The following is a 57,671-nucleotide window of genomic DNA, read 5'->3' on the forward strand; positions in this document are numbered from 1 at the left end:
GTGATTGTCGCAACAATTGGGGTGGTGACAGATAAATGACAACAACTTCTTATATGGTCTGGCTTATTATCGGCTGCGCACTTGTAACATGGCTACCGCGTGTCATTCCATTTATTTTTGTGCGTAGTGTAACACTACCTGATGTTGTGCTAAAATGGCTTAGTTTTATTCCTGTTTGTATATTAAGTGCTCTTGTCATTGAAAATTTAATAGATACTGAAAGCGGCAAAGTAGTGACACTTGATTGGCCAGTCTTTATTACATTTGTTCCTACTCTTATTATTGCCCTTGTCACAAAAAGCTTATCGATTACAGTAGTTGCAGGAGTAATCATTATGGCAGCAGTGCGATTTTTCATGTAAAAAGGTCAGTCCTATTGTAAAGTGTACCCTTTGTAAAGGACATTTTGAAAAAGGTTAGGCAACTTCTTGAAGCTGCAGTCTGTATTTTACAGGCGGCAGCTTTTTTAAATCCCACTGATTGCCTGGACTGACCTTTCTTATTTATTCATTTTACTTGCTAGCCAAAAGCCTACTGTTAATGAAAATGCATCAATAACGAAAATAATAGGTGGGGATGTATAGCCTGCATATACTGAGGCGGCAATAAGTGCAATGGCTAATAACAATGCAACATAGCGATTATAGGTAATTCTGGTGAATAATAATACCAATATAGCTGGTATGAATAATGCTAACATCATTTTCCCAAAAACGTCCATTATACTTCCCTCGGCTCAGCTAATAATAGTCCAATACGGTAATGATCATTACTATAAATCACATGTTGCGTTAAACGTAATTCATTGTTTCGGTCTAAAACCTCTAGACGACAATGAGCGGCATTTAATTGCAGTGCTTCGTATAACTCATTTTCTGTAAAAATTGACACACCATTTACCTTGCGAATACATTCCCCAGCAAGTAAGCCCATTTTCTCAGCAGGTGAATCAGGAAGAACGGCTGCAATAATAGCACCCTTCGTACTTGGCGCAACTGCATAATGATCTGTTTTTTCCTGCTGTGCAAAGTAGATAGCAATTATAATACGGATAATTACACCAACAGCAAGTGTAATGAACCCAATCACTGGCTCAAAATATGCAGCCAATCCTCCTATTAAAATAAGCTGCCCTAGTAAAAAGACAGGTCGGCCAATTTTTGGATACATTAATGCTGGTAATTCCTTTCTTGTCAGTTTAGTAAAGCCAATGACAAGTGGAAATAACACAAGCGCAAAGCTATTATGACCTATCGTAAACTGAGGCCAATATGGGAACATCGCCGAAATCGCCTCGCCAGGAATAACAAAGAAAATAGGTAATACCCACACATTTCTTGAACGATAGACAATTGCCTGCATACCCCTCTTCGTTTTCTCAATACACGGTGTTGACACCTTCATCGCCATACGTCGAATTAATAGCCCTTCTGCAATGACACAAAGGCCCGCAAGAATGGTAATTGTCACAATTGCGCCATTCTCTAAATGGACAGTCCCTAATGAAATTTTCCACCAGGAAAATGACCAATTGTAATAGGACATACCCCATATGGCAAGTGTGGCAATCCCCATTGTCAAAATAGGTGACATTGCATTCATGACAAATAAGATAAGTGCCACTATAGAAACTGCCGTTAAAATGATTAAAAATTCCTTTGGGACAGTTAGACCTGCTCCAATACTAATGACAGAAATAATTAGTGCATAGAGCCACCCATCTTTCCATTGTCCGATTAACTCCGTCCAGCCCCAAATAATACGTCTATTAAAGAATTTACGCTCCTGTTTTACTCGACGATAACCTAAAATAATAGCAAATATTATGACTATATACAGTAATGGGTTGAGTAAAAAGCGGCCAATCGCTGTTACTATTTCTATTAATATCTCACTAACCATACGAACACCCGCCATTTCTATCTTGAATACTATGAATTTATTGTATCAAAGGACTACACGCTTGCGTAGTACAAACTCATAGAAAGCTTTGTATTATGGTATTTTTGTTCTGTCAGCAAGTTTTATTGTTCAATCGTATGCAGTAAAAAACTAGTGGCCATTTGGAATTGCTGGTCATTTTGACGATCGGCTTTAAAATCCTTTAATGTTTCGTTTAAACTATTAAAGAATGTCGTATCCATATAAAATTCATCTTCTGCTAGCTTTAATTTTTTCTGTTTACGATAAAGGTTAACGGCCTCTGCAGTCGTTTCATCCATATAGCCATCTAAACGATCGATTTGATAACCTAGTTTCTGTAAGGCATTTTGTGAATAGGAAATCTCTTCACTCATATCGCCCACTTTAAACTTACCTGTTAGTGGATGAAGTTGAAAAGCAAATAATTCATTTTGCTCGATCATTAAACTGGCTTCAATGCCCTGCCCATGAATCCATTCGCGCTTTGGTGTTAGCCATTTATTGGTTGATAATTTAAGCTCCCCACCATTGGAAAGCTCCCAAGATTCTTGTACAGTCCCTTTTCCAAAGCTCTTAACCCCAACAAGTGAAGCGCGTCCCCAGCCTTTTAAAGCACCGCTTAATACTTCACTAGCAGACGCACTACCTTGATTTTGTAACACAACAATGGGAATTTTATTCATCGTTTCTATATATTTTTGATCGAAGCCTTTTGTTTGTGTTTTTAATGGTTCCATAGCACCTTCCGCATTTTGCATATATGCAAATACTTTGCCATTGTCCAATACTGTGCTCAGTAGCGCTGCGACGCTATGTAAATAACCACCTGGATTATCCCGTACATCGATTACAATTCCTTCCACATCTTTACGAAGTAATTTACTCGTTTCAGCCACCCATTCATTAGCGGTTTTTTCACCGAATAAGGAGATCACCACATAGCCAATAGCTGTATCTTCTACCTTCACAACCTCACTGGTAACCGTTTTATTAGAAATGGCTGCGCGCTCCATCGTCATCTTAATATGCTTATCTTCACTTGGACGATAGACAACAATGGTTACTTTCGTTCCCTTTTCACCTTGAATTAAATGCATTAATTCACTCATCGTTTTTCCATCTATTCGTACCCCATCAACTTGTACAATTTCATCGAGTGAACGCATCCCTGCTTTCTCTGCTGGGGATGAACGAACAGGTGACACAACGATAAACTTTCCTTTATTTTCCGTCAGTTCAATACCGATGCCTACTCGTTCCTCAGCCAACATTTGCCGATGTTGCTCAGCCTCTTCCTTGGAGTAATACGTGCTATAAGGATCTTTAATGGCATCAGCCATACCACGAAGAGCCCCCTCCACCAATGCATCCTTTTTTGTACTATATACTGATTTCTCTTCAATGAGTGTCATAGCCTCACCAATAGTATCAACCTCCGTAACAGGCTCCTTTTTATCGCCAATATTAAACCAATCAAAGTAAATACCACTGCCCACCACCAAACTACTAAGTAGGACTCCGACACCGGCTGTTAATTTGCGCAAATCTTCCCTCCTCCGTCTCTTTTACTGTATGACTCTATTTTTTCAAACATACAAAATTACCTTTCAAATTTATAAAGAGAGAATATTTCACTTTACACATGCATGATGATTGCTGATTCGCAGGAATGTACTTTGACTTCGAGGGTATTCAACATGCTTCCGCGAGTACTCACCTTGACTTCATAGAAAATAAAAAAATCTGCTCGTTTCTACTATAGAAAACGAGCAGATTTTTATGAATCAATCTAGTGCATCTACATAATCATTTAACATATCCACATCCATTGGTCCTCTGATGGCGCGTTGAATGTAGCCGTTTGAATCAATAAAATAAGTGGTTGGAATTGTGATGACTTGATAATTTAAGCCAGCTTCATTGTCTGGGTCCAGTAAGATGGGGAACGTTAGCTCAAAGCTATCTCTAAATGTCATCACTGTATCCACTTTGGCATCAGCGGTCACATCACGTTCAGCATCTGTTAAATTGACCGCTATAATTTCAACATTTTTCTCTTTTGCATACTCATCATAGAAGCTTTGCATATGTGGCATTTCCGCCTTACAAGGTGGGCACCATGTCGCCCAGAAATTTAAAACAACTTTTTTTCCACGAAGGTCACTTAATGTGATATCTTCCCCATCTAAGCTTGTTAAGGTGAAATCAGGCGGTATATTGCCTTTACCTAAGCCGGTTTCTGACTCCTCCATATCCTTACCTAGAGCCGATTTATCAATGGCACGTTCTTCGTCAATTTGTTGTTTTACATATGTACCAATCATCGCAACCACTAATAGCACAACGATCAGCAGCCCAATATTTTTTTTCATTTCTTACCTCCCACATTGATTCGTTCATGCTGAATGATTAAACCCAAACTAAGTAGTATTAAACTAACAGCCACAGCTGTTTGCCATATACCAAGTGGCTGTAAGAAAGCCACTATCAAATAGCTTAATGTATAGAGAAATAAAGCTTGTTTCACTGCTATTAGTTTCCATAATATGAGGAGTGTGACCACACTTAGCACAGCTAATGTTATAACTTCACTCGATGTGTTATTGTCATTAAGTAGCACAGCAAGCATTTGATAAATGGATTGGGTTAAAATAATAGCCCAGCTACCAGCTAGCATCTCTTGTTCCTCAAGCTGTAGACGCTGTCGCTTTCTCCATATTTGTAAGGATGCTACGATAACACCAAGATAAACACCCATTGTTCCGCCATTAAAATAAAGCAATGTGATTGGATTGCTTATAACCGTTCTGAAATCTGTTACAAGCAAACTTAACTTCCAAACAATAATAAACGTGAAAATGGCGTCACTATATAACTCAGACAACCTTTTAGAAAATTGTAAGCGCAGGATCAGCCATACAATAAAAAAAGTAATAAGTAAAGCGACTGCAGTAGCTGGTAAAGTTAATGTTCGGATCGAGTACCACTCTGTATTTATCATTCCAACGAATCCTCCTCCGAAAGCATAGCATAGAACCTTTTTAAAAAAGAATATTTCACATTGTTTTAAGAAAATCTTCAGAAATAACAACAATAAAAATACCCCACTATGTATATATTCATCATAACATTAATTAGAATCTTATAATAGCGATGAAACTTTCATTGGAATATTTCGTAAAATAATAAAAGCGGAGAGGGAGATATGCTTTCAAAGCGACTTATACTATGGATTGCCGCCATTTTTCTCGGCATTAGTATTCTGATGCTGTATTCAGAGTATCAAACGAAGAATTTGCTACAAGATTTTTTTCCTAATAAGGATCTTGAAGAAATAGTAAATAAGATGACAATTTGGGAAGTTGGCAATGGTACCAATAAAAGCTTGGCTATTATCAATCGTGACGATCCACGATTAGAGGATATGCGTTTAGCCTTAAGTACTTGGGAAGTAAAAAGAACCTTATTAAATAACAAAAAAGCTGATGTTGTCTATCAATTGGACATTACTTACTATGACTATACATTAAAAATATTTTTCTACAATAATGGCTTATTGGCGATAGATGGGCAAACCTATAAACTGGTGAATGGTGAAACATTCGATGAAATATTAAAAGCTATACACTAGAAAACGCTAGTGTATAGCTTTTATGTTTACAATGGAATATATTTCAGTGGATTAACACTGCCGACTGCTTGTCCTTTCCAAGGTCCAATATGCACTTCGAAGTGTAAGTGTGGGCCAGTAGAGCGACCTGTACTACCCATCGCTGCTATTTGCTGACCTTGTGTTACTTCTTGTCCTACACTAACATTAAATGCACTTAAATGTGCATAAACGGTTGTATAAATTTGTCCATCGATTGAGTGCGTCACAATGACAACATTACCATACGAACTAAGTGGGGCTGCGTAAGAAACAACGCCATCTGCTGCTGCCCATATTGGTGTTCCTGTTGCATTTGCAAGATCGACACCATAATGGAATTCAGGTCCTGCTCCAAGATTTCGCCAACCATATGGTGATGTTAAGCGACCATTCGTTGGTTTAATCCATGTTCCGTTTGATTGAGGTGCATGGACTGTACCACCAGATGATCCGCCACCATTGTTAGCAGCAGCAGCTGCTGCCGCGGCCGCTGCTTTACGTTTCGCCTCTTGTTGACGCGCAATTTCAGCCAAACGATTTTGTTCAGCAATAATTTGATCTTGCAATTCCTGACTTACTTCTAAAGCCTCTGAGTACTCTTTTTCAAGTAATACTTTTTCTGATTTCAGCTTTTCTTGCTCTTTTTCTAATTGGTCGACTAGTTTATTTTTCTCAGCTTTTTGACTATCTAATGATGCTTTTAATCGTTCAAGCTCAGCTTTTTTATCTTCTAAGTTTTTACGCTTCTCTTCTACAATTTGCTTTTGCTCTTCTAATTTTTGTTTATCATCTTTTTGATCTTGAATAATTTGACGATCCGCTTCCAATAATGCATTAACTGCAGAGAAACGATCAATAAAGTCTACAAAACTATTAGAGCCAAGCAATACATCTAAATAACTAACAGAGCCCCCTGCTTGAATCGCACGTGCACGTTCTTGTAACAATAAATCGCGCTCTTCAATTTTATGCAAAAGCTCTTCGATAGACGCTTCTAACTTTTTAATTTCCTCATTTGTTGCCCGAATATCTGCTTGTACTTTTTTAATATTACTATTAGTTTTGTCGATTTCAGCGTTCAATGCTTGAATTTGATCTAAGATTTGTTGTTGCTTTTCTTGATTAGCTGTAATTGCATTTGATTTATTGCTGATAGATGAATTTAACTGATTCTTCTTTGTTTCAACTTGTTTCTTTTCTTCTTTTAAATCCGATAAACTTGTTGCATATGCTGATGGAGTTTGGATAAAAAGAATTAGAGCAGATGCTGCTGCAAGTGTTTTTAATATGTTTTTCGCCTTACTTTTCACCGATTGAACTCCCCTTCGACTATTCTTTTCTTTTTCACAAATATCCGTTGTGACTAAATTTTTAAAAACTTACGTACTGACATGAAACTTCCCCAAATACCGATCAGTACACCAATGAGTAACAGAAGACCGCTTACCTGATACACAAGTGGAGAAAAATCTAGTAATTGAACAAGCTCTCCTTGTAAACGTGGTGCAATAATTTTATATATATTGTGGTAAAGGGTCGTGACAACCGCAATCGGAATAATTGAACCTAAAATTCCAAGCCACATACCTTCTAATAAGAATGGGATACGCACGAATGAATTTGTAGCCCCTACAAGTTTCATAATTTCTATTTCATCACGTCGAGCTATAATCGTTATACGAATTGTATTCGAAATTAAGAAAATTGCCGTAAATAATAACCCTAAAATAAGTACGATTCCTACATTACGACTAATATTTAAGAAGTTAAATAGTTTTTCAACTTTTCCTTCGCCATACATTACATCATATGTATACTCATATTTATCAATGGTTTTCGCAACTTTTGCTGTTTGCTGTGGATCAGCAGCTTTTACATAAATAACGTTACGTAAAGGGTTACTTTGTTCAAATAGTTTAAAATCATCACCGAAGTCTTTTACTAGCTTGGTTAACTCATCTTCCTTAGTGGAATACGTCATCTCGGAGACACCAGGCAATTTTTTGACTTTTTCGATGAGTGCTTTTTCAGCAGCTTCATCTGCTGTTTCATCAATTAACACTTTAATTTCGACATCATTTTCTAAATCCGTTGCTACTTTATTTAAATTCATCATAATAAGCGCAAAAACACCTACTAGAATGAGCGTAACGGTAACGGCACTGACAGAGGCAATGGTCATCCAGCTATTTCGACCAAGTGATTTGATACTTTCCCGGAAGTGGCGCTTTACTGTACTAAATTTCATAGCCGTATTCACCTCCGTGTTCATCACGGACAATTAAGCCGCCTTCAATTGCAATAACACGACGTCGAATCGTATTTACAATTTCACGGTTGTGGGTTGCCATTACAATCGTTGTCCCACGTGCATTAATTTCCTCAAATAAATTCATAATTTCCCATGATGTTTCAGGGTCAAGATTCCCTGTAGGTTCATCTGCAATCACCACTTTTGGGACATTGACGATTGAACGAGCAATCGATACTCGTTGCTGCTCTCCTCCTGAAAGTTCATTTGGAAACATTCTTGCTTTATGCTTCAATCCAACTAGTTCTAGCACTTCCATAACACGACGTCGGATTTCATCTGGCTTTTCCTCTATTACTTCAAGCGCAAACGCTACATTCTCATAGACATTCAAACGAGGTAGCAATTTGAAATCTTGGAAAACTACACCAAGTTGACGGCGCAAAAAAGGGACCTTCTTATTCTTTAAAGTTGCTAAATCAATACCATTTACAATTATTTGTCCTGATGTTGCTTTTTCTTCACGGTACATCAATTTAATAAATGTGGATTTCCCTGCCCCACTTGGGCCAACTACATACACAAATTCGCCTTGCTTTATATTAACGGAAATACCATTTGTCGCAACAACACCGTTTGGGTATTTCTTTGTCACATTTTTCATTTCTATCATGATTAAACCACCTAAAACTCTCATCTATGTAAGAGGTATTTCTTTTACTATTATAGCACTCTATTTCTGTTTTTTTATTACAGTTTCATTTCAATCCGTGGCAGTTCCTTCTATTTCATTCTTTCCTTGCCATTATCCTTAAAAATATGACAAAAATAAAACAAGATTCGCCTCTATGTGCTAGGTCGAATCCTGTTTGAAAAGAAAAAGCATTCAAGCTTTACCTTGAATGCTTCTACTGTTAAATTTGTTGTTCATCTGTTGTTGTGTAGCGCACTAAAACAGCACCAGTTTTCGATTCACCTTCTATAAATAGGCGATTCGCATTTTCAACTTCTTTGTCGAAACGGACTACTTTGGATAAGAATTGATCTTGTGACTCCATTTTAGAAACATCCTGGATACCCACATCCACTTTACCGAAATTCGTTACGACTTTACCGCTCAATGAAATTGTTCGTGGGACATATAATTCCACTGCTCCAGCAACTGTTTGAGCTTTAATTTTAGAAGAATTTGTCGAGCATGTTGTTACGACTACATGTCCATTGACAGACTTAGCTTCAACTTCATCCAATGCACCATCCAAATAAACACGCCCATTCAATGTTTCAGCCTCTAAATCCTTACCTCGAACATTCGTTAATTCAATGGAACCATTAGAAGAATCCACTTCAGCTTTTCCAAAATTAAATTTCGTACCTTTAATGGCACCGTTTAACGTTTTCACTTTTAATTCTTCAAATTCTGTATCCTGTAATGAAACACTACCATTCATTAGACGAACAGATAATTTTTCAAGTTTATCCTTTGGTACTAGCACCTTCACATTGACTTGAACAAGCTTTAATTGGCTCAAAATACGAAGTGATTGCGCTTCCTCTTTCACAACAAATTGCTCTAAAAAGTGATTGCGAGTTTCTTCTTCACTATCGTTCATCAAAGGTGCCTTTACCTTGCAGATCACTTGAATAGTATCGCCTTCACCGGATTCCAATGAGAAGTTACCATTAGGTAATTCAACGATAATCTTGTCTACATTAGCAGCAGCCACTTCTTCTGTATGGGTAAATTCAATTTTATCTCCGAATGGAGAAGCAACATCGAATTCCTTCACTTTTTTAACAGCCGTATTCATCATATCCATAAAAAGAGAACCGATTTGCGTTAAATCCTTACGAAAATCTTGCATTTCATCTTGGAAGTATTTCATAAAATCATCTTTTTTCTTGTCACCATCTTTTGATTTTTCTTCAAATAATGGCTCTTTTTCACTTGAAAAGGATTGCGTCTCTTTCGACACATCATTCATAACATGTTGAGTAGACTTGCCAGGTTGCTCTAATGCTTCTAATAATGTAATCGCCTCTTGTGCCGAAATTGTTCCTTTTTCTACAAGTTCTAAAATTCGTTGACGTTCATTTTGCATAAATAAATAGCCTCCCTCAGTTCGTTATACTATTTATACGATTCATCATGTGAAAAGTTTCACTGCAAAATTGAATAAATTGGGTCTTTTCATTACAACATCGTCAGGCTTTTACCTATGAAGATTTTATTGCTCGTTTTTTAGATTAGTTGGATCACTTCCGGCCTCTGTTTAAGCTGGTTCTTCCCATTTCGGATCATTTTCAATCTGGATTAAGCGACTTTCTCCACTTTAAGATCACCCTTCAATCCAGATTGATCATTTCCGTTCAAATGTAAATCCATTAAGATTTAGAAGCTTCTGCTAGCAATGCATCCATTCTCATACGATCACGTTCCAGGATTGGTTTTAAGTATTTGCCTGTATAGGAGCCAGCTACTTCTACTACCTCTTCAGGTGTACCAGTTGCAACAATCGTACCACCTTTGTCTCCACCTTCTGGACCTAAGTCGATGATATAATCAGCTGTTTTAATCACATCTAAGTTATGCTCAATAACTAATACTGAATCACCGTTTTCAACAAGACGCTGCAACACGACAAGTAAACGAGCAATATCATCGGCATGTAATCCTGTTGTTGGTTCATCTAAAATATAGAAGGATTTCCCTGTTGAGCGTCGATGTAACTCAGAGGCTAGTTTTACACGCTGTGCCTCTCCACCCGATAAGGTTGTGGCTGGTTGACCTAATTTCATATAGCCCAGCCCAACATCAACAATCGTTTGTAGCTTACGCTGGATCTTTGGAATATTTTCAAAGAACACTACTGCATTCTCAATCGTCATATCGAGAATATCTGCAATACTCTTATCTTTATACTTCACTTCAAGTGTTTCACGGTTATACCGTTTGCCGTGACATACTTCACATGGTACATAAACATCTGGAAGGAAATGCATTTCAATTTTAATAATGCCGTCGCCACGACATGCTTCACAGCGACCGCCCTTGACATTAAAGCTAAAGCGTCCTTTTTTGTAGCCTCGTACCTTTGCTTCATTTGTTGCTGCGAAAACATCGCGAATATCATCAAAAACACCTGTATAAGTTGCTGGGTTTGAACGAGGTGTACGCCCAATTGGCGATTGATCAATATCAATTACCTTTTCAAGCTCATCGATGCCTGTCACTTCTTTATGCTCACCAGGCTTAACCTTTGAACGATTCAGCTTCTGTGCCAAAGATTTATATAAAATTTCATTTATCAGTGTAGATTTCCCTGAACCAGACACTCCTGTCACTGCTACAAATAAGCCTAATGGAACATCTACTTTAACATTGCGTAAATTATTTTCCTTGGCACCTTTAATGGAGAGCTTTCGGCCATTAGGTTGGCGTCTTTCAATTGGTAAAGGAATAAACTTTCTACCACTTAAATATTGTCCAGTTAAGGATTTTTCATTATTCATAACTTCCTGTGGTGTACCTGCTGCCACAATTTGCCCGCCATGGACGCCTGCTCCAGGTCCTACATCGATGAGATAATCTGCAGCAAGCATCGTATCTTCATCATGCTCTACCACAATCAGCGTATTTCCAATGTCACGCATATTTTGTAATGTGCTAATCAGTCGATCATTATCTCGCTGATGCAAACCAATCGAAGGCTCATCTAAAATATAGAGGACTCCCGTTAATCGTGAACCAATTTGTGTAGCAAGGCGAATACGTTGTGCCTCTCCACCAGATAATGTACCTGCTGCACGACTCAATGTTAAATAGTCTAAACCAACATTCACAAGGAAGCCCAATCGTTCTTCGATTTCTCGTAAAACTAATCGAGCAATTTGCATATCCTTTTCAGAGAGATCAAGCTCTTTGAAGAATGTGTCTGCTTCCTGAATCGAATATTGGGTAACCTCACCAATATGCTTATCGGCTACTTTCACTGCTAACGTTTCAGGTTTTAAACGATACCCTTTACATGAAGGGCAAGCCTGCTGTGCCATGTATTTTTCCATCTGCTCACGCACATAATCGGATGTCGTCTCTTTAAAACGACGCTCAACATTGCGCACCACACCCTCAAATTCGATCATCTGATCTCGCACATTGCCAAACTCATTTTCATAATGGAAGTGTATCTTATCTTTTCCAGAGCCATATAAAACTTTATCCATCTTTTCCTTTGGCAAATCCTTTACAGGCACGTCCATTGGAATATCGTAATGATCACATACAGCTTTTAGTAATTGTGGGTAGTACTGCGAACTTGTTGGTTCCCATGGTGCGATGGCATGCTCTAACAAGGAACGATCCCAATCAGGCACCACTAAATCTAAATCTACCTCTTGTGTTGAACCTAAGCCATCACAGCTTGGACAAGCACCAAACGGACTATTAAATGAAAACATACGAGGCTCTAACTCACCAATAGAAAAACCACATAATGGGCAGGCATGATGCTCACTAAATAGTAACTCTTCATGTTCCATCACATCGACAAGCACACGTCCATCTGCCAGGCGTAAAGCCGTTTCTAAAGAATCACTCAGACGAGCAGCAATCCCTTCCTTCATAACAACACGGTCCACTACTACTTCGATGGAATGCTTTTTATTTTTATCAAGTTCGATAGCATCATCTAAATCACGCAATTCCCCATCAATTCGTACACGAACAAACCCCTGCTTTTTTAAATCTTCTAGCAGCTTAACATGGGTACCCTTACGTCCAGAAACCATTGGTGCAAGGAGCTGCATCTTAGTTCTCTCAGGATAGGTTAATAAACGATCCACCATTTGCTCAATCGTTTGGGAAGTGATTTCTATGCCATGATTTGGACAAATCGGTTTACCAATACGTGCATAAAGTAAACGTAGGTAATCATAGATTTCCGTTACCGTACCGACAGTAGATCGTGGGTTACGACTTGTCGTTTTTTGGTCAATGGAAATAGCAGGCGATAAACCTTCTATCGCATCGACATCTGGCTTATCCATTTGTCCAAGAAATTGACGGGCATAGGCGGAAAGGGACTCAACGTAACGACGCTGGCCCTCCGCATAAATTGTGTCAAATGCTAGAGAAGACTTTCCAGAGCCCGATAATCCTGTTAAAACGACTAATTGGTCACGTGGAATTGTGACATTAATATTTTTTAAATTATGAGCACGTGCACCTTGCACGACGATTTCAGTATTTTTCACAAGTCATTCACCTTCTACCTTCAATTCAAATATTGTATCTCGTAACTCAGCCGCACGTTCAAAGTCAAGCGCTTTTGCTGCTTCCTTCATTTCGACTTCTAGGGAAGCTAAGAGCTGTTCTCTTTCCGCCTTTGTCAGCTTTTTGCCTTTTGTTGCCTTTGTTACATACGATTCCTCTTCTTCTGCTACTTGTGTTGCGCGAATCACATCTGGGATTTTCTTAATGATCGTTTGAGGTGTTATGCCATGCTCCTCGTTATAAGCCATTTGTAACGCACGACGACGTTTCGTTTCATCAATCGCCTTTTTCATCGAGTCTGTTACATGGTCTGCATACATAATGACATGACCATTCGCGTTTCGAGCAGCACGACCAATGGTTTGAATCAATGAACGCTCTGAACGTAAAAATCCTTCTTTATCAGCATCTAAAATTGCCACAAGGGACACTTCAGGGATATCAAGACCTTCACGCAATAGATTAATACCTATTAGCACATCATACGTTCCTTTGCGTAGCTCACGGATAATTTCAATACGTTCTAGTGTCTTAATTTCTGAATGTAAGTATTCAACTTTTAAGCCCATTTCCTTCAGGTAAGCCGTTAAATCCTCAGACATTTTCTTCGTTAGCGTTGTCACTAAAACTCGCTCATCACGCGCAATTCGATCTTGTATTTCATCAATTAAATTATCAATTTGACCTTCAATAGGACGTACATCAATTAATGGATCTAATAATCCAGTTGGACGGATAATTTGCTCTACCATTTCTGGTGTATGCTCCAGTTCATAAGGACCTGGTGTGGCTGATACATAAATCGCTTGATGTACGCGGTTTTCATACTCTTCAAAACGTAATGGACGGTTATCTAGAGCAGATGGCAATCGGAAGCCATGTTCTACGAGCACTCCTTTACGTGCTTGGTCACCATTGTACATTCCTCGAACCTGTGGAAGTGTTACGTGACTTTCATCAACCACAAGTAAAAAGTCTTCGGGGAAATAATCTAGCAAAGTATATGGAGTAGCACCTGCTTCACGCAATGTTAAATGACGTGAATAGTTTTCAATCCCAGAGCAAAAGCCCATTTCACGCATCATCTCTAAATCATAGCGTGTACGCTGTTCTAAACGCTGTGCCTCTAGTAATTTATCTTCTGCACGTAATAATGCAAGTCGTTCCTCTAATTCTTTTTCAATATTTTCAATCGCTTTACGCATTTTCTCTTCTCGTGTAACGAAGTGGGATGCTGGGAAAATAGCCACATGCTCTCGATCCGATAAAATCTCTCCAGTTAGTGCATCTACTTCACGAATGCGATCAATTTCATCACCGAAAAATTCCACCCGAATACAATGCTCATCACGAGAGGCTGGGAAGATTTCCACTACATCTCCACGTACCCGAAATGTTCCGCGAGTAAAACTAACATCATTACGCTCATACTGAACGTCTACAAGCTTGCGCAGTAGCTGATTACGTTCAATTTCCATACCTGTACGAATGGAAACAACCATTTCTCGATATTCTTCAGGAGAACCTAAACCATAAATGCAGGACACAGATGCAATAATAATGACATCCTCACGCTCAAACAATGCAGAGGTAGCAGAGTGACGCAGCTTATCAATTTCATCGTTAATGCTAGAGTCTTTTTCTATATAGGTATCTGTCTGCGGTACATAAGCTTCTGGCTGGTAGTAATCATAGTAGCTGACAAAATATTCAACGGCGTTATTTGGGAAGAACTCTTTAAATTCACTATATAGCTGGCCAGCTAACGTTTTATTGTGTGCCATGATTAGTGTTGGTTTTTTGACTTGCTGGATGACATTCGAAATGGTAAACGTCTTACCTGTTCCAGTAGCACCAAGCAATGTTTGATGACGTTTGCCTGCTTTCACACCCTCCACTAATTCCGCAATGGCCTGTGGCTGATCCCCGTTAGGCTGATATGGCGCTTGTAAATCAAATGTTTGCACTCATGTCCCCATCCTTTCCTTCCAATTTGTACATATATTTTAGCATAGCGATATTAAAATTTCGAACATTTAACGAACGAATGTTTGTAAAAAATTTTTTCATCTCTAAAATTTTTAATATATAACAAGGCGTTCAATTTAACTTTTTACTCTTATAATAGCCGTTTTATCAGGTTTTCAAGCTTCATCGGTGGATGATTTCCCCTGTTCAGAGTGATGGTTATTGCTTTTGGAGCGAGGTCACTTCTTTTTGAGCGGTTATCTCACTGTTATGATCGGAAGACTTTACTTTCCGAGCAGCTTTCACTCTTTTATGAGCGGGTCCTCTACTTTTGGAGTGAAGTCTACATTCCCGCAAATATTTTCAAAATCAAAAAAATCCCACTCTCCAATAGATATGGAGAGCGGGTTCGTCAATATGATTCATCTTCTGTTTGCTGTAAGGAAGTTAGTTCGGATGCGTATTGATAAAATGCGTTTTCATCTTTTTCATCGAGTGCTCTATCTATCAGAACCATGAGCTGCTCTTGCCGATGCATACGCTGGATACGATTTAAAAATAAATCTAAATAAATCTCGTTTAATAATTTCTCTGCCTCATCAACTTTTTTCGACTGACCAACGGCTTTCAGAAAATCTGTATACGAATAATATTTATCCAACGATCTCACCTCGATCCTTTTCTAAATTATATGAAAATTGAATTTAAAAAGCAATGCTTACGATTCGAAAATATCTTGGATTAGCTATTAATCCATTTATATTTAGAGCAAATTCTCTAAGCATTTCGTGCTTTTCTGAACGATTTTCAACTATTTCATCCAATTTAAGAAAGTCATATTCTGTTTTACACTACCGTTATCACTAGAAAAAAGGAGGCACTCCCTATATGACAACTAACTTTGTAAACGGCTACTTAATTTCATTCAATACTTATTTGCTGCAACCTATTCAGCATGACTCCAAAGTCTTCACGCATGTGATTGATAAGCATAATGAGCTGATTGTTACACGCAAACCGATGCATGTCCTTCGAAAATCCTGTCTCTCATTAGGATCAACCTATGAAGCCGCAAAACAATCGGCTAAACGTTTTTTTGGCAATCAACACAAGCTACCAATCGTCGTGGCCTTTGATTACGGTTATCCCTGTATTTTTCTGCCCACTTTTTCACCCAGCTCCATTCACAATATATGGATAGGGCTTCATGCAATTATTAATATTACACCTAGTGAAATGGGGTGTATTGTAACATTAAAAAATAATAAACAAATTGAATTGCCTATCCGATATGCATCCATTAGTAAACAGTTTCTTAACGCTTCTATGCTGTATAAATATTACATGAGTGAACGAAAACAGCTGAGCCAAGATGCACCCTATCATCCACCCTTTTAACAAAAATCCCCCAAGAGCTTCTTACTCTTGGGGGAATCTTCGATTAATTTATTTTTGAACGTAGATAGGCATTTATAAATGGATCTAAATCGCCATCCATCACTGCACCCACATTACCTGTTTCTTCATTTGTACGATGATCCTTAACCATCGAGTAAGGGTGGAAGACATACGAACGAATTTGGGAGCCCCAGCCTATTTCTTTTTGCTCACCGCGTATTTCATCTAATTGTGCTTGCTGTTTATCAAGTTCTAATTGATATAGCTTCCCTTTTAACATCGTCATCGCTTTTTCACGGTTTTTAATCTGGGAGCGCTCAGCCTGACATTGTACAATCGTACCAGTAGGAATATGCGTTATACGAACGGCAGAATCTGTCGTATTAATATGCTGACCACCTGCCCCTGTTGCACGATACGTATCAATTTTTAAATCCTCTGTACGAATATCGATTTCAATATTGTCGTCAAACTCTGGCATAACATCACAGGAAACGAAAGACGTATGACGGCGGCCAGACGAATCGAATGGGGAAATACGTACTAGACGATGGACACCCTTTTCCGCTTGTAAATAACCGAAAGCATTGTGACCTTTAATCGACAATGTTACAGATTTAATCCCAGCTTCATCTCCTGGTAGATAGTCCACTGTTTCCACTTTAAATCCACGCTTCTCTGCCCATCGTGTATACATACGTAATAGCATTGAGCCCCAGTCCTGTGATTCCGTACCACCAGCACCAGGATGTAGCTCTAAAATGGCATTGTTTTGATCGTATGGGCCACTTAGCAGTAATTGTAGCTCGAAATCAGCCATCTTTTGTTGGAATTCTGCTAGTTCTTTGCCTAGCTCTTCTTGTAATTCTTCGTCTGGTTCTTCACGTAAAAGTTCCAGTGTCATATCTAAATTTTCATGTGTTTCCACTAAATCTTTATATTCATTGACAATTGCTTTTAAGCCATTTCCTTCATTGATAATCACCTGAGCACCTTGCTGATCATCCCAAAAGCCTGGCTCTAGCATCATTTCATCTAGCTCCTGAATACGTGCCTCTTTGTTCTCTAAGTCAAAGAGACCCCCTAAAGTCCGCCAATTTTTTGGCTGTAGTGTCTAACACATTGCGTACATCTGCTAATTCAATCATCGTTAAATCCTCCGAACGTTAGTCATGGAGCTAACACTTTATCCATAAAGCCCCGTATCTTTTTATTATAACGTTTTTATAAAGGAAAACATACTATCTAGCAGATGTTTTGTGGTAGTAAGTTAACTATCCTGCGTCTCGTCCTCAAACATATTCTTGGCAAGACGTTGAAATACTTTCACACGATCATACTGAACAAGTAAATATTTTGTTCGTTTCTCTAGTCTATATTTTAATAAAAAAGCTCTTTGAATCCGAGACTCTAACGCATTGACACTGACATCCACAATAAATTCCATGCCATTCATAAAGGTAACCTTTGTCCTCTTTTTATCCACAGCGACATAGTCATCTATATGATGGACAGCGAACCAGATACAGTCAGGATGTAGAGGAGACCTACTAGGGAACCATAAAATATTACAACGCTCGTGCACGACAATAGGATTTTTATTAAGCTTGCCTAGGATCATTTTCGAACCATCGAACGCTCCTCTTAAACTAGAACCAAAATAACGCAGATTAAAGTCCAATAATTTCGTTGGTGATAGCGTAGAAATATACTCATTATTTTTCTCATACACCTGCGTACATAAATTTCCAAAGGAATCATACACAGGCATATACATCATTGTTTCACTATTCATAATATCTTTTTTATGCATCTATAGTCCCCCTTTATACATTTTATGTTGCTTCCAGTCAAAATAAAAAGGAATATACAAATATGCGTACATTCCCGCTATTTTCAATGAGTAAGATTGCTTGAAAATTCCGATCCTCCTTAAGACTTAGTATCACCATCAAAAATTCAGGATAATAACAGGATAAATAACTTGTACTATATACCTATTATTACAGCTATTGTATACCCATATTTTTCAATTGTCTATAAATTCTGACTTTTTATACTAAAATTTCTTCATTTTTGAGTAATTTTAAAAAGAAAAAATCATTTTAACACGTAGTTAAAATGATTTTTTCACCTAGATATTATTGAGCTGTGCCATGACAGTTTTTAAATTTCTTGCCGCTACCACATGGACATAAATCATTACGGCCAATGTTTTCAGCTTTACGTACTGGTTGCTTTTTCGGCGCAGTGCCACCTTCTTCTTTTGGATTAACAGCCTGCCCCTTTGCCACCTCTTCACGCTCCAGATTATTGCGGATTTCTGCTTTCATCGCATATTTCGCAACATCCTCGCGAATAGAGGCTACCATATCCTCAAACATCGCAAAGCCTTCTTGTTGATATTCACGAAGTGGATCGTTTTGACCATAAGCACGCAGATGGATACCTTGACGTAGTTGATCCATTGCATCAATATGATCAATCCATTTTGTATCGATTGATCGTAATAAAATAACCTTTTCAAACTCACGCATACGCTCTGGTGTCAGTTCTGCCTCTTTTTCATCATAACGAACATGAACAGCATCAGAGATTAGCTGATTAATATCTTCAGCAGACTTGCCTTGGAAATCAGATACTTTAAGTTGACCTTCCTCTAAAAGATTAGCCGCTACAAAGTCTTCAATAGCCTTTAGGTTCCAATCCTTCTGTTCACCTTGAGTATACAGGCTAACAACATTATCAATTGTTTCTTGAATCATAGACTCAACAAGCACACGCATATTTTCTGTTTCTAGTACATCATAACGCTCTTTATAAATAATCTCACGCTGCTGACGTAGTACATCGTCATATTGTAATAAGCGTTTACGCGCATCAAAGTTATTACCCTCGACACGTTTCTGCGCTGATTCTACAGCTCTCGACACAACTTTAGATTGCAATGGCTGGGAATCATCCATACCTAAGCGCATCATCATCGACTTCATATTATCAGAGCCAAAACGACGCATTAAATCATCCTCTAAGGATAGGTAGAATTGTGTAACCCCTGGATTCCCTTGACGACCAGAACGTCCACGAAGCTGATTATCAATACGACGTGATTCATGTCGCTCTGTACCGATTACCGCTAAACCGCCAATTTCGAGTACTCCTTCGCCAGGTTTAATATCTGTACCACGTCCAGCCATGTTTGTTGCAATTGTCACTGCACCCTTTGTACCAGCGTTCGCAATGATTTCAGCTTCACGTTCATGATTTTTCGCATTTAATACATTATGAGGAATTTTATGTTTATCCAATAGTTTAGAAATAATCTCAGACGTTTCAATAGCAACTGTACCAACAAGAACAGGTTGACCAGCTCTATGACGCTCTGCGATATCAGCAGCAACTGCTTTATATTTCCCTTCCATCGTTGCAAAAATCAAGTCAGCACGATCATCACGAGCAATCGGTTTATTCGTCGGAATAGCGACAACATTCATATTGTAAATATTACGGAATTCCTCTTCCTCTGTTTTCGCTGTACCTGTCATCCCTGCAAGCTTTTGATACATACGGAAGTAGTTTTGGAAGGTAATTGTCGCCATTGTCATCGATTCATTTTGAATCTCAACGCCTTCTTTAGCCTCAATCGCTTGGTGTAAGCCATCAGAATAACGACGACCCTTCATCAAACGACCAGTAAAGCCATCAACGATCACAATTTCGCCATCCTGCACAACATAATCGACATCATTATGCATACTGACATGCGCCTTTAATGATTGATTGATCGCATGATTTAAACGAACATGTGTCAAATCAAATAGATTATCGATGCCAAATGCTTTTTCTGCCTTTTCCACACCTGCATCTGTTAACGTAACACCTTTTGTTGACTCTTCATACGTATAGTCTGTCTCTGCATTTAACATACGTACAAAGGCATTCGATTGTTTATAAAGCTGTGCTGATTTCCCAGCCTGACCCGAAATAATTAATGGTGTACGCGCTTCATCAATTAAGATCGAGTCCACCTCATCAATGACAGCATAGTGTAATGGACGTTGTACACGTTCCTCTTTGTAAAGCACCATGTTATCACGTAAGTAGTCAAATCCTAGCTCATTGTTTGTACTATACGTAATATCAGCCTCATAAGCAGTTCGTTTTTCATCTTTTGAAAGGCTATTCAGGTTAAGCCCAACAGATAAGCCTAAGAAATTATAAAGTTGTCCCATTTCAGCAGCATCACGACTCGCTAGGTATTCGTTGACTGTAACAACATGTACACCTTTACCAGTGATGGCATTTAAATAAACAGCCATTGTCGCTGTTAAAGTTTTACCTTCCCCGGTTTTCATCTCCGCAATATTCCCCTCATCAAGAGCGGCTGCCCCCATGATTTGAACGCGGAATGGGTACATCTCTAATACACGTTTTGCCGCTTCTCGACAAACAGCAAACGCTTCCGCACGAATCGACTCTAAATGCTCACCCTCAGCATAGCGCTTTTTAAATTCATCTGTTTTCGCTTGTAGTTGATCATCTGAAAGCTGTTCCATTTGAGAAGCGAAACGCTCAACTTGGTCAGCGATTTTTTCTAATTTTTTTAGCTCACGTTTATTGAAATCAAATAATTTATTTAATAGGTTTGCCATGAATGTTTTTCACTTCCTATATAGATTCAACTTTCATTTTACCATTGTGTTACAGTTTCATGCAAACTGTCACCCCGGCTACATATGATTGTCATACAAAAAAAGACCCTCGCCATCGCGAGAGCCTTTGTCATCATGAAGTTTTAAGTTGTTTCAATTAAGCCATATTTTCCATCTTTACGTTTATACACAATATTTGTGCCGTTCGATTCAGCATCTGTAAAGACATAGAAATCATGTCCAAGCATATTCATTTGTAGAACTGCCTCTTCTTGATCCATAGGCTTTAAATCAAATTGCTTTGTACGAACAATTGAATATTCTTCTTCCTCTGACACAGCATCTGCGGCTGCTTGAGTAGTAGCAAAATAAAGGCCTGCACCTTCACGCTCGCGGAATTTACGGTTTACTTTTGTTTTATGCTTGCGGATCTGACGCTCTAATTTATCAACAATTAGATCAACAGCAGCATACATATCATTATGACGCTCTTCAGCACGAAGAGTTAGATTCTTCATTGGAATAGTGACTTCCACTTTCGTTTGTTTGTCATTGTAAACCTTTAAATTGACATTAGCGTTGGCATTAACATCTTCGTTAAAATAGCGTTCAACTTTATCGATTTTGTTCTCAACATACTCTCGAATAGCTGGAGTTACCTCAATATTTTCACCACGAATGTTAAAGTTTAACATGTAAACTCCTCCTTTATAACTGCTATACTATCTATTTCTACACAAGTGTGTGAAATTCCTCTAAAATCATTCTTTTTTTTACAAAAATTTTTATGAATTATTATTTTGTTTTTTCGCTTCCGCTGCTTCCTTTTTTCGCCGAAGCTTTAGTTCTCCAACAATCAAATCTTCCACTGGTCCTTGATTATTAAAATAAATGCCGTATTGCTTGCCGCTCCCAAATGGACGACTCCAAATCACTTCTCCATAAGCGCGAACTTCTTGTGTATCAAGCACAAAATGGATATCTAATGGAGGAGGGTTTATACCTAAATCCACTTCCGTAAACATCTTTAATCCACGTGGACTAATATCCAACAAGTCAGCCATAGCGGTTTGTCCATGATTGACCTTTCCATTCTCATAAATAGCAAAAGTTATTTGAATAGGCTCCTTAAATTTAAAACGGAAACCTTCTTGACGCTTAAAGATCATATTCCCACCCCAGTACTCTTTTAAACATGTTTATTGCTTTGATAATGCCATGATGCCCAACTTACAGCTACAGGGAATAAGTAACATATTTTACCGTTGAATAGCCTAATTTATGACTATTTCGTGATAAAAACGATTTAACAAAAAAGAGACCATCTCTTTCGATGGTCTCTAATTGTGTCTAAATTTGTCCGCTGTTTCCCTGACCAAATTGCTGTTGTCGATTAATGCGAATAACTTCCTTCCACGTATCGCGAAACTCCGTCACCAATCCTTCTACTTCCTCAATAATGGCTACATCATTTTGAATGTTGGCTTCTACTAAACGATGATTCATATATTCGTAAAGAGGTAGCATTTGTTTCGAAATCTCAATATCCATATTGAGTGTAGACATCAGTTCACTAATAATCGCCTGAGCTTTTTGAATGTTTGTATTTTTCTCTTGAATATTTTTATCTTGGATAGCTTGTTTCGCCTTATGCAAGAATTTCAAGCATCCATTATAAAGCATTAATGTCAGTTCGCCAGGTGAAGCTGTAGTCACACTATTTTGTTTATACGCGTTTTGTGCTGTTAAATTTGCTGCCAATAAAGGACAACTCCTTTGAAAGGTTACTTATTTACTAGTTTAAACCATTTTCCGAAGAAAAGCTATTTACGTCTCAGCGTAAATTTGTCTGGATTTTGAATTGTATGATCACAATTCACTCCTTTTAAAAAATCTATGACAGCTGCCAAAGCTTTATCTTCATTCAGCTAGCAACTTCCACCACGATGAATGAAGATAAACTATTAATTCTTTTTGTCATAATACATACCATCCATTACGCGAACATTCGAGTAAGGATTGTAATATTGCTGTTCACTTTTCTTCGTTTTTTGTAGGTTTGCCATGTCTTGTTTAACTGCATCCATTACATCTGCTAAACGCCTTTTAATACCATTATCTAATTCTAGCAATGTTCGATGAATGCGATTTTGTTCATCATAACGAAATCCCTCATCCATTATGCCTTTAATAATCACACCACGCTTGTCCAACATATTGTTAATAGTGTTGATATATTCATCTCGGTCTTCACCTTTAGGAGTTTCACCCAAATGCTTAAATAAATTTGCTGAAGCTTGCAATAGTTGATCTATTTGCTGCATATGTTTCCCCTACCTTATTTAGAAGCCTCCGCCTTGTTGCATGAACATTCCAGATTGCTGATTAGCCTTATTAATGGCTTGCTCCATCGCCGAGAATTGTTTCCAGTAACGTGCTTCAATATCTTTTAGCTTATTTTGCCATGTGGAAATACGCTTTTCTGTATCAAATAAGTTTTTACCAATCGTATATTGTTGATCTGTCATTGTAGCACGGCCAGCTTTTTGTTCAATTGAAATTTTAAACTCATCCATTGATCCACGTAACCTTGCAAGATAGCCACGCGTATCAACAACCTTACCATCTACCACATCTTTGTCTTTACCACCATCATTTTTAAATAGACGTGCCACTGCATCAGGGTCCGCCTCTAATGCTTCCCGTAATTTCTTTTCATCAATCTCTAGTGTGCCACCATCATTATAATTTTTCGTAGTCGTTATACCGATACTGAATAATGTATTGAATTTTGAGTCTTCAAGCCCAGGCACAGCTTCATAAACAAGTGAGCGCATTTTAGAAAGTCCGTCACGAAGAAGTGAATCGTTACGAAGCAGGCCACTTTTCGCTTTTTCTTCCCATAGCTTAATTTCACTTTCCTTCATATCTTTCTTTTGATCTTCTGTTAGCGGAGCATAATCACGATATTTTGTTTGTGTCGTTTGCTCTTTTAAATCTTTAATGAATGAATTGTACATATTCACAAAGTCTTTAATTTTATTCATCATGTCATCAACATTTGTTGTTGATGTTAATGTAACAGCAGCTTCAGTTGTATCTGTAGGTAACCCTGCTTTAATATCCTCAGTTCCTTCTTCTAATATCCCTGCGGCCTCAGCTTCTGTCTTTGCTGATTCAAATGCGGCAGTTGCATTTGTCAAACGAGCTATCCCAGCAGTAAGTGCAGCATCTGCTGAGTTTTTAGCAGCTCTTTTCTCATCATGTACAATTTGTAATTGTGCAAGTTCGGAGTAGGATGTTAAATCTTCTTTGGTAACTGTATCTAATTTCTCTTTTTGTGCCGTAGATAAACTATCTAATTTTGCTTGAACGCTTGCTTGTAAATCAGCATCTAGGCTTAGCCCTTCAAATGGATCGTCTTTGGATAAATCAAGGCTAGCAATCACACTAATTTCATCAGTAGTTAATCCACTTAAAAAAGACTTATTTAAACTAGCATAGTCAACCTCTCTACTTGCTTCTGCACGGAATTTCTTTAAAGCTGTTGCATCTAAATCTTTCAATGTTTCTAACTGTTCCTTTGAAGATAAAGAAGTGTGTAGCTTTTCCTTTAAATCTTCTGAAATCGTACTATCATCTGAGATTTTAACTAGCATATCTTCAAATGTATCATCTTTATCAAATACAGGAAGATTACCTAGTTCTAAAATCTCATCATCTGTTAGATTAGCTAAAAATGACTGATTAAAGCTGTTATAAGCTGCCTTCTCTGTATCATCAAATCCAACTTTAAATACATCATTAAGCTTATCTTGATATGCAAGTGAAGCTGTATTAAATGCCTGATTTGCAGTTGTAGCTTTTGTATCTAAATCAGCCTTAGCTGCTTTAGCATTAGTAAATTCTGTTTGTGCAGCAAGATATTTTTTTACATTTGTAGCTGTATCATTAAATGTCCTTTTTAAGGTAATGTTATAACCATTAAGTGTCAATGTGTTTGAATTACGCTCTGTGGCAATACCATTTACTTGGAAAATAGAATTTTTCCCTTCAGTTACTGTTGCACCTTCACCCTCTTGTAACTTCAATTTACTTATATCCGTATTTGTGCCCTTAGCATTAACACCATTAACAGTGATATCGCCTTTACCGGTATTTTGAGCTGTGAAAGAGAAGCGTCCGTTTTCAAAAATTGCTGAAACACCTGCATTACTTTCGTTCACTTTTTCAATAAAGGAATCTACTGTCATATTGGATGTAATTGGAACTTTTACACTTGTTGGATTTGAACCATCAGCTGTAGGAGCTGTGAATTCAATAAATTCCGTATCACTTCCCACTAACTCACTCATTTTTGTTGAACCAGTACCATCAATTTGTCCACTTGTTGTACGTGCTGCAGATGCTAATTGTGAAACTCCCTCAATAGAAAGTGTTCCTGTAGCCTTACTAGTAGCAATAGCTGATACTAAATCTGAATTTGAGCTACTTGCTGTTTTTGAGCTTAAGTTTTTTATCACTAAGTTATCTGAAATGTACGTATCAAATGTTTTTAATTTTGTATTGACATCCCGATAAGCATCACGCTGCCATTCATATCTTTGTTTATTTTGTAAAAGCTTATTTAATGGCGCTCTTTCTGCAGTCATTAATTTTTCTACTAAAGCATCTATGTCCATCCCTGATGCTAATCCACCTATTCGCATTACCATAAATAGTCCTCCATTTTAAAATATAATTATATTTTTTCGTCTACAATCATCCCAAACAGCTTTTGCATTTCATAAAAAGCGTCTAGTAACTTTTTCGGTGGGATTTCTTTTAATACCTCATCAGTAGCACTATCTACTACAGTTACATAATAACGATCTAAACCCTCATGATACTTAAACTTTGCAGCGCTCTGATTTACTTCTAGCATTTTATTCATTTTATCGACAACTTCTTGTACTTTTGCTTTTGTTTCCTCATCATTGCTAAGTTGTTGTATTTGTTCAACAATTGGTGTAGCACTTTTCATTGTAGTGTCGCTTCCTTGCGTACCTACTTTCTCCACTGCTGTTGCATTAGAGGAGACTTGCTGTTGGATAGTTGCTGCACCAGTATCTGCATTTCCTGAAATTCGCATAATTTCATCCTCCTTGAATCTAATACAGATATGATTGTTACTAATATCGGATAAAAAGAAGAGAATTTCAGTTTTTTTAAAACAATACAGATAATAATAGAAGAAAGTTTGAAATTTTTCACATGGACAAGAGTAGACATTATCATATGGTAACTGTAGTTAGGTAATATGAAGAATGAATTTCTAACAAAAATTCGTTCTTTCTTCTAAAATTGGATAAAACGTTGGCTATGATACTCGAATTTGCTCGATCGACTTTAATTAAAGCTAATAATTTCTTTTTCTCAGGCAATATCAAAACATCGGTACTCACACCTCTCACTTCTAATAAAGCTCATTTCCCAACACTATTTGCACCGATATACCAGTTTGTAAATTAAAATTTAAAAGTTTTAGAAATCTTATAACAAGTATTTGAATGTACTTTATAACCTTTATGGTTCTCTAAAATATCCACATGCTTTTTCTTCGGATAGCCTCTACTTTTCTTACGATTTACGCAGGCAATCGCTTCACTGCAATGTACACTTCTGTCTGGTAAAGCAACACCTTCTACAGCTGCGCCGTGATGTGGCACGACAATTGTATTATAGAGTTTCATAAAAAGTTGCGGGAACTCTATGTATTCGCAGTCGCCAGGCAATAACATTGAATGCCCATTGTTTTTCACTTCTAATATTAGCCCTAAATTATTTAAATTATTGTACTTTGTTTTCCAGCTATAAGTATTTCCAATTGTCATCTTTTTTCCTGATTGATTCCCTTGTCCTTTTCCTAATACAAAATAATCGCTCTTAAAAATGACTGTTCCATTAAATGTATCTGCAGCAAAAACGGCATTAATATTGCTTTCTTTTGCTATATAAACTGCTAATCGTTTAGAAGATTCACTCGCAGTATCAATAATTTGTGGGACAATCCATGTTTTCTCATAATCGATATTACTGAATTTAGAAACACCTAAAATATGATCTAAATCCCAATGGGAGAGCATGATTAAATTTGATTTTTTAGCCTCTAATGCCGCCTGTTTTATCGCATCCTCATAAAGGGTACTTGTTTCAGTGATAGTAAATCCAATATCGAAGCACAATGAAAATATTTCATTCCCTTTGTCCATACCTTCCACTTGAATCCAATTGCCTTGACCTACTGAATAGATAATAACATTTATTTCTAAATCATTATATTGTGATAAATTTAAAGCTTGTTCAAATTGTTCCTTTACTTCATCCCCATTATTCACTATCCAGTTTTCCTGTTCTTGACTTAACAATTGATTAAAATGCTGTTCAATATCTGTAGAAGCCTTTTCTCCAAATATTAGTCGCCGTCCTTTACGTATGATAGGAGAAGCACTAAAAAGAAGTGTACCTTTAATCGTTTTTTCGTTAAATTCCCCCTGAACAGATGCATCAGTATAAAGACTTACGTTATACCATTTATTTCTCTCTAGCCCCAATTGTTCTATTTTTTTATCTGTTAAATGGAGTGGGATAAATTCATAAAAATATGGTCGATAATTCGGTAAGCGTGCATCATATTCGCCTAATAAATAACCAATATCCACTTGAAGCATCTTTTCGTTCGTTAAAGTAACAAAAATTTCCCCATCCTCTTCAACAATTTTGCCGTATGTTTTTTGATTTTGAATAGTGTCATTGCCGTATAAAACGACTTCCTTAAAGTCATTTACAATGCGATATGTTTCCAGAAAGAAATCCTTTGTATTGTCTACAATAGGAGTAGCATATGGATAATTATCATCTTTTGTCTGGAATAAAGAATATTTAACATCACCAACATACTTCCGCTTACTCTTTGCAAATAAATACTTTAAATGTTCTTCAGGCATTTCTGTTAGGTTAGATATTTTAATTGCAAAAGTAAACATTTTATCTATTAAATCTGGGAAGTGCTCCGTAAACTCATTTTTAGGGTAAAATTTTAGTATTTTACCGTAATGTAATGTTTTATTATAATAAAGAAAAACATATCTTGGTTCTTCTTTACAGGTCTGGGTTGTTTTTTCAGAAAGTAATAGATTGACCAGTACATACTGTACTGTTTGCTTTAACTGATTTTCACTTAATTTAACAATTCCCCCTCGATCATCTAGAAAACTATGGTAATTCTTAATAAATAAATGTTCCATCTTCCACCATCTACCTTTGCCCATATATTTACCTCATTATACTACGCAAAAAAGTTACAAATAAAAAGGGATATTGGATAAACCAACTCCCTCTAAAAATAACTAACTGTACTATATTGAAAAGCAATATCTTTATAAACGTTCTATCGAATTCATTTATTTGACTTAACATTAGCAAAAAATGGAAATATCTCTAATTGAAATTCTTTCATCTTTTGGAGTAGCGTGCTGTAATATTATGTGCACCTGCATACATTGTTGATAAGTAACCTCTGTGTGATCAAATATACTTTGAGCTTCTCATCTGTAGGTGATTCTGTTTGTAAATATAGAAAAGTTAATTTACAACATTTTAATTACTTATATGTATTTTGGCACCATAATCTGTTGTTCTAACGTGGCAATTATCCCCCCAATCCCCTCCAATTCCTAAATAAGCTTAATAGCACGATAAACACCAATTAAATAATTAAATAATGTCATCTAGCCATTTAAATCTGAACTTTTTTAAACGTCCATTCAGAAGCACTAGCAAAAAGTGGAGCAATCTCATTTGAAAATAAATCTGTTAATGCTTCTATATCACCTTTTTCCAATAGCCCATTTAAAATTGTTAGTCGTTCGATAACTTCCTGTATACGGCTATTAATAACGTAATGATTAGCTTGCATATGTTGCTGTACTGTTACTAACCATTCGAGCCCTTCACTAAAATCTGCAATCATTTGAAAGGCTTGTTCTAGATTGAAAAGGCTTGCAATCATTGGCAGCCGTCTTGTACTTTTACAACATAATCATAGTAAGATCAATGTGTATCTAGTAATAATTCATTCATTATTTTATCTCTCCCTTCACATTAAAATAGTGGCTATCCAGAAATATTCTTTCCCAGATATGGTACTTTTTTTTTCATGCAAAAGTTTTTCCCTCTAACTCTTTTTAATATCAACTAATGCTTCACTTTTATCGTCATTGTTTTCATTTTCATCCATTGGCTTTGGAAATAGTGAAATAAAGCGAGCTAGGGAAATAAGCGTCATAAAGACACCCATTAATGCTTGACTCTGTAAAACAATTAGCGTGAATATTGACCTTTAGTTAAGCTATACGTCACCACATGTGTAAAACTTCATATATGGTATCGTATGGTGTCATATCATTAATAAAATGGAATCAATACTTCACAATTATATTCTCATTATCAACATAGCTAATTACTACGAAGGTGAATGCTAAAAATGTATGCGTAATAACCCGAATGTCCCTTGTTGAGTTATTTTTTCTGGAATACATTTCTCCACTATAGTAAAAACACTTATCTACTTTAAAAATTCCAAAATAAATACCCAGTTTTCTACTAATAAAGACCTCTTTTAGCTACCGTTTTTATCCATTCATTTTAATATACGCAAATAAAAATGCTATCGTCTCCATATTAGATTCTTTAATTTTTTGACGTAATATGCCATAACTCTTATTATTATGAGCTACAGCCTTTGTATAGCTTTGAATCGCGAGCACTGCATCATCAGTCGTTAATTTTCCATTATAGGAGGCAATACCCATTAATAAAGCTTTAATCAGCTGATAATTAATAACAACATCTTCATATGCCTCCAATATTGTTTTGCCATTATACGGAAATACATTGGTAAAAATATAATGTACTACATAATTTTCTAAAATATAATGATGCTCTTGAATAAATTGCATGTAAACAGCTTGTGCAGCTATATATTTTTGTAAAGTTTCTTCTGCAATTTCCTTGTTCTCTAATGGACCTGTTTTTAAACCCCTAATAAATTGATTTACCACTCCCACATACCGTACATTAAACGAAAGCTCTTCTACCGTTGTACGAAGTAACTCTTTATGCATTTGGAGTTGAACTAGTTCATTTCCTTTTATTTGCATCACGGCTTCAATATATTGCGGTGTTAAAAAGCGTTGTTGCATCATCTGGATAATTTTCTCTGTATGTTCTAACGTTTTTGGCTGCTCATTTAGCTTTTCTGCTAATAAACCAAGTAACATCATACGTACATCCAATGAAATGCCCCGTTCCTGCAATAATGTAATCACAAATGTTCGAATAACCCATAAAATATCAACATGTTCTCCAGTTAAAATCGCTTTACTTTGAATACGCTCTGATGGTTTAGCTAATACTTCTTCAAATTCTATCCCTTCTTTTTGCAATAACAATGAGCGTACAGCTTCGGGACATGATAAGGTTAATGATTTCTCGATATACTGACCAATTTCTCGATGCTCCCTTGGATAAATAGCACATGTATTACATAAAGCACTTTCACCTAGCTCCTTATGAATTAAGCACCATTTGTTTTCATCTAAAAAGTGACATTCTTTTTGTTCATTCATTTTCATTCGCCCGTAGTTAGTAGCACCTGTTGCCTTTGAATTTTTTTGATAAGCCTTTTTGGCTAACGGTTTAATAACAGTGTTACTAGATGTTGTGACTTTCATAAAGCCTACACGGTCAATATCAACATTCCATATTCGACAACATGAATCCCCACAAGCTGCCCCTATACATTGAAATTGCTCTGTCCCTTTAGGAACTAACATTACTTTTTCCATTTCACCCCTCCTTCATAAAAAAAGCTTGAAGGTAAATACCTTCAAGCTCCTTGGTTAGGAATTAACCTAATAATTGTAATACGCCTTGTGGTTGTTGGTTTGCTTGCGCTAACATAGATTGAGCTGCTTGCATTAAGATATTGTTCTTAGTGAACTCCATCATTTCTTTTGCCATATCTGTATCACGGATACGAGATTCAGCAGCTGTTAAGTTTTCAGAAGCAGCACCTAAGTTATTAATTGTGTGTTCTAAACGGTTTTGAACCGCACCTAATGAAGATCGTTGTTCAGAAACTTGTTTAATTGCTGCATCAACAGCAGTAATAGTTCCCTTTGCCTGGTCACGAGTTGATACATCTACACCACCAACAATAAATTTAGATTTATCAGCTAATGCCTCTCCTAAACCTAAATCATTAGCTACTAATTCTAATGTTTCTTTATTACCGTCTTTATCAATTACATCAATTTTTACTTTTTTACCAGTTGTATCAAATTCGCCGACTTTCACACCATCTTTAAGAACATTTGTACCACTTACTTCATAAGTACCAGCAGCTAATTTTTTCACATCATCTGATGCTGCTTTACGTAACTCAGCTTTGCCGTCTTTTACAATAATTGTATCACCAGCTGCTAAGTCTTTCACTGCTGTAGCACTCTTATTGATATCAGTAAATGCAATTTCTGTTGTAGTCGTATGTCCTAAAGTAACTTTATTAGTACTAACTTTACCTACGACTTGACCATTTGCATCCACTAAATCTGTACCTTTTACTGTATAAGTACCATCGTTCAAACCTGTAGCACTAATATCTTTAGAAACTACTGTAGTATTAGTTAAGCCTAAAGCTGCTGCATTCATATTACCAATGTTCATAGCCATATCTTGGTTTTCATTCGCACCAATTTGGAATTTACCTGAGAATGAACCATCAAGTAATTTTTGAGTATTAAACTCAGTTGTATTTGAAATACGATCAATTTCTTTTGTTAATTGCTCAATTTCTTGTTGGATTGCATCACGGTCAAGGTTAACGTTTGTATCACTTGAAGATTGAACTGCTAATTCACGCATACGTTGTAGAATTGAGTGTGTTTCGTTTAATGCACCCTCAGCAGTTTGGATTAAAGAAATTGCATCTTGAGAGTTTTTCGTAGCCATGTCAAGACCACGGATTTGTCCGCGCATTTTTTCAGAGATTGCTAAACCAGCAGCATCGTCACCAGCACGGTTGATTTTGAAACCAGAAGATAATTTCTCAAGGTTTTTTGAAGCTTGAGTGTTGTTTGCACCTAAGTTACGGTGTGCATTTAATGCAGAAATGTTGTGTTGAATTCTCATTTGGAATTCCTCCTTGAATTGTTTTTTGTATCACCCACGTCCTTGTGGGAGAGTTTGGTATCAGTAGTTATATACTACTTCTGCCTTACACCTTATATATCGTAAGGCGTTTTAAATGTTTAATAGTTTTTATAAACTTTTTTATTTTTATTTTTTACTATTTTAAGTGTTTTCAAATTGTAACAAACACTGGGGTGGTAAGGTTTTTGACGTTATTCTCTACTTTTAAGCTGATTATTATTTGTCCAAACTGTGAAAATGGTATAAAACTATCGAGTAGTTCTATGCACTATTCGTCTAATAAACTTGTTAGAAAGTTTCTAAGTTGTGATTGGCTGTGGGATTCAGTTGTTTTAGCACTAATCCATTCGTTGTCTTGAATTGATACTTGATTTGCTTTTCCAGGCTTTAGTGCATTTGCCATAACACCAAATAATACTTTTGGTTCACTTGATATTTTCCATCGTTTGCGATAAGTTGATGAAATACTGTCTACATATGCTTGGGCATTTTCCATTAGATCTGGATAAACAATGCTTCCACCCTCTAATAATAAATTTTCCAATGTACCCTCATGTTCATTATTAGGGAATATATAGACACCGAAAGCAGGATTTTCAGTCGTCACTTCTCCAAATTTAGCAGTCTTAAAAATAAAATGATATTCTTCATCGACCTCAGTTATTAGGCGTTGCTTCAAGTGATCGAAGCAATCCTTTGCTGTTTTTGTATCAGCATCACAAAAAATAGCGATACCTGCTAATTGTTCGTACTCAAGGTTTAAAAGGCTATCAAAAGCTTTTGTAATGCCTGAATCACCCCCAGCTGTTTGGATAGCAATAGCATAATCATCATTTTCATAAAACATTGGCACAGGCATGCGCATCAATAAATCACCGTTAAACGGAAAACTTCTAGGAATAAGCCTCTGCCAATATGAATCTACTTGTTCTATATTCCGAATGAGTGGAATATTTCTTTCTAGTAGGTAACGCCCTAAAGCTGCTGAATCATGGACACCCTCAACAATAAAATAGTAATATTTTTTCATGTTAACGCACATCCTGTCCAAGCTCGTATCTTAATACTTTTAACTTTTCACCTGAGAAATATTTTACTTGCTTTTTATTATTAGCTTCGCCTAAACGATACACAGATAATTGATTGGAATCTCCTTCAGTCGCCTTTAACATTCCGTCTAATGCCTCTAAACTATGGGTTGTAGCAAATAATTGCACATCATGCTTGTAACATATTTGAGCTAACCAAGTAAAAAACACTGGAATCATTTTTGTGTGAATGCCTGTTTCGATTTCATCAATTAGCAGAACGCCACCTTTGAAGCGAATGATCTGTGAAGCAATAATAAGTGCCTTTCTCACACCATCGCCAAATATTGAAATTGGCACTAAACCAAGATCGTCGTGTTGAATATAAGGGATTGGCTTCGGAGACTTCTGTGAGCCATTTTGCATTAGCAACTCAATACCTTTAATATTGTTATCAAACTGACGTAGAGCCTCAATTAACGCGGGACGTTCTCCGCCTTTCACAAGATCATCAATTATATATGGGGACAACGGTTCAACACGATGATGAATAGCTGAGATAAAATGACAATCAAATAAATTTTTTTGTTTTTCTAAAACTTCTGTTGTTTTATCAGTTGAATTAATAAACTCATGTTGAATATTCACTTTCTCCTGCTTGTTGCCAGTCTCTTCTATTTTAATAAACTGATCCTTCACTACTCGTTCTTTTATATCATACTCATCGGAACTTCCACTCAATACAATATACTCTTTTTCCTCTAAGGAACATTGAATACTTTTATTAGCACCATCTAAACTGTAGCTTATGTTAATTGGCTCTGTTGTTTTGTTAAATAGCCAACTAATTAATTCTTCTGTAGAAGTTGCACGCTCCATAATATATTGCTCGCGCATTTTTGCTAATCGTAAAAAACCTTGTTTTGTTGAGTAATTAGCAAGTAAATAAATGGCTTCAAGCAAAGATGTTTTCCCCGTGTTATTTTCCCCTACAAATAAATTGATTTTAGAAAAATTTTTAAGCGAAATATCTGACAATCCTCGAAAACTGAGTATCTGCATAGCATTTAACTTACTCATATTGATCTCCCCCTTTACATGAGTATTTTTCAGTCTAACCTTCTTTTTATAACTATACACTTTCTTTTCATGTTCTAAAACCAATTAAAAAGATGTCTATAAACTATCTAGACACCTTCTAACCGTTATTTCCGTTTTAGTTTTTCTAATAAATCTTTTGGGGTAGCAAGCGCTTCTCTATTTTGCTCCTGTATTGCCTTGAATACTTCCGAACGATGAACTTTGACGGATCTTGGTGCCACGATGCCAAGCTTTATTTGATCACCCTCGACCGCAAGTATCTTGACTTCAATTTGGTCGCCAACCATGATGGATTCGCCTTTTTTTCTAGATAATACAAGCATTACTTGGCACTTCCTTCCGCAGCACCGATTGGATAGCGTAATGGATAGCTTGCACTATCTTGTAACACAATTTGTTTTCCAAGTTTTTTTACTGTATTTATGACAACTGGAGCTAGTAAATTCATTGTAGATTCTTGGAACGTTTCTTTTAATGTCAAAATTGTGTATGGTACAATATCATCTTCTTTTTCGATTTGCAAATCCTCTTTAACTTCCTCATCAATTTCGAATTCATAGTCCTTTTTAAAGGCAAATGGATAAGCGAGCACAAAGCCAAGTTCTTGTTGTTCAACAGATTGCAAGACTACTAATGGTAAATCCGCATCGAGAGGTAACAAGACGAATTTACGAGCATTTTGGAAGCCTGGCAGTCCTGTTTCAAATGTTAAGATGTCTTGTTCATTAATTTCAACTGTTCCTAAAAATTTTGTTTCAATCTCCATTTAGATTACTCTCTCCTTTAACCAATTACATCAATGTCAACATTTGGTCTTTGTACCATTGTACCAGTTACTTTCCCTGGTGTGTATTCGTAGATTGGTTTGTTCACCTTTGCGTCAATTATTGGCTCTCTCCGCTCAATATTGACATCTGTTGTACCAGGAGTATAGTCGATTTTTACAGAGCCTATGGATGGTACGAATTTGATATTGAACGGTACACGATGGGGCCCATGATTTTGTTTAGCAATATTTTGCATAATAGCTCGTCCTTGACCTTTCCCAGCTGACATCATTATTTGTCGCCCTTCATTTACTCGTCTCTCAATACCACTTAGAGCAGTCTGTTGACCTTCTTTAGCAGCATTTTTAGTCGCTTCAATTGGTCCAATTAACCCTAAATCTCTCCTCGCTTGTGAGGAATCTATTTTTAAAACTCCTCTTGTTGTATGAATCTCCAAGATAGCGGCTGGTTGTTCAATATGCAGAGTAGCCTCTGGTTGTTCAATGTGTTGTTGTGGTTTTCCTATATGAAGGTCTAATTTGGCATCTGTTGTACGAATTTGAATTTGAGGGAGTCTCATTTTACCTCTCCTTTCAATAAAAGCGTCTGAACGAATTGTCCAAACGCTTTCCTTCTTCATTTATAAAATTTGTTCGCTATACCTATATCACTTTGTTTTTCCCTATAATCTCTTGATTTTCAGATTATGACTAGTGAGTATTATCTAATAAAATCTACTAGAGTTTGCTGAATAATTCTTGCGCCTACAGATAATGCGGCCTGATGAATAGACTCTGAAGTGACCATTTCCGTTATCGCTTTTGAATAATCAACATCTTCATTGTTTGATAATTGTTTAGTTACGCTAATTTCCCGAAGCGACAAGCGGTTTTCCATTAATTCAACACGATTTTGGCGTGCCCCCATATCGGCCTGCGTCTCCAGGATTTTATTGTGTATATTTGTTATATCATCCGATTTACTATTGGAAGTAAAACCACCTAATGCTTTACTAATTTCTTCGCTAGTCGCTGGTCCAGGTACTCTTTCAGGATCCAATAAGTTTGATATTTTCCCCATTAATGAATCAATATTGCCAAATAAATCAGCACCAGGTGCATTCACCTGCAATTGAATCCCATCATAGACCTCAATTTGTACATCAGCATTCGGTGCTGTTAATTTATCAGCAGCAGTAGAAATAATATTTGTTCCATCGTAAAGTTGATAATCCGCATTAATTATTTTTGAACCATCAGCATTTGGGGGAGTCGCATCTACAAATAAAGGTTTATCCGTATTCGTACCACTGAAAATATAACGGTCACCAATTTTTGTATTCGACACATCCTGAATCTGTTGGCGAATTTGATCAATTTCTGTCTTAATTTTTGCACGCTCATCAGGTGTATTTGTATCATTGGCTGCTTGAATCACAAGTTCACGAACACGCTTCATTTGTTCACCTACTTGGTTCAGTGACTCATCGGTTGTATCTATCCAGTTATTGACCTCATTCATATTTCGTGTATATTGTTCAACTCGTCCCAAATCCCGACGATAGCCCATTCCCTTTACAGCAATAACAGGATCATCAGAGGGTCTAGTAATTTTTGTACCTGAATTAATTTGGTCTTGTAGTTTAGACATTCTGCCATAGCTTCTGTTTAGGTTAAGCAGCATGTTATTTGATAGCATCGTTTGTGTCACACGCATGTTAGGAAAAACCCCTTTCTAGTAATTTTATAGTCCAACACGGCCCATACCATTGATAATTTTATCTAAAGTTTCATCGACAACTGTAATCATACGCGCATTTGCATTGTACGCCTGTTGGAACGTAATCATATTCGTCATTTCTTCATCTAAGGACACCGAGCTGACAGATGCGCGGTTATAAGTTATTGATAATAAAAGGTTTTCAGAGGTTTTATTTAATTGATAGGCTTCTTCACCGTCTGTACCCAATTTTCCAATCATTCCTTGATAGAAAGAGTTGAAAGTTGCGCTATCAAGATGCTCTGTTGAAGGTGGAACTACAACAGTATTTGCACCAACTGTAATTGTAAATCCTCCAGCACCAATTGCTTTTGATTGTAAATTGGCTAGCTCAATTGCCCATTTACCATTACCTACTTCATTAGGAGCAGAAGAAGCAGCTAGTTTCGAAGAATCTTTCGTAAATTCTTCATTGATTTTAATATTGCTAGCATTAATTGTTGTAGAGCCATCCATCGTTTCAAAGAAGTTTAATCCATTTTGTACACCTGTCAAATCATAGCCTGCCTTATGTACTGCGTTAAATGTATTAGCAAAGGTAGAAGCTAGTTTATCCAAATTTGCTAATGCTTCTGGATAGTAACCTTTTATACCTGAAAAAGCACCTCCCGCGTCATATTCAGCATATCCGTACGAATTAATAAGTGATAGTAGTTTACCTTTTCCAGGCTCAAGTTCATTATATTTAATTGATTCCAATCCTACAGCATCAGCAGCAGGCTTTGTTGGTGGTTCACCTAGCTTGGAAATTTTTATTTCCTGAAAAACCTTTGTTAAATCATTGCCATCAATACTTGCTACAGTACCTGTTGTATCTGTTCCCGTAGTAGTTAATGCTGCATATTCTCTACCATTAACTAATTCTATTGGCGTACCTGATGGATACGGCTTAAACTTTATTGTTAGACTACCCTCAGCCACCTCACTAGCAATCCCACCTGAAGGAACACGTTCAATCGTTACTGGTATATAGCTATTTAGTTCATCAATTAACACATCACGCGCATCATACAAATCATTAGGAACATGCCCATTTGGCTCAACCTCTTGTATTTGCTTATTAATCGATGCAATTCTCTTTAATATAGAATTAATACGATCTGTAGATACATTAATTTCGTTTCCTAAATTACCTTGTATTGTTTTTATCTGCGTGTCCATATAATTAAATGATTGTGCAAGATGTTTTGCTCGTTCAATCGCTACTTTTCTGGAAGAAGCATTTTCTGGATTAGTACTAACATCCTCTAGCCCCTTCCAAAATTGCTCTAATGCTGCATTTAAGCCAAATTGGGATGGCTCATCCATAATATCTTCCATTTGTGAAATCGCATTGGAACGGGCTTCCCAATAGCCAAATTTATTCGTTTCTTGACGATATTGACGATCAATAAATTCATCGCGTATACGTTGAATTGAGCCTGCTTCTACACCTGTTCCAAGATGTCCAGGATAAGTGGGCTGATTTAATCCAGCCGTTGGGAAACCTGGTGTTGCCTGCATATTTACTCGTTGACGAGAGTAGCCTAGTGTGTTGGCGTTGGAAATATTATGACCAGTTGTGTATAAAGCAGTTTGCTGTGTGAAGAGGCCACGTTTACTAGCTTCTAAGCCCATAAATGTTGAGCGCATTTTTCTTCCTCCCTTGTTATGCTTGTGAATCGAAATATGATTTTTTAGCTATGGTATTAGTTCCACGTACTTCGTTGCTGGAATAGTTCATTTGCTCTGTACGGGGTCTTACTGCATCTAATGTTAGGTTGACGATTTGTAATGATTGGAAAACGAGTTTTTGATTTAGATCATTTTGTTTTCGTAGGTCATTGATAATTTGCATTAAACGTTCGCGAACTGCTGAAAGTGTTGCTTTGTCTGCTTGTTGTTCAGCAGCCTCGATGACATCCGCGACAGTTGTTTTGTCAGATGAAGCAAGTCCCTTTGCTTCAAGGTAGTCCGTTACCTGTTTCTGACGCTGTTGCTCGAGCTTATCGATGGCCGCTACATGTGCCTGCTCGTCCTTGAGCAATTGGTCTAAAGCTTCGATATCGCCACTTTTAATAATTTCTGTTTTTTTAAAGGCTAGTTCGAGTAAGCTTTTATGCATTCTCTCTAGCATTGTTAGTGTAGAACTAATTGCTTCTACAGACATATCGTTATACACCCTTTCTGCTATTCCCTAGAAACGATAATATTTCAGCATATCCTCTGCCACTTTACGAGCGTCTACTTTGTATTCACCAGAAGCGATATCCTTTTTCAATTGTTGAACATGGTTTGCTCGCTCTGTACTGTATGTTGAAACCCCTTGCATTTCCTGCGCAGCCTTTGAAATTTCAATTTTATCGGCGAAAGATGCCTTGTTTGTATTTGATTTTGCATTGCGTACTTGGTTTTTATAGGCGTTTACTGCATTAACTCCATAAGATGTAATTTTCATTTCAATACCCCCCATCTCTAAATCCTATCTTACTATTATTTCGGATTGTCTCACATAATGTTAAGTTTTCACATAGAAAAAAGTGTGCTAATTTTGTTTAAAATTAACACACTTAGCGTAATTAACGTTTACGTTCTGAGTGATAGGTTACACGGTCACGTTCTTCAACACTTTGGCGAAACTCTTTGGCAGCTTCAAATGTCCGTAAGTCTGCTTTTAATTCATCTTGACATTTCGAGCAGAGCTTTCCTGTAGTCGTTAGATGACCACAGTTATCACATGGATAGCCTAGGTTTGGAAACATAGCTGGCTGTAAACGGCCTTTACGAACCCATTTAAACAGTAAGTCTTTATCTGCCCCCGTTGCTTCCACAATTCGTTCTACTGTTGCCGCACGGTTTTCACGTTTACGTAAGAAACGATAAACGATTTGATAAAGCTCCTCCTCTGATTGTGCACACTTATGACACACTTCTCGGACTCCCGTATAATTAAAAAATTCATTACATTTCGGACAATTACGAACCTCTGCCATTGGCCTTCCTCCTCTTTCTAGAAAACTTATCTACGAATGCTGTCTCATTAACTATTATACATAATGTATTGGTATTTTCATCCTTCAATTAATGTGAAGTATTGGACATTTTTAGCACCCGATTGCATTAAAACATGTTCAGCATGCTGTAAAGTTGTCCCCGTAGTTTTTATATCGTCAAAAAGAAGATAATTTTTATGTTCGACTTGTGCACCCTCCTTTAAGCGAAAAAGTGGAGCTGCTTGTATACGTTGCTCTCTATTTTTGGAGCTTTGGGTTTCTGTCGTTGTCTTTTCTAATAATTGTATAAAAGGAATATGCGCTGCCTTTAATAGTTCATCAGTATGCGAGAATGTACGCTCCTGTTGTTTGAGAGGGTGCATTGGAATGGGTAGAATTATCGCTTTTTCTTTGGTGAGACGATTATGAAGCTCCTGCCGAAATACCTTTGCAAGAGCCACATCTTGAAGAAACTTTAACTGGTGTAAGTAATCCTTCATCGCCTCATTATATTGATAAAGGGATGTAGCAGATTGAGAAGGCACAAAACGAGCAGCACATCTTTCACATATAGTCTGCGAGAATTGCTTGGTTAGAATCATTTTCCAGGAAATAGTTATTTTTAACGGCTGGGTGCACATTAAACAATGAGATTCTATTTTATTCATTCAGAAAATCCCTTCTTATTATAAAATTGAATTTTTGCGCATGCCTCATCCATCTCTGCCGTGATGCCGTGATGAAAGAATAAGACCTCCCCATCTGGAAATTGAACATCTCGTCCAACTCGGCCTGCAATCTGAATGAGGGCATTGGCGGTAAATATCAATGATTCTGCCCCAATAACAGCCACCTGTACTTTGCTGATTGTAATGCCTCTTTCTAATATCGTAGTGGTTAATAAGCCCGGAACTTCTTTATTTCGTAGCTTTAACACCTTCTCCTTCCGCTCAGGGTCAGCTGCATGTACAGCTAATATGTCTTCATTTAACTCTTGAACAAGAGGTGTTGCACGTTTCATTAAATCAATTGTCGGGAAAAATAGTAAAAAGGGGTCCTTTTGATGTAAGCGCTCCTCCACCCACTTTTTTAACCTTTTAGGGATTTTACCTCGCTTGAAGCATTTTTCATAGCCCCATAAAGAACGCACTTGTGGGACTGGTAATGGATGATTATGATAGCGTTTTGGAATAAAAGAGTAGCTTTCTTGCTGGAAAGTATGGCGTAATGCTGCTGATGGGGTTGCTGTCACAAATACCAGAGGAGCCTTTTCCTTTTTAGCCTTTTCTACTGCTCTTTGAAGGGTTTCATCAAATGTATAAGGAAAAGCATCTGCCTCATCTACAATAATGACATCAAATGCCTTCTCAAATCGATAGAGCTGATGGGTTGTTGCTATAACAAGCTGTGCATAGCCATTTTGGTAAGGTGCTCCACCGTATAAAGCATGAATGGTTGTTTCAGGAAAAGCCTGTTGAAAGCGTGGATACAGTTCTAACACTACATCTGTCCGTGGTGTAGCAATACAAACTCGTAGCCCTCGCTTTAATGCATCATACACAGATGGGAAAAGTAGCTCTGTTTTGCCTGCACCGCAAACTGCATGAATTAAATGCGAGCGTTTTGCTTTCACACTTGTTAAGGTTTCATTTGCTGCCTGTTGCTGGAGTTCGGTGTATTGTCCTGCCCATTTTAATGAATGCTTGTTAAATTTTATCGCCTTGGGGCCTGTCCAAATCATCAATTGTGTACAGCTACTGACTCTCCCCATCTTTATACAGTGTCGGCAGTAGACACATTGTTGCTGACATTTTGAGCAATCGAATTGTGTGAATAAATGTGGGACTGTATTGTGACAACGATTGCATTTTATAGCTGGCTTCATTTGAATTCCTTCTATTATACTGACGTATTTTCGCTGTATCGCTTTCTCAAGATCTACGGATGAAAATGGAGAATGATCTTTTAACCAAATACGCCCTTCATGAAAATCACGTAATGCTGGTGGTAACAACCAACCCCTATACCTCATTACATTCTCTCCCTTCATAGAAAAAAGTCTCTACTTTGGCTGTAGAGACTTCTGACAATTCGTTATTTTTTTGTCCATCCTAAGCCCATCGACCCTTCACCTAAATGAGTACCGATAACAGGGCCAAAATAGCTCAATTTAAAGTTCACGTTCGGGTACGTTGCGGCTAATTGCTCTAGCCATTCTTGCGCTTCAGCAGGGCAATTGCCGTGAATGACAACAGCGTCCATCGCTTCATACTTTTTGGCATCCTCTGCTAGCAATTCTTCAGCACGCTTTAATGCCTTTTTACGTGTTCGGATTTTTTCGAAAGGTACAATTACCTTGTCCACGAAATGTAAAACAGGCTTTACTTGCAATAAACCACCAATTAATGCTGCGGCAGAAGATAAACGCCCACCACGCTGTAAATGTGCTAAGTCGTCTACGATGAAGTAAGCTCTGATATACTGTTGCATGTCCGCTAATGCTGCAAGTATGTCTTTCGCTGAATAGCCCTCTTTCGCCATTTCAGCCGCTTTTAAAACGTAAAAGCCTTGAACAGCACAGGATATTTCACTGTCGAAGGTATAAACATTAATGCCTTCCACCATTTCACCAGCCTGTACTGCACCTTGGTATGTTCCACTAATACCGCTCGATAAATGGATAGAAATTACCTCATCGTAATCCTTTGCTAGCTCATCAAAAAGAGCGACAAATTCTCCGATTGGAGGCTGTGTTGTTTTGGGGAATTCTTTGGCACCACGCACCTTATCATAAAATTCAGATGCTGTAATATCTACCTCTTCTGCAAATAATTGACCTGAGATATTGACACTTAAAGGTATCATGTGAATGTTTAAGCGTGCACGTTCCTCAGCTGTAATATATGCAGTACTATCTGTTACGATTGCCGTCCTCATCCATGTCCACTCTCCTATGATTCTTAGTTTACAATCTATTTCTTATTGGTGCAATTGTTGTTGCCATCACTTTGCTTTCACACAAACTACGAAAAACAAAAAGAAATGAATGTGAAATGAATGACGAACGCCGAATTCACGTTCTCGCCCTTCTAGAGTTGTGCTAGTAAGCTAGCTTCCATTTCACATTCATTGTCTATGTATAATAGGCATATCTTCACTCAATTCTTATGTTGAATGAAGATAGCTCCTGTTAATTTCCTGTACTTGACTGTGAGTCATCACCAATATAAAAGACACTTGTCACTTTCCAATCATTGTCCTCTTTCACAAAGACTGTTACCTGACGTCCTGCACTTTCATGTTCGACATTTGTCTCAAGCTGAAGTGAGTGCATTTTCATGTTGGCAAATACTTGTGCCTCTTTTGATTCATACTTTGCAATTGTTACATTCTCTACTTCACGCTTAATATCAAATTGTTCAAATACTTCTGTTGCATATGTTTTTTCTTCATCGTATTTAAAACCCTTTGGATTTTTCGAGATAGTATTCATATAACGATCAATTTCTTCAGCATTTAATGCAGCAATATACTCATCAAAAGATGCTAAAATAGCCTTTTCATCTTCCGCTGGTACATTATCAGCCTTTTCTACGTTTCCACCCATCATTTCAAAGCCAACTGTACCATCCTCTATTACTTTATCTCGTTCTTCATCACTCATCTTCTCATCTTTATTACCACAGGCAGTTAACACTAATAAGATTAGAACTGCTAGAAAACTTTTCTTTAACATCAAAAAACCTCCCGCGCATATTGTAGCATATAAATGCTTTCGTAGGAATTTTGTTGTGCATTTTCAACATTTAGGTGCTACATCTTCCTTATGACGCATTAGGCTGTAAAATGTTGCATGATCTGCTAGTTATCATGTTCATACAAATGAATAGTAATGTTACAAAATTGTGAATGACCTATTCATCATTGTGTAGGCTCAATGCAAATTATTACCAAAAAATAATAAAAAACTGTTTTAAAAACTACTTCAATAAAAAGTAGCTTTTAAAAACAGTTTTAGCAATTAGCGTACTTCAACCCAGCCATTTTTGATAGCTGTTACAACTGCTTGTGTACGGTCATTAACATTCATTTTTTGTAGAATACTTGATACGTGGTTTTTAACTGTTTTTTCAGAGATAAACAGTGTCTCACCGATTGTACGGTTTGATTGGCCATCCGTTAATAATTGCAGCACTTCACATTCACGCTTAGTTAGCAAATGGAATGGACGACGAATTTCCGTTTGATGGAAATTCCCTTTATTTTCATGTTCTGAAAGTCTTTTAAATTCTGCTACTAGATTTTTCGTTACTTTTGGATGTAAATAAGAGCCACCGTTGGCAACAACTTTAATCGCCTCAACGATTTCATCTGCATCCATCTCTTTTAACATATAGCCAAGAGCACCTGATTTTAATGCATGTGTAACATATGTTTCATCATCATGTATAGATAGCATAATCACTTTTGCATCTGGAAATTCAGTAATTAACTCTGCCGTTGCTTCTACTCCATTTTTGCCTGGCATGTTAATATCCATAAGCACTACGTCTGGTTCGTTTTCAGCATATAACGTAACCACATCTGTACCATCGTCACCTTCTGCTACTACATCAAACGTATCTTCAAAATCTAAAATGCGTTTTACTCCTTCACGGAATAGCTGGTGATCGTCTACAATAATAATCTTTGTCATTTGTCCTTTACCCCCTAAATTTCTGCAACAGTTACATCATTCAGCTTCTAACGGTATTTTAAATAACACCGTCGTACCTCGATTGATCTCACTATTAATGGTAATGGTACCATTTAATATTTCAATCCGTTCTTTCATTCCTAAAATCCCAAAGGAATGGTCTTTCACTACTTGTGGGTCAAAGCCTATTCCATCATCTTTTACAACAATGTTAACGGCATCTTTTAACCATTCAAGCTTCACCCAAATGTCTTTACACTTTCCATGCTTCATGGCATTTGTTACACATTCTTGCACTAAACGGAAAATGGATACTTCATAATTTGATGGTATACGTTTTTCTGTACTTCTCGATTGGAAATGAATTTCAACACCTGGATTATATTCAGTTACTGTCGATAAATACTTCTTTAATGTCGGAATAATTCCCAAATCATCAAGTGCCATTGGTCGTAGATCATAAATAATACGTCGCACTTCAGATAAAGCATTACGTACCGTTTTCTTTAAATCGGCAATTTCAGCCAAAGCCTTTTCAATACCTTTTTCACGATACGTTCTATCTATTAAATCAGTGCGCATGAGTACATTTGCAAGCATTTGGGCAGGTCCATCATGGATCTCTCGCGATAAACGCTTACGCTCTTCTTCTTGAGCTGCAATAATACGTATCCCAAAATCCTGCTTCATTTTTGCTTGTTCAAGGGCTAAACCAACATTTCTTAAATCTGAAGTTAAGTAATTCAAAACGACATTTACCTGATTGACAATATGATCAGCACGTTCAATCGTATCGAGTAATCCTCTTAATCTTCTCTCTAGATCATCTCTTTTATCCCGTAGCTGTTTTTCTTGTGTTCTAATAACGGAGAGCTTTACTTGAAAATCATGTGCAGTTTCATATGCTTCTCTAACTTGTTCTTCGGTATAATTATCAAAAGCTTTACTTACTAATACAAGTCGTTGTTTAGCAAGCTGCGTACTTTTTTCCAATGCATCGCCATCATCAATTACGATTGATATTTGTTTTCGAACAATTTCTAGCTCTTTTTGCATATCTTCAAAGCTTCTGCGGCTTTGTTCACTTATAATAAAGATATCATCCTTTGAGCTCATGATTGTATCTAACATTCGATTGAAAATGTCATCAAGCGACTTTAAATCGAAGGTATCATTTGAAAACATAGTATACTCCCCAGTCTAATGTCTTATGATTACTTACTAATTTAATAGACTAAAATCACATATTCCATAGTCTACACCTATTATAGCATTACCATGCTAAAATTTAATGCTTTTTCTTCATGAAAATTATAGAATAGAACTCTAGTTAAAAGGAGATTGATACAAATGAGAGAAAACTATTTAACAGTAAAAGGATATGGTGAAAGCGAAATTGTCATTTCCAAATCTCGCTTTCTCACTTATATAGAACGTGCAGAAACGGAAGAGGATGCAATTTCTTTTATAGATGGTATAAAAAAATTACATCATAATGCAACTCATAACTGCTCCGCTTATATTATTGGAGAGCATGATCATATTCAAAAGGCAAATGATGATGGGGAACCTAGCGGTACTGCAGGCGTCCCTATGTTAGAGGTCTTAAAAAAACAAGGATTAAAAGATACGGTCGTTGTTGTGACTCGCTATTTTGGAGGTATTAAGCTCGGCGGTGGTGGTCTTATTCGTGCATACGGAAAAGCAACTACAGAGGGATTGATTGCTGCACAGGTAGTTGAACGTAAATTGCATCATTTCATGAAAGTGGCTATTGATTATACATGGCTAGGAAAAGTTGAAAATGAAATAAGAAGTTCATCATATACTCTAGAGGAAATACGTTATTTGGAGGGTGTTGAAATCATTGTTTCTGTGCTAAAAGAGGAAGAGGAACAGTTCAGAAGTTGGATAACTGAACTGACTAATGGACAGGCTTCTATCACTTTCGAAGATGCTCAATTTGTAGAATTTATTGTCAATTAAATAGTTTTAATTGTCGAAACTAAATATGCATAGTATAATTTTTTTGTTAGGCTATTTTATTGTCCACACAATTACTTAGTTAAAATTGAATAAAATTTAGCTTCATCGCATTATTATTCCCAATAATTAGAGGAGAATATATCTATTATGAAAAAAAGATCTGTTGGTCCAAATAAAAAGAGGTCTTCTAAAGCTTCCTTAATTATAAAAGTTACACTACTCCTAGTAGCAAGCTTGGTGATCTGTGTAACGGCTTATGCTGTTTACCTTACAAAACAGGTAGAGCATGCTGCAGACTCAGCATATGAGGAATTAGAAGGGCGTCAGGTTTCTGCAAAACGCGAAGAAAGTGTAGAGCCAGTACACGATAATGTATCTATTTTATTTGTCGGAGTTGATGATAGTGATAATCGAGGACAGGGATCAGACCATTCACGTTCTGATGCACTCGTTTTAGCTACATTAAATAATAAAACTCATACAATTAAAATGCTAAGCATTCCTCGTGATTCATACGTTTATATTCCTAAAGTAGGTTATAAAGATAAAATTACTCATGCACATGCTATGGGTGGAACACTTACTACTATTGAAACAGTAGAGGAACTATTTGATATTCCAATCAATTACTATGTACGTATGAATTTCAATGCCTTTATTGATGTAGTCGATGCTTTAGGTGGTATTGAAGCTGAAGTACCTTATGCTTTACATGAATTAGATGAGTTTGATAAGTTTACAATTAACTTACAGCCAGGCTTACAGCATTTAAATGGTAGTCAGGCACTTGCACTCGCAAGAACACGTAAACAAGATAATGATATTGAGCGTGGTAAACGTCAACAGGAAATTCTATCTGCGATTATTAAAAAAGTCGCTTCTGTTAAGTCCGTTACGAAATATGATGATGTCATTAAAGCTCTTGGTGATAATATGAAAACAGATATGACATTCACTGAAATGAAGTCCTTCTTATCTTATTTATCTAAAGGCGCACCACGTATCGATTCCTTAACATTAGATGGCACGGATGATACATCTACTGGTATTTATTATTACCAGTTAAATCAAGATTCTGTTGAAGAAACAAAAGAGATTTTCAAAAACCATCTTGGCCAAAATGAACAATCATCGAGCCTGACTAGTGGCAATACAGGAACAGACAGCGCGGCTAGCAGCGATGACAATTCAGCTATTGAATAAGACCTTTCAGACCATAGACAAATAACTTGTCTATGGTCTTTTTACGTGACTTTTTCATTGATTGACCCCCCTTTCTATTTACCCCTCCTTGTAATCGATAAACTGCTTATTTAAGTTTCCCTTCTCTTCCATTCCTTATACATAAAAAACGGTTTAGAAAGAGCTTCTCATTGTCTAACGACTCACAAATTTAACAATAAAAAATCATTCAAATTCGGATTTCTCACTAATTGAAGCTAGTTATGTCCCAGCCTCTTATATTTTATTTACTAAATATCCGTACAAAATTTAATAATGGTTTGTAGTTTTTACCAGCCAACCCGATAACCTCTACAAAGATTTCAATAGCTGTTAGGATGACCGCTACAAGTAATATAGCTCCCCACACCTTTGCCATAGAGAAAATGATAGCTGCTAATCCAAACATCACTGCAATTCCGTAAATGATTAGGACTGTTTGTCGATGAGTAAAGCCCATATCGAGTAATCGATGGTGTAAATGTGATTTATCTGGGTCAGACCACTTCTTTTTCATACGAACACGACGAACAATCGCAAAGAATGTATCTGAAATCGGAACACCAAGGATAATAATTGGGATGATTAAAGCTACGAATGTAATATTTTTAAAACCAAGTAACGCTAACACAGAAATCATAAATCCAAGGAACAATGCTCCTGTATCACCCATAAAGATTTTAGCTGGGTGGAAATTATAAAATAAGAAACCAAGTGAAGCTACAGCTAAAATGGCTGCTAACGCTAAAACAAACATATTGCTCATAATAAATGCCATGACGGCTAATGTAATCAGTGCAATTGTAGAAACACCTGCAGCTAAACCATCTAAGCCATCAATTAAATTAATGGCATTTGTAATACCGATGATCCAAATAATCGTTAATGGAATACTCAGTAAACCAAAGTCTAATGTACCTAAGAACGGTAGATTAACCATTTCAATTTCAATACCGCCTACAAAAACAACGATCAGTGCTGCAACTAGCTGACCTAGCATTTTTGCTTTAGCGGAAATCTCACGCATATCATCAATAACACCCGTGATCACGATTATACAAGCACCAATAATGATAGCTAATAAAGCCTCGTTACTACCATGTTTCGTATGGACTAAAAATGAGTATAAAATCGTCACGCCAATAATAAAGGCAAGGAAAATGGCTAAACCGCCAAGTCTTGGCATAATTCGAGCATGTACTTTTCGATAGTTTGGTGCATCAACTGCACCTATTCTAAACGCTAAACGTTTCACTAATGGAGTTAACAAAATGGATGCAACGAATGCTGCTATTAAAGACACGTAAAGCATGTCTCTCCTCCTCAAATAAATAATCTACATTGAAATCCAAATTGATTATAGCATGAACAAGCATTGAAATATACTTTTTCTAAACATTTTCCACGATTTCACAAATATTTTGTACATTTTAGCATTAATAGATTCCTATACAGTCAATTGTAGTCATCATACGCAAAATTTGATAGAATAATGGAGTGTCTAGCATGTAGACAACTTTAAAGGAGCGTATATTTCATGTTCTCAATTTTCAAAAGTAACAAAGAGCAAACTAGTGCTCGTCAATTAAAACGCTACTACAAAATAGTAGATCAAATTAACAATCTTGAAGAAAAATATGTTAACAAGTCAGATGCTGAATTACGAGAAATGACTTTTATTTTCAAAGATCAATTAGAACAAGGTGAGCCTATTACATCAATCATCCCAGACGCATTTGCTGTAGTACGCGAAGCCTCAAAGCGTGTATTAGGAATGCGTCATTTTGATGTGCAGCTTATCGGTGGTCTAGTATTAACTGAAGGTAATATTGCTGAAATGCCTACTGGTGAAGGTAAGACACTTGTTGCTTCTCTTCCCTCTTATGTGCGTGCATTAGAAGGTAAAGGTGTTCATGTCATTACTGTTAATGATTACCTAGCGAAACGTGACTATGAGCTAGTCGGTCAAATCCATCGTTTCCTTGGCTTAACTGTCGGTTTAAATGTACCGATGATGGAACCAAGTGAAAAGAAAGAAGCCTACAATGCAGATATTACATACGGTGTGGGTACTGAGTTTGGCTTCGACTATTTACGTGACAATATGGCTTATAGCTTAGCAGATAAAGTACAGCGTCCTTATCACTTCGCTATTATCGATGAAGTGGATAGTGTATTAATCGATGAAGCAAAAACACCGTTAATTATCGCAGGTAAAATGCCTTCTAACGATGAATTGCATCGTATTGCTGCTATGTTAGCGAAACGCTTTAAAGCAGACGAAGATTATGATTTCGATGAAGAAACAAAGGCGACTTCTCTTACAGATAAAGGTATAGAAAAGGTTGAGGCAGCCTTCAATGTAGACAATCTTTATGACTTAGAACATCAAACACTTTTCCATTATGTAATCCAAGCTGTGCGTGCACATGTTATGTTTAAACGCGATGTTGATTACATTGTGAAAGAAGACAAAATTGAGCTTGTTGACATGTTTACTGGTCGTATTTTAGAAGGTCGTTCACTTTCTGATGGCTTACATCAAGCAATTGAAGCTAAAGAAGGCGTAGCCATTACGGATGAAAATAAATCTCAAGCGCAAATTACTATTCAAAACTATTTCCGTATGTATCCTAAGCTTTCTGGGATGACAGGTACAGCGAAAACGCAGGAAAAGGAAATTCGTGAAGTGTACGGCATGGAGGTTATCCAAATTCCAACAAACCGTCCACGTCAACGTGTTGATCAGCCTGATATTATTTTTAGCACACAAGAAGCAAAATATAAGTATGTTGCAGCCGAGGTGAAAAAGCGCCACGAAAAAGGCCAGCCAATTCTTATTGGAACAACATCGATACTACAGTCTGAAACTGTAGCTGAGTATCTAAAAAAGGAAAAATTAACATTCCAATTACTTAATGCAAAAACAGTTGAACAAGAAGTTGAACTTATTTCACAGGCAGGTCAAAAGGGTCGTATTACTGTAGCGACAAACATGGCTGGTCGTGGTACAGATATCATGCTAGGTGATGATGTCCATGAACTTGGTGGTTTATATGTAATTGGGACTGAAAAACATGAAAGCCGCCGTGTAGACAATCAGTTACGTGGACGTTCAGGTCGTCAAGGTGATATAGGTGAAAGCCGCTTCATTCTCTCTATTGAAGATGATATGTTCCGCCGCTACGCAAAAGAAGAAGTAGAAAAATTCTCTGCAAAAATGATTGTAGATGATAAGGGTATTATTCAAAATAAAGAGGTACAAGAGCTTATAGACCGTACACAGCGTATTGTTGAAGGTTCACAGTACGGCATGCGTGAATACAACCTAAAGCTAGACGATGTCATTAATGACCAGCGCACGGTTCTTTATGGCTTACGCGACAAAATTTTAGCTGGTGAAGACTTGATGGGTGAGCTAAAAAAAATGCTTCGTGAAACCGTTGAATTCGCTGTTCATGACGCCGCACCAGAAGATGTATCTTCTATTGATTGGGATTATGATCAAATGGAGTACGCACTTAACTCCCTGTTCATCACACCAGTGACAATCGATCGCGAAGTTGGAAAAGTAAAGCAAATTTTAATGGATGTTCAGCCTTCTGAACAAGAACTGTTAAGTCATATGGAGAAATTTGCTGAAAACGAAAGAGTAATGGAAGTACTTCCACAAATCATGCTTAGCCATATTGATAGCGGTTGGGTAAAGCATTTAGAGGCAATGAGTCATTTAAAAGAAGGAATCGGTTTACGTCACTATCAGCAAGAAGATCCAATGCGTATTTACCAACGCGAAGGACTTGAATTATTCGGTAAAAACTTCCAAGAATTACGTCGTTCAATAATCATTGAAATTACAGGCTTCATGAAAACAGTTGAGGCACAACAGGAGGCACAATAATGGGCTTATTCTCATTCTTTAAAAAATCAGATAAAGTTGTTCAGGAAAACACAATTGATTCAAAAGATTTATTGGGAAATACTGCAAAAAACACTGGTGATAATCGTGATGTAGAAACAAAATTATCTTTCCATCCTGAGTGGGATGTGCCACAAGAACAAAAATACATTTTTAACTTTCTAGCGAATGAGCTAGAACCATTGAAACCAAATCAATTATCACTATCTTCTATTAGTATTGAAGAAGACATACTCACTCGTAAATGGCTTGTTCGTGCATTTTTCCGTTCATCCTTATCCCAAGCAATTGAACTAGGAGAAATTGAACTTTTCATCTTGGATAAAAACGATGAGCTTGTAGCATCTAAAAAATTCGATTTTAAAGCACTAGGTACAATTCCAGCAGAAAGTGCCCGTCCATGGGTGTTTGAGTTTGAAAATGCTACGATTAAAGCCGATGAAGTGCCAGAAGATGGTTGGAAAATTGCCTTTAACCTCGTTTCCCTTCGTGGTCATCAATTAGAATTAGATCCATCATGGGAAGAACAATTACCAGAGGCACAAAAAGAAGAGCTTGCGAAAATCGTCAAAACTCTACCAGAGTTAGGCGAAACAGAGGTAAACTTCACTGGTTTACAAGCAAAACTAGCTGACAATGGTAATTTAAATGCAACCATTTTTATCCGCAATGGACATAAGAAAGCAATCAATTTAGAGCAATTACCGTTAGAAATTATTGATGCAACAGGAAAACAAATTGCAAAAGGTTCATTTAAAATGAATCCAATTTTAACTGTCCAACCAAACTCTACAAAGCCTTGGACATTCATATTCCCAGCAGAGCTTGTTGATGCAAAAGACGCTGACCTCTCTCGTTGGACAGCTCGTGTAACACAATAGCCTAAACCCCCCCTTCTCTTTTAACAGAAGGGGGTTTTGCTAAAATTAAAAGCGATTTTTGCCTAGGCAAAAATCGCTACTTTTTATTTCACATTGTCAAATCGTTTGTAGGCTACTAATTTAGAAGACCAATAAGAGTACGTAACATCTGAAATTTCTACACCATCTGTACCTGCATGAATGAATTTATTATCACCGAGATAAATTCCCATATGAGAAATACCTTCTTTATACGTATTCTCGAAGAATACTAAATCACCAGGTACCGGATTTTCTACATGCGTTGTATTTCCATAAAAATAACCTTCACTGCTTGCTCTTCCTATTTTTAAACCACCCTGATTAAAGGCATAAAAAATAAAACCACTACAATCTAGGCCTACAGGTGTATTTCCACCGTATAGATAGGGTGTTCCAACTAAAGTATTGGCAACTTCAACTGTTTTGTTATAAATCGCTTGTCCATTAGCTGTAGGATCTTTTGAGGTTACTTTTGATGGGGTGCCCGTACCTGAAGTCACATTATTATGTATAGTATCACCATCGGGTATCACTGCGCCTGGAGAAACCTTCAAGACTTGTCCAATAAAAATTGTGTCCTTTTCAAGCTTATTCCAATCCATAATATCCTTAATTGTCACATTATACAGCTTTGCGATTTTTGATAATGTGTCACCTTTCGCTACTGTATGTGAGCTAGTTGTTGGCTTTACAGATGTTGATGGAGTGGAGGGCTTTACTCCCTCATTCTTTGATTGCTTTTGTATCTCAAGCTTTTGAGCTACATAAATCGTATCTTTCGATAGATTATTCCACTTCATAATATCCCCAATCGTGACTTGATGATTTTGGGCGATTTTCGTTAAAGTATCTCCTTTTTGTACAGTATATGTTGCTGCTTCCGCTGTTTGTAATGCTAAAAATGAAGTTGCTAAAGTACTTAGAACAAGAATTCTCCATTTTTTTGTCTTTTGCATACCAAAGTGCCTCCGTTCGTGCTAGAATATTCCCTTGTGTGTCTATCATACTAGATAACTATGGCATGAAAAATCGGAAAAACTGACTATTTTTCAAACATTATAGGAAACTTATAGAATACGACGAAATCCGACTATATTGAAATACTATTTTCGTTGCAAGATTAGTGTTCCTATGATAACATACACTTCTGTATTTAAAATTTTTAGAAAGTTTTAGCTTTTCAATCTTAAAGGAGTTATTATACTTATGAAAAACATCTTGCATTTCATCAAAGGAAATTTAGCAGTAGGATTACTACTATTTGCCTTGTTCTTGGGTGCTGGTAATATTATTTTCCCACCATTATTAGGCCAACAAGCAGGTGAAAACATCACTGTAGCTATGATTGGTTTCCTTATAACAGGTGTTGGTCTACCATTATTAGCGATTGTTGCTGTTGCCAAAGCAGGAGGCGACTTACAACTGCTTGCTAACCGTGTTAGCCCTGCTTTTGGGGTGATTTTCACCTCCATTGTCTACTTAGCAATTGGACCATTCTTTGCTGTACCACGAACAGGATCTGTGTCCTATGAAATAGGCATTGCTCCGTTTCTCTCAGAAGCTATGAGGGATCATTGGGCGCCACTTTTCATCACATCTATTTTGTTTTTTACTTTAATTTTATATTTATCTATTAATCCTTCGAAGCTCGTCGATCGAGTAGGTAAAATTTTAACACCTGCCCTGCTTTTCGTTATTTTATTGCTTGCTGTTAAAAGTTTTATTTCTCCAATGGGAGAACCAGGAGAAGCTGTTGGCAACTATAAAGTGTCACCTTTAGCTGAAGGCTTTGTACAAGGTTACTTAACGATGGATGTTCTAAGTGCTCTTGTTTTTGGTATCGTCATTTTACAGGCCCTGCGTGATATGGGGATGAAGGATACAAGAAAACAAGTAAAAACTACGATTTTTGCGGGTGTCGTTGCCGCTATTGGTTTATCCTTTGTTTATATCTCTCTAGGGCATATTGGTAACACAAGTATCACTGCAATTGGTATCTCTGATAATGGCGGAAATATTATTGCAAAATCAGCTGAGGTACTCTTTGGTAGCCTTGGAAGTATTATTTTGTCTGCGACTATTTTACTAGCATGTATATCAACGGCTGTTGGTTTATTAACTGCTAATGCACAATTTTTCCATAAACTCTTCCCTCAAATTTCATACAAAACGTTTTTAGTGGTCTTCACTATTTTTAGTGCAGCTATTACAAATGTGGGACTTTCAACAATAATTAGTGCATCACTACCTGTGCTATTAATCATTTATCCTTTAGCTATGGTGTTAATGGTCTTGTCACTAGCAGATCACTTCTTTAAAGGTGGACAAATTGTTTATATTTTAGCGCTCGTTCCAACTTTCCTTGTCAGTCTATATGATGGCTTAAAACAAATGAAAGTTGAAATTACGCCTTATGAAACTATCCTGAAAGCATTGCCAATGTATGAACAAAATTTAGGGTGGCTTTTACCAGCTATTGTGGGCGCAGTAATCGGTTTTATTATTCATAAATTGAAAAATAAATAATTTATAAGAATCTACTTGCCTATAGCGACAAGTAGATTCTTTTTCTAGTCCACCACGATAGCTATAGCTTCATGTATAATAAAAATCAGATACTCAATTGCATAATGTAACCATCCAATTAATACCATAAAATGCTACATTTTATTTTGAGTTCTAGAAAAGAGGTGTCCAATGAAAAAGTTAATATGGTCATTCGCATTTGTTCTAGGCTTCTTCCTTCTCCCTTTTACAAGCACTCAAGCGGCTGAAAATGATCAACAGCTTATCAAGGAGATTAAGGAGATTGTTAAAGATACTTATGTTGGAACAATTGATGGAAACTTAGAGAAGGCTACATCCATCTCAGAAATCATGGATATGCTTGATCCTTACTCAACCTACTTCACTAAACAAGAATTTGAAAATTATATGAATAGCATTAACCTATCTACTATAGGTATAGGTGTGGTGATTGAAGAACACGAAGATGGCATTCATATTTTACAAGTAATCGAAGGCAGTGGCGCATTTGAGGCTGGGGTTCAGGCTGGAGATATTATCATTGGCGTTAATGGTGAATCCATTATCGGGCGTTCTACACAAGAGACCTCCTCCCTTTTAATCGGTAATGAAGGGACTAAGGTAGAAGTTACATTAAAGAATAGTGATGGTTCAAAAACTACTAAAACTATTACACGTAAAAAATTCACATTACCGAATGTACAAACTGATCTGCTATTTGGAAATGTGGGCTATATTTCGTTGGCTTCCTTTTCAGAGGATGGTGCACAGCTTGTCAAAAATGCGCTGATAGACTTAAAAAAACGTGGTGCAACATCGTTTATCTTAGATTTACAAAATAATGGTGGCGGTTATGTGACAACAGCTGAAGAACTTACAGGATTATTTCCATCTGCTAAAGTTGCCTATTTATTAGAAGAAGCACACGCCTCTTATACCATACCAGCAGTTCAACAAGATACAAAGTTTCCTAAAGATACCCGTATTCTTGTAAACCGCTATAGTGCAAGTGCTTCTGAAATGCTTTCCGCATCACTAAAAGACCAGAAAGCTGCTATTTTATACGGAGAAACAACCTATGGGAAAGGTGCTATGCAAGGTTTTTACACATTACAGGATGGAAGCTATTTAAAGCTTACAGTTGGTAAATTTACGGGTCCTGCGGGTCATACTATTCATGAAGTCGGCGTTAAGCCAAATGTTCAAACCACAACAGCACCTATTTTCCAGGCACATTATGATGCATTGAAGGAGAAATATCCTAAATATAAACAACTTACCACGGTAAAAAATATAGCTGATACACAAAAATTTACAGTGAAAATTCCTACAGGGCTTACTTCACAAATCGCTAAGAGCAACATTCAACTGGCCGCTTTAGGAGCTAGGGAAGTACCTGTAGCAGTTAAATTGGAAGGGCGTTCAATAACGGTTACACCTAAGACAGCTTTATCACCGAACCAGGAATATATGCTACTTATCCATCCAAAGAGCAAAGGTCAAAAAGGCTACTATCAGCATATAAAAATAAGCAATTAAAAAAACTGTCATCGATAGTAAGTATCGATGACAGTTTTTTAAATCACTTCTTTGGTTTTCCAAAAATATAATTGTACAATATCATTTGCAAGTTCTGCAGGTAACCTCTTTTCTTCTAATAAATTTGTGATGATGAGTCTTTCTATTGAGCCTACTAAACTATCTATCATGATTTTTATATCCACACTATACAATTGTAGATCTTTGTCACAATCATGCAGATAAATAAGGTGAATCAATTGCTGTGTCATTTGGTTTTTCACCAAATGTGCTTGCTTGGATTCAATAAAACCTATTTTTGTTAATTCAGGATTTTCCATTATGTATACGAACAAGTTCAATAACTTTTGCTCTAATAGCGTGATAAAACCCTGTAATCCATATTCAATAATGTCAGTTGACTTACTATTCATTACTGCCAAGAATCCGCTTTGAAATTGCGCATTCAAATCGTTATAAAGAGCATCCTTGCTTTTAAAATAGAGATAAAAAGTAGGCTGAGTTACATTGGCAGCCTTTACAATGTCACTAATTTTTGTGTGATGATAACCTTTATCAGAAAATAGCTCTATCGCTTTTTCAAGTAATAGTTGTTTACTTTGTTCGCCATTTGAATTAAATTTTCTGCCTCTTGCCATACTTTCCACCTTATCTTAGTTTAGAGTAGTCATATTCCCTTTTGTATTGCTTATATAGACACACTATTCTAAATCAAAAGTAACTATAAATTCACAAAACGTACATAATTTAATCTTGATTATATACCATTTTATTATAATACACCCTGTTTTTTTTTACTATAAACTACTATTAATATGATATTTATATTGAAAAATGAAAAAGTGGATATCTAAGAATCACTTCAA

At 36.8% G+C, this 57,671-nt stretch carries 54 protein-coding genes (1 of these 54 only partly in view); 10 read left to right on the forward strand and 44 right to left on the reverse strand.

The annotated features are described in order from the left end of the window. Together V1L66_RS19210 and V1L66_RS19215 are read left to right on the forward strand one after the other, a co-directional pair. Nucleotides 1-39, forward strand: partial view of an AzlC family ABC transporter permease gene (locus V1L66_RS19210; RefSeq protein ID WP_048392044.1) — the 3' end only. Its footprint begins 696 nt before the window's first position; 39 of the gene's 735 nt are visible here — the last part of the coding sequence; its start codon lies beyond the left edge, outside the window; its stop codon occupies nt 37-39. Continuing rightward, a complete protein-coding gene (locus tag V1L66_RS19215) occupies nt 36-362 on the forward strand; it encodes an AzlD domain-containing protein (protein ID WP_048392045.1) in 327 nt (108 codons plus the stop codon). The genes V1L66_RS19210 and V1L66_RS19215 overlap by 4 nt, the downstream gene beginning before the upstream one ends. A gap of 137 nt (nt 363-499) precedes the next feature. Here V1L66_RS19215 and V1L66_RS19220 read toward each other — a convergent pair whose 3' ends face one another. The 5 genes from V1L66_RS19220 to V1L66_RS19240 all read right to left on the reverse strand — a co-directional run bounded on the left by V1L66_RS19220 (nt 500) and on the right by V1L66_RS19240 (nt 4,924). Then, nucleotides 500-721 carry a DUF2198 family protein gene (locus tag V1L66_RS19220; RefSeq protein WP_016991517.1) on the reverse strand — a complete coding sequence of 74 codons (222 nt, stop codon included), beginning with the start codon at nt 719-721 and terminating at the stop codon, nt 500-502. Beyond that, on the reverse strand, nt 721-1,902 hold the full coding sequence (locus V1L66_RS19225; protein WP_333006430.1) for a PDZ domain-containing protein: 1,182 nt from the start codon (nt 1,900-1,902) through the stop codon (nt 721-723). Before V1L66_RS19225 ends, V1L66_RS19220 begins: the two co-directional genes overlap by 1 nt. Before the next feature lie 122 nt (nt 1,903-2,024). Next, a complete protein-coding gene (locus tag V1L66_RS19230) occupies nt 2,025-3,467 on the reverse strand; it encodes a S41 family peptidase (protein WP_016991518.1) in 1,443 nt (480 codons plus the stop codon). A 240-nt stretch (nt 3,468-3,707) separates the two neighbouring features. Beyond that, on the reverse strand, nt 3,708-4,295 hold the full coding sequence (locus V1L66_RS19235) for a peroxiredoxin (protein WP_016991519.1): 588 nt from the start codon (nt 4,293-4,295) through the stop codon (nt 3,708-3,710). Beyond that, complete coding sequence (locus V1L66_RS19240) at nt 4,292-4,924, reverse strand: hypothetical protein (RefSeq protein WP_333006431.1); 633 nt, start codon at nt 4,922-4,924, stop codon at nt 4,292-4,294. Before V1L66_RS19240 ends, V1L66_RS19235 begins: the two co-directional genes overlap by 4 nt. A 204-nt stretch (nt 4,925-5,128) precedes the next feature. Between V1L66_RS19240 and V1L66_RS19245 the strand changes: the two genes are divergently transcribed. Continuing rightward, nucleotides 5,129-5,554: a hypothetical protein gene (locus tag V1L66_RS19245; protein WP_333006432.1), complete on the forward strand. Its 426-nt coding sequence runs from the start codon at nt 5,129-5,131 to the stop codon at nt 5,552-5,554. A gap of 26 nt (nt 5,555-5,580) precedes the next feature. Here the strand turns inward: V1L66_RS19245 and V1L66_RS19250 are convergent, their stop codons facing one another. The 7 genes from V1L66_RS19250 to V1L66_RS19280 all read right to left on the reverse strand — a co-directional run bounded on the left by V1L66_RS19250 (nt 5,581) and on the right by V1L66_RS19280 (nt 15,727). After that, complete coding sequence (locus tag V1L66_RS19250) at nt 5,581-6,885, reverse strand: peptidoglycan DD-metalloendopeptidase family protein (RefSeq protein ID WP_333006433.1); 1,305 nt, start codon at nt 6,883-6,885, stop codon at nt 5,581-5,583. Between the two features lie 53 nt (nt 6,886-6,938). After that, nucleotides 6,939-7,823 (reverse strand): permease-like cell division protein FtsX, encoded by an 885-nt coding sequence (ftsX, locus tag V1L66_RS19255; RefSeq protein WP_004227513.1) that lies wholly within the window; start codon nt 7,821-7,823, stop codon nt 6,939-6,941. Further along, nucleotides 7,813-8,499 (reverse strand): cell division ATP-binding protein FtsE, encoded by a 687-nt coding sequence (gene ftsE / locus V1L66_RS19260; RefSeq protein WP_016991524.1) that lies wholly within the window; start codon nt 8,497-8,499, stop codon nt 7,813-7,815. Before ftsE ends, ftsX begins: the two co-directional genes overlap by 11 nt. 241 nt (nt 8,500-8,740) lie before the next feature. Further along, complete coding sequence (locus tag V1L66_RS19265) at nt 8,741-9,928, reverse strand: DUF4097 family beta strand repeat-containing protein (protein ID WP_333006434.1); 1,188 nt, start codon at nt 9,926-9,928, stop codon at nt 8,741-8,743. A 283-nt stretch (nt 9,929-10,211) separates the two neighbouring features. Further along, the gene (gene uvrA, locus V1L66_RS19270; RefSeq protein ID WP_312123796.1) at nt 10,212-13,079 is read right to left on the reverse strand and encodes an excinuclease ABC subunit UvrA; all 2,868 of its coding nucleotides are present in this window, start codon (nt 13,077-13,079) and stop codon (nt 10,212-10,214) included. A gap of 3 nt (nt 13,080-13,082) precedes the next feature. Continuing rightward, complete coding sequence (gene uvrB, locus V1L66_RS19275) at nt 13,083-15,065, reverse strand: excinuclease ABC subunit UvrB (RefSeq protein ID WP_103117484.1); 1,983 nt, start codon at nt 15,063-15,065, stop codon at nt 13,083-13,085. A gap of 413 nt (nt 15,066-15,478) precedes the next feature. Then, entirely contained in the window at nt 15,479-15,727 is a 249-nt protein-coding gene (locus V1L66_RS19280; RefSeq protein WP_004227526.1) for an IDEAL domain-containing protein, read from the reverse strand. Nucleotides 15,728-15,954: 227 nt separating this feature from the next. On the opposite strand from V1L66_RS19280, the gene V1L66_RS19285 reads away from it, so the two are divergent. After that, on the forward strand, nt 15,955-16,464 hold the full coding sequence (locus V1L66_RS19285) for a competence protein ComK (protein WP_016991526.1): 510 nt from the start codon (nt 15,955-15,957) through the stop codon (nt 16,462-16,464). Between the two features lie 43 nt (nt 16,465-16,507). On the opposite strand, the gene prfB is transcribed toward V1L66_RS19285, so the two are convergent. The 29 genes from prfB to V1L66_RS19430 form a co-directional block, all read right to left on the reverse strand. Continuing rightward, a protein-coding gene (gene prfB / locus V1L66_RS19290; protein ID WP_237497242.1) for a peptide chain release factor 2 occupies nt 16,508-17,612 on the reverse strand; the annotation gives its coding sequence in 2 pieces (ribosomal slippage) (nt 16,508-17,536 and nt 17,538-17,612; 1,104 coding nt in all). A 122-nt stretch (nt 17,613-17,734) separates the two neighbouring features. Further along, nucleotides 17,735-18,277, reverse strand: coding sequence for a competence protein ComK (locus V1L66_RS19295; protein WP_312123798.1), 543 nt, complete (start codon nt 18,275-18,277; stop codon nt 17,735-17,737). 328 nt (nt 18,278-18,605) lie between these two features. Further along, nucleotides 18,606-21,116 carry a preprotein translocase subunit SecA gene (gene secA / locus V1L66_RS19300; protein WP_221679467.1) on the reverse strand — a complete coding sequence of 837 codons (2,511 nt, stop codon included), beginning with the start codon at nt 21,114-21,116 and terminating at the stop codon, nt 18,606-18,608. A gap of 143 nt (nt 21,117-21,259) precedes the next feature. Next, nucleotides 21,260-21,811 carry a ribosome hibernation-promoting factor, HPF/YfiA family gene (gene hpf / locus V1L66_RS19305; RefSeq protein WP_004227537.1) on the reverse strand — a complete coding sequence of 184 codons (552 nt, stop codon included), beginning with the start codon at nt 21,809-21,811 and terminating at the stop codon, nt 21,260-21,262. Nucleotides 21,812-21,901: 90 nt separating this feature from the next. After that, nucleotides 21,902-22,285, reverse strand: coding sequence for a PilZ domain-containing protein (locus tag V1L66_RS19310; protein WP_333006442.1), 384 nt, complete (start codon nt 22,283-22,285; stop codon nt 21,902-21,904). Nucleotides 22,286-22,466: 181 nt separating this feature from the next. Continuing rightward, entirely contained in the window at nt 22,467-22,877 is a 411-nt protein-coding gene (fliS, locus tag V1L66_RS19315; protein ID WP_004227541.1) for a flagellar export chaperone FliS, read from the reverse strand. A gap of 203 nt (nt 22,878-23,080) precedes the next feature. Then, entirely contained in the window at nt 23,081-23,440 is a 360-nt protein-coding gene (locus V1L66_RS19320) for a flagellar protein FliT (protein ID WP_333006445.1), read from the reverse strand. Nucleotides 23,441-23,458: 18 nt separating this feature from the next. Beyond that, a complete protein-coding gene (fliD, locus tag V1L66_RS19325; RefSeq protein ID WP_333006446.1) occupies nt 23,459-25,831 on the reverse strand; it encodes a flagellar filament capping protein FliD in 2,373 nt (790 codons plus the stop codon). A gap of 26 nt (nt 25,832-25,857) precedes the next feature. Then, nucleotides 25,858-26,247: a flagellar protein FlaG gene (locus V1L66_RS19330; protein WP_333006447.1), complete on the reverse strand. Its 390-nt coding sequence runs from the start codon at nt 26,245-26,247 to the stop codon at nt 25,858-25,860. Nucleotides 26,248-26,623: 376 nt separating this feature from the next. After that, the gene (locus tag V1L66_RS19335; RefSeq protein WP_333006448.1) at nt 26,624-28,402 is read right to left on the reverse strand and encodes a hypothetical protein; all 1,779 of its coding nucleotides are present in this window, start codon (nt 28,400-28,402) and stop codon (nt 26,624-26,626) included. Between the two features lie 491 nt (nt 28,403-28,893). Then, complete coding sequence (locus V1L66_RS19340) at nt 28,894-29,166, reverse strand: hypothetical protein (protein ID WP_333006449.1); 273 nt, start codon at nt 29,164-29,166, stop codon at nt 28,894-28,896. A 622-nt stretch (nt 29,167-29,788) separates the two neighbouring features. Further along, a complete protein-coding gene (gene fliB / locus V1L66_RS19345) occupies nt 29,789-31,003 on the reverse strand; it encodes a flagellin lysine-N-methylase (protein ID WP_333006450.1) in 1,215 nt (404 codons plus the stop codon). A 61-nt stretch (nt 31,004-31,064) separates the two neighbouring features. After that, nucleotides 31,065-32,348 carry a flagellin gene (locus tag V1L66_RS19350; protein ID WP_333006451.1) on the reverse strand — a complete coding sequence of 428 codons (1,284 nt, stop codon included), beginning with the start codon at nt 32,346-32,348 and terminating at the stop codon, nt 31,065-31,067. A 289-nt stretch (nt 32,349-32,637) separates the two neighbouring features. Beyond that, nucleotides 32,638-33,399: a DUF3226 domain-containing protein gene (locus V1L66_RS19355; protein WP_333006452.1), complete on the reverse strand. Its 762-nt coding sequence runs from the start codon at nt 33,397-33,399 to the stop codon at nt 32,638-32,640. A 1-nt stretch (nt 33,400) separates the two neighbouring features. Next, nucleotides 33,401-34,477: an ATP/GTP-binding protein gene (locus V1L66_RS19360; RefSeq protein ID WP_258860700.1), complete on the reverse strand. Its 1,077-nt coding sequence runs from the start codon at nt 34,475-34,477 to the stop codon at nt 33,401-33,403. A gap of 125 nt (nt 34,478-34,602) precedes the next feature. Next, nucleotides 34,603-34,821 (reverse strand): carbon storage regulator CsrA, encoded by a 219-nt coding sequence (gene csrA, locus V1L66_RS19365; RefSeq protein ID WP_333006453.1) that lies wholly within the window; start codon nt 34,819-34,821, stop codon nt 34,603-34,605. After that, complete coding sequence (fliW, locus tag V1L66_RS19370) at nt 34,821-35,264, reverse strand: flagellar assembly protein FliW (protein WP_259951066.1); 444 nt, start codon at nt 35,262-35,264, stop codon at nt 34,821-34,823. Before fliW ends, csrA begins: the two co-directional genes overlap by 1 nt. A 17-nt stretch (nt 35,265-35,281) precedes the next feature. Next, a complete protein-coding gene (locus V1L66_RS19375; protein WP_004227569.1) occupies nt 35,282-35,845 on the reverse strand; it encodes a DUF6470 family protein in 564 nt (187 codons plus the stop codon). Between the two features lie 140 nt (nt 35,846-35,985). Then, nucleotides 35,986-36,981 carry a flagellar hook-associated protein FlgL gene (flgL, locus tag V1L66_RS19380; RefSeq protein ID WP_333006455.1) on the reverse strand — a complete coding sequence of 332 codons (996 nt, stop codon included), beginning with the start codon at nt 36,979-36,981 and terminating at the stop codon, nt 35,986-35,988. Between the two features lie 27 nt (nt 36,982-37,008). Next, nucleotides 37,009-38,676: a flagellar hook-associated protein FlgK gene (gene flgK / locus V1L66_RS19385; RefSeq protein ID WP_333006456.1), complete on the reverse strand. Its 1,668-nt coding sequence runs from the start codon at nt 38,674-38,676 to the stop codon at nt 37,009-37,011. A 16-nt stretch (nt 38,677-38,692) separates the two neighbouring features. Then, nucleotides 38,693-39,193: a flagellar protein FlgN gene (locus tag V1L66_RS19390; RefSeq protein WP_016994953.1), complete on the reverse strand. Its 501-nt coding sequence runs from the start codon at nt 39,191-39,193 to the stop codon at nt 38,693-38,695. A gap of 27 nt (nt 39,194-39,220) precedes the next feature. Next, nucleotides 39,221-39,481, reverse strand: coding sequence for a flagellar biosynthesis anti-sigma factor FlgM (gene flgM / locus V1L66_RS19395; RefSeq protein ID WP_016994952.1), 261 nt, complete (start codon nt 39,479-39,481; stop codon nt 39,221-39,223). A gap of 121 nt (nt 39,482-39,602) precedes the next feature. Continuing rightward, complete coding sequence (locus V1L66_RS19400; RefSeq protein ID WP_016994951.1) at nt 39,603-40,016, reverse strand: TIGR03826 family flagellar region protein; 414 nt, start codon at nt 40,014-40,016, stop codon at nt 39,603-39,605. 77 nt (nt 40,017-40,093) lie between these two features. Continuing rightward, a complete protein-coding gene (locus V1L66_RS19405; RefSeq protein WP_258860705.1) occupies nt 40,094-40,684 on the reverse strand; it encodes a ComF family protein in 591 nt (196 codons plus the stop codon). Next, nucleotides 40,681-42,066 carry a DEAD/DEAH box helicase gene (locus V1L66_RS19410; RefSeq protein WP_333006457.1) on the reverse strand — a complete coding sequence of 462 codons (1,386 nt, stop codon included), beginning with the start codon at nt 42,064-42,066 and terminating at the stop codon, nt 40,681-40,683. Before V1L66_RS19410 ends, V1L66_RS19405 begins: the two co-directional genes overlap by 4 nt. Nucleotides 42,067-42,110: 44 nt before the next feature. After that, entirely contained in the window at nt 42,111-42,953 is an 843-nt protein-coding gene (locus tag V1L66_RS19415) for a DegV family protein (RefSeq protein WP_333006458.1), read from the reverse strand. A 253-nt stretch (nt 42,954-43,206) separates the two neighbouring features. Next, entirely contained in the window at nt 43,207-43,752 is a 546-nt protein-coding gene (locus V1L66_RS19420; RefSeq protein ID WP_258860708.1) for a DUF3225 domain-containing protein, read from the reverse strand. 285 nt (nt 43,753-44,037) lie between these two features. After that, nucleotides 44,038-44,712 carry a response regulator transcription factor gene (locus V1L66_RS19425; RefSeq protein WP_004227590.1) on the reverse strand — a complete coding sequence of 225 codons (675 nt, stop codon included), beginning with the start codon at nt 44,710-44,712 and terminating at the stop codon, nt 44,038-44,040. Between the two features lie 36 nt (nt 44,713-44,748). Then, nucleotides 44,749-45,897 (reverse strand): sensor histidine kinase, encoded by a 1,149-nt coding sequence (locus V1L66_RS19430; RefSeq protein ID WP_016994946.1) that lies wholly within the window; start codon nt 45,895-45,897, stop codon nt 44,749-44,751. Nucleotides 45,898-46,062: 165 nt separating this feature from the next. Here V1L66_RS19430 and V1L66_RS19435 point away from each other — a divergent pair, with 165 nt between their 5' ends. After that, nucleotides 46,063-46,698 (forward strand): YigZ family protein, encoded by a 636-nt coding sequence (locus tag V1L66_RS19435; protein WP_036076811.1) that lies wholly within the window; start codon nt 46,063-46,065, stop codon nt 46,696-46,698. Between the two features lie 147 nt (nt 46,699-46,845). Beyond that, on the forward strand, nt 46,846-47,901 hold the full coding sequence (locus V1L66_RS19440; RefSeq protein WP_258860709.1) for an LCP family protein: 1,056 nt from the start codon (nt 46,846-46,848) through the stop codon (nt 47,899-47,901). 262 nt (nt 47,902-48,163) lie between these two features. Here V1L66_RS19440 and V1L66_RS19445 read toward each other — a convergent pair whose 3' ends face one another. After that, on the reverse strand, nt 48,164-49,231 hold the full coding sequence (locus V1L66_RS19445; RefSeq protein ID WP_016994943.1) for a glycosyltransferase family 4 protein: 1,068 nt from the start codon (nt 49,229-49,231) through the stop codon (nt 48,164-48,166). 225 nt (nt 49,232-49,456) lie between these two features. On the opposite strand from V1L66_RS19445, the gene secA2 reads away from it, so the two are divergent. Together secA2 and V1L66_RS19455 are read left to right on the forward strand one after the other, a co-directional pair. Then, nucleotides 49,457-51,820 carry an accessory Sec system translocase SecA2 gene (secA2, locus tag V1L66_RS19450; protein WP_016994942.1) on the forward strand — a complete coding sequence of 788 codons (2,364 nt, stop codon included), beginning with the start codon at nt 49,457-49,459 and terminating at the stop codon, nt 51,818-51,820. Further along, a complete protein-coding gene (locus V1L66_RS19455) occupies nt 51,820-52,719 on the forward strand; it encodes an accessory Sec system S-layer assembly protein (protein WP_036076816.1) in 900 nt (299 codons plus the stop codon). The genes secA2 and V1L66_RS19455 overlap by 1 nt, the downstream gene beginning before the upstream one ends. Before the next feature lie 83 nt (nt 52,720-52,802). Here the strand turns inward: V1L66_RS19455 and V1L66_RS19460 are convergent, their stop codons facing one another. Continuing rightward, nucleotides 52,803-53,696, reverse strand: a complete 894-nt coding sequence (locus V1L66_RS19460; RefSeq protein ID WP_016993741.1) for a LysM peptidoglycan-binding domain-containing protein — start codon at nt 53,694-53,696, stop codon at nt 52,803-52,805. 250 nt (nt 53,697-53,946) lie between these two features. Here V1L66_RS19460 and brnQ point away from each other — a divergent pair, with 250 nt between their 5' ends. Further along, complete coding sequence (gene brnQ, locus V1L66_RS19465) at nt 53,947-55,266, forward strand: branched-chain amino acid transport system II carrier protein (RefSeq protein ID WP_036074910.1); 1,320 nt, start codon at nt 53,947-53,949, stop codon at nt 55,264-55,266. Between the two features lie 171 nt (nt 55,267-55,437). Next, entirely contained in the window at nt 55,438-56,805 is a 1,368-nt protein-coding gene (locus tag V1L66_RS19470; protein ID WP_333006702.1) for a S41 family peptidase, read from the forward strand. Between the two features lie 38 nt (nt 56,806-56,843). Here the strand turns inward: V1L66_RS19470 and V1L66_RS19475 are convergent, their stop codons facing one another. Next, complete coding sequence (locus tag V1L66_RS19475; protein WP_333006700.1) at nt 56,844-57,443, reverse strand: helix-turn-helix domain-containing protein; 600 nt, start codon at nt 57,441-57,443, stop codon at nt 56,844-56,846. Nucleotides 57,444-57,671 lie beyond the last annotated feature (228 nt).

This window comes from Lysinibacillus sp. IITD104 (genome assembly GCF_036698265.2).
Taxonomy (GTDB): Bacteria; Bacillota; Bacilli; order Bacillales_A; family Planococcaceae; genus Lysinibacillus; species Lysinibacillus boronitolerans.

Excerpts from the sequence above, each read along its gene's own strand:
- V1L66_RS19460 (WP_016993741.1), bottom strand. The coding sequence starts at position 53,696 with ATGCAAAAGACAAAAAAATGGAGAATTCTTGTTCTAAGTACTTTAGCA.
- fliD (WP_333006446.1), bottom strand. The coding sequence starts at position 25,831 with ATGGTAATGCGAATAGGTGGATTAGCATCAGGGATGGACATAGATGCT.
- V1L66_RS19330 (WP_333006447.1), bottom strand. The coding sequence starts at position 26,247 with ATGCGAATTTCAGGAAATGCAGATACTGGTGCAGCAACTATCCAACAG.
- V1L66_RS19390 (WP_016994953.1), bottom strand. The coding sequence starts at position 39,193 with ATGTCTGTAGAAGCAATTAGTTCTACACTAACAATGCTAGAGAGAATG.
- V1L66_RS19445 (WP_016994943.1), bottom strand. The coding sequence starts at position 49,231 with ATGCTTTACGTGTCTTTAATAGCAGCATTCGTTGCATCCATTTTGTTA.
- V1L66_RS19340 (WP_333006449.1), bottom strand. The coding sequence starts at position 29,166 with ATGATTGCAAGCCTTTTCAATCTAGAACAAGCCTTTCAAATGATTGCA.
- V1L66_RS19240 (WP_333006431.1), bottom strand. The coding sequence starts at position 4,924 with ATGATAAATACAGAGTGGTACTCGATCCGAACATTAACTTTACCAGCT.
- V1L66_RS19235 (WP_016991519.1), bottom strand. The coding sequence starts at position 4,295 with ATGAAAAAAAATATTGGGCTGCTGATCGTTGTGCTATTAGTGGTTGCG.
- V1L66_RS19430 (WP_016994946.1), bottom strand. The coding sequence starts at position 45,897 with ATGTTTTCAAATGATACCTTCGATTTAAAGTCGCTTGATGACATTTTC.
- V1L66_RS19415 (WP_333006458.1), bottom strand. The coding sequence starts at position 42,953 with ATGAGGACGGCAATCGTAACAGATAGTACTGCATATATTACAGCTGAG.
- V1L66_RS19295 (WP_312123798.1), bottom strand. The coding sequence starts at position 18,277 with ATGCATAAAAAAGATATTATGAATAGTGAAACAATGATGTATATGCCT.
- V1L66_RS19410 (WP_333006457.1), bottom strand. The coding sequence starts at position 42,066 with ATGAAGGGAGAGAATGTAATGAGGTATAGGGGTTGGTTGTTACCACCA.
- ftsE (WP_016991524.1), bottom strand. The coding sequence starts at position 8,499 with ATGATAGAAATGAAAAATGTGACAAAGAAATACCCAAACGGTGTTGTT.
- V1L66_RS19360 (WP_258860700.1), bottom strand. The coding sequence starts at position 34,477 with ATGAGTAAGTTAAATGCTATGCAGATACTCAGTTTTCGAGGATTGTCA.
- secA2 (WP_016994942.1), top strand. The coding sequence starts at position 49,457 with ATGTTCTCAATTTTCAAAAGTAACAAAGAGCAAACTAGTGCTCGTCAA.
- V1L66_RS19440 (WP_258860709.1), top strand. The coding sequence starts at position 46,846 with ATGAAAAAAAGATCTGTTGGTCCAAATAAAAAGAGGTCTTCTAAAGCT.
- secA (WP_221679467.1), bottom strand. The coding sequence starts at position 21,116 with ATGGCAAACCTATTAAATAAATTATTTGATTTCAATAAACGTGAGCTA.
- V1L66_RS19285 (WP_016991526.1), top strand. The coding sequence starts at position 15,955 with ATGACAACTAACTTTGTAAACGGCTACTTAATTTCATTCAATACTTAT.
- V1L66_RS19455 (WP_036076816.1), top strand. The coding sequence starts at position 51,820 with ATGGGCTTATTCTCATTCTTTAAAAAATCAGATAAAGTTGTTCAGGAA.
- V1L66_RS19215 (WP_048392045.1), top strand. The coding sequence starts at position 36 with ATGACAACAACTTCTTATATGGTCTGGCTTATTATCGGCTGCGCACTT.
- fliB (WP_333006450.1), bottom strand. The coding sequence starts at position 31,003 with ATGGAAAAAGTAATGTTAGTTCCTAAAGGGACAGAGCAATTTCAATGT.
- V1L66_RS19350 (WP_333006451.1), bottom strand. The coding sequence starts at position 32,348 with ATGAGAATTCAACACAACATTTCTGCATTAAATGCACACCGTAACTTA.
- V1L66_RS19220 (WP_016991517.1), bottom strand. The coding sequence starts at position 721 with ATGGACGTTTTTGGGAAAATGATGTTAGCATTATTCATACCAGCTATA.
- csrA (WP_333006453.1), bottom strand. The coding sequence starts at position 34,821 with ATGCTTGTATTATCTAGAAAAAAAGGCGAATCCATCATGGTTGGCGAC.
- V1L66_RS19265 (WP_333006434.1), bottom strand. The coding sequence starts at position 9,928 with ATGCAAAATGAACGTCAACGAATTTTAGAACTTGTAGAAAAAGGAACA.
- V1L66_RS19320 (WP_333006445.1), bottom strand. The coding sequence starts at position 23,440 with ATGCAGCAAATAGATCAACTATTGCAAGCTTCAGCAAATTTATTTAAG.
- V1L66_RS19355 (WP_333006452.1), bottom strand. The coding sequence starts at position 33,399 with ATGAAAAAATATTACTATTTTATTGTTGAGGGTGTCCATGATTCAGCA.
- V1L66_RS19245 (WP_333006432.1), top strand. The coding sequence starts at position 5,129 with ATGCTTTCAAAGCGACTTATACTATGGATTGCCGCCATTTTTCTCGGC.
- brnQ (WP_036074910.1), top strand. The coding sequence starts at position 53,947 with ATGAAAAACATCTTGCATTTCATCAAAGGAAATTTAGCAGTAGGATTA.
- V1L66_RS19225 (WP_333006430.1), bottom strand. The coding sequence starts at position 1,902 with ATGGTTAGTGAGATATTAATAGAAATAGTAACAGCGATTGGCCGCTTT.
- V1L66_RS19425 (WP_004227590.1), bottom strand. The coding sequence starts at position 44,712 with ATGACAAAGATTATTATTGTAGACGATCACCAGCTATTCCGTGAAGGA.
- flgK (WP_333006456.1), bottom strand. The coding sequence starts at position 38,676 with ATGCGCTCAACATTTATGGGCTTAGAAGCTAGTAAACGTGGCCTCTTC.
- V1L66_RS19470 (WP_333006702.1), top strand. The coding sequence starts at position 55,438 with ATGAAAAAGTTAATATGGTCATTCGCATTTGTTCTAGGCTTCTTCCTT.
- hpf (WP_004227537.1), bottom strand. The coding sequence starts at position 21,811 with ATGTTAAACTTTAACATTCGTGGTGAAAATATTGAGGTAACTCCAGCT.
- fliW (WP_259951066.1), bottom strand. The coding sequence starts at position 35,264 with ATGGAGATTGAAACAAAATTTTTAGGAACAGTTGAAATTAATGAACAA.
- V1L66_RS19435 (WP_036076811.1), top strand. The coding sequence starts at position 46,063 with ATGAGAGAAAACTATTTAACAGTAAAAGGATATGGTGAAAGCGAAATT.
- V1L66_RS19405 (WP_258860705.1), bottom strand. The coding sequence starts at position 40,684 with ATGAATAAAATAGAATCTCATTGTTTAATGTGCACCCAGCCGTTAAAA.
- V1L66_RS19375 (WP_004227569.1), bottom strand. The coding sequence starts at position 35,845 with ATGAGACTCCCTCAAATTCAAATTCGTACAACAGATGCCAAATTAGAC.
- V1L66_RS19310 (WP_333006442.1), bottom strand. The coding sequence starts at position 22,285 with ATGATCTTTAAGCGTCAAGAAGGTTTCCGTTTTAAATTTAAGGAGCCT.
- V1L66_RS19400 (WP_016994951.1), bottom strand. The coding sequence starts at position 40,016 with ATGGCAGAGGTTCGTAATTGTCCGAAATGTAATGAATTTTTTAATTAT.
- V1L66_RS19335 (WP_333006448.1), bottom strand. The coding sequence starts at position 28,402 with ATGGAACATTTATTTATTAAGAATTACCATAGTTTTCTAGATGATCGA.
- flgM (WP_016994952.1), bottom strand. The coding sequence starts at position 39,481 with ATGAAAATTACATCTTATGGAGTTAATGCAGTAAACGCCTATAAAAAC.
- V1L66_RS19420 (WP_258860708.1), bottom strand. The coding sequence starts at position 43,752 with ATGTTAAAGAAAAGTTTTCTAGCAGTTCTAATCTTATTAGTGTTAACT.
- V1L66_RS19475 (WP_333006700.1), bottom strand. The coding sequence starts at position 57,443 with ATGGCAAGAGGCAGAAAATTTAATTCAAATGGCGAACAAAGTAAACAA.
- ftsX (WP_004227513.1), bottom strand. The coding sequence starts at position 7,823 with ATGAAATTTAGTACAGTAAAGCGCCACTTCCGGGAAAGTATCAAATCA.
- flgL (WP_333006455.1), bottom strand. The coding sequence starts at position 36,981 with ATGCGTGTGACACAAACGATGCTATCAAATAACATGCTGCTTAACCTA.